Source organism: Phenylobacterium sp. (assembly GCF_036563285.1).
Taxonomy (GTDB): Bacteria; Pseudomonadota; Alphaproteobacteria; order Caulobacterales; family Caulobacteraceae; genus Phenylobacterium.
Genome location: NZ_DATCMR010000011.1, coordinates 1370584 through 1424808, shown reverse-complemented (window position 1 = coordinate 1424808; position 54225 = coordinate 1370584). Strand labels below are relative to the sequence as shown.

Here is a 54225-nt window from a genome sequence, read left to right as displayed (position 1 = left end):
CTCCAGGGTGAAGCCCCGCTCCCCTTCCCGCCACAGCTTCAGCGAGGTCTCGGCCTCGGCCCCGTGGAAGCTGGCGTCGGTCTGCATGTAGCGGAAGACGGGCAGGCCCGCCTCTTCGGCGCCCGTGGGCGCGAGCTCGATGAAGCCGTCATAGCGGACGGCGAACAGGTGCACGTCGGTGTCCCAGGCGGAGGAGCCATAGTGAAGGGTGGCGTCCAGCGAATAGGAGACCTCCTGATCAAGGTCCGGGTCGCCGATCTCGAAGCCGCGGGTGGCCGGGTGCGGGCCGTTGGCGAACAGCTCCTCCTGCGCCGGGGCGCGGCTGGTGCGGGAGCCGGAGAGGCTGAAGAACCATCCCTCGGCCGGCCGCACGAACCCGGCCAGCGAAGCCGAGACATTGGTGAAGGCCCGCCCGCCGGGCAGGCTCTCGAGCGTCCGTCGGTCGAGCCGAAAGCCGCCCTCCACGCCCCAGCTGTCGCGGTCGTAGCGTTGCAGGGTGAAGGCGCCCCACTCGGTCGTGCGCGTCGGCGGGACAAGCGCCTCCTCGCCCTGGGCGTCGAAGTCGCGGCTGAGCGCCTGTAAGCCGACCGCCCCCTGCCAGCCGCCCCGGTCGGGCTGCACCAGGTCGAGACGGGCCTCCCACCCTTGCGAGAAGAAGCGGGTCGCGGGCGTCCCGCCCTCCAGCTCCACGTGGGTGTAGTCGGCGTAGCCGCCGGCGAAGCGGACGGTGTCGAAGGGGCCGAGTCCCAGGCGGTATTCGCCGCGCAGGTCGTAGCGGGTCTGCTCCAGCTGGATCGAGACGCCGCCCTCCTCCTCCTCGTGCTCCTCGTGGACGTGGCCGGGGACGCCGTAGGTGGTCTCGGTGCGCTTCACGGAGGCGCCGAAGTGGCCGCGCTCGCCGATCCAGGAGACTCCTGAACCGAAGGAGTCCAGTTCGGTGGCGGTGTTCTCGACGACGGAGTCGAGGGGGCCCGGCCATTCCTCGCCGTCGGCGTCCATCAGGCGGCGGGACTCGGGGTGGGTGGGGACCTGGTAGTCGTCGCTCTGCCGACGGGTGGCGTCGAGGGTGAGGACCCAGTCTCCAAGGCCGGCGCGGACGGCGCCGGAGAGGAGCCGGCCCTCGTCGACGGTGGAGCCGCTGGCCAGCAGGCGGCCTTCGAAGCCATCGACGCGGTGCGTGGCGATGCGCTCGTCGATGACGTTGACGATGCCGCCGATGGCCGAGCCGCCGTAGGCCAGCGCGGACGGGCCGCGGAGCACCTCGATGCGCTCGGCCTCCTGGGGGTCGGTGGCCACGGCGTGGTCGGGGGAGAGCGCACTGGCGTCGACCTGGCCCAGGCCGTTGGAGAGCACCAGGACGCGCGGGCCGGCGAGGCCGCGGATCACCGGGCGGCTGGCGCCCGGGCCGAAGAAGGTGGAGCGGACGCCGGTCATGCCGGAGAGCACGTCGCCCAGCCCGCCGACCGGCGCGGTGTCCAGGGCCTCGCGTTCGACGACGGCCACGCTGGTGGTCGCGGAGTCCAGGGACACGGCGTAGGGCGCCGCGGTGACGACGACTTCGGAGACTTCCGGGTGCTGGGCCTCGGCCGCGCCCGCCGAGAGGGCGAAGAGGCTGGCCGCCAGGAACAGGATGCTGCGTCGCATGACCGCCAGAGTGTTACAAGATAACAGACGTGTTATGAAATAACATAACGCGTCGTCAAGCCCGTTGCGGGCGGCCGGGAACGGGGGTTACTCAAAGGGATGAGCTGCGGGCACGACGATCACAGCCACCCGGGGCTGACGGGCGCAGCCCTGAAGCGCGCCCTGGGTGCGGCCGAGGTCCGCTGCGCCGACACCCAGGAGCGGCTGACCCCGCCCAGGCGCCGCGTCCTGGAACTGCTGCTCGAAGCCGACGGCCCGCTGAAGGCCTACGACCTGATCGCCGCCTTCGGCGAGGCCGGCGAGCCCGCCAAGCCGCCCACCGTCTACCGCGCCCTCGAGTTCCTGGAGCGCCTCGGCTTCGCCCACCGTATCGAGAGCCTGAACGCCTACGTCCCCTGCCGGATGGAGGGCGAGGGCCACCAGGCGGCGTTCCTGATCTGCGACTGCTGCGGGGCGGCCCAGGAGTTCGAGCCGGACCTGAAGCCGGCGCTCACCGCGGCGCGGGCCGCCGGCTACGACGCCCGCTCCGTCACCCTCGAGGCGCGCGGCTTCTGCCCGGCCTGCAAGGGCGGCTGAGGCGAACCGCCAGCCCCTGCAGCGGGTTTACCGCACCCGATGCGCAAACAGATTTACCTAGACTGCGACGGCGTGCTCGCCGATTTCGACAAGGGCGCGGAGAAGGTGCTGGGCATGCCGCCCAGGGTCTTCGAGAAGCGCTACAACCCTGGCCTCTTCTGGAAGCGGCTGGCCCAGGCCAAAGGCTTCTTCGAGCACCTCGAGCCAATGGCCGACGCCTTCGTGCTGTTCGAGGCCGTGCGCCACAAGAACCCGATCATCCTTACCGGCCTGCCGCGGGGCAACTGGGCCGAGCCGCAGAAGCGCCGCTGGGCGGAGCGCTGGTTCCCTGGCGTGGAGGTGATCACCACCATGGCCGCCCTGAAGCGCGAGCACTGCCATCCCGGCGACGCCCTGGTCGACGACCGAGACAAGCACCGCCACCTCTGGGAGGGGGCGGGCGGGATCTTCATCCACCACAAGAACGCCCGCAGCTCGGTCGACGAGCTGCGGGCCAGGGGCTACCTCGACTAGCTACCAGAACACGAACCGGACGACCTGGACGACACGGCCCGTGAAGCGGTCGATCAGCAGGGCGTCGTAGCCCACCCGCACCCAGTCGTAGCCCGGCGGCGGAATCGGCAGGTCGTAGACCCACCAGTCGATGATCCGGTAGTCGGGCTCGTACCAGCCGCGCGGCAGGACGTCCCCGAAGGACCACAGGCGGACGTAGAAGCCCGACGGCGGACGCCACAGGTGGCCGCGGTAGCGGTGGCGGCTGTTGTAACTGTGCGGATAGCGGCGGCCGTCCCAGCGGGGATGGTTCGTGGGCGGTCCACGGCGCTCGCCGTCCCAGCGCCGGCCGTCTCGAGCCCCGTCGCGGCGGCCGTCCCGATCACCGTCCCAGCGGCGGCCATCGCGGTCGCCGTCGCGCCGCCCATCACGGTCGCCATCCCAGCGCCGGCCGTCCCGATCGCCGTCGCGGCGGCCATCCCGGTCACCGTCCCAGCGGCGCCCATCGCGGTCGCCATCCCGGCGGCCGTCACGATCGCCGTCGCCTCGGCGGCCGTCGCCGTCGGGGCGGCCACCGCGGCCCCGGTCGCCGTCACGTCGTCCATCGCGGCCCGGCTGGCCGTCGGCGACCGGACGCTCGCCGGGAGGCCGCGCCTGCACCCCGCGACCGATCCAGCGGCCGCCCTGGCGCAGCTCCTCGCGGTCCTCGAAGTCCTGGCGGTCAGCGCCGGAGAGGCCCGGATTGACGTTGTCGCCCTCGGTGTCGACGAAGGGCCGGCGGGGGCGGCCTTCACCGCCGCGGCGTTCGCCGCCGCCCTCGACGCGCCGCCGCCGCTCGCCGCCGGACGCATCCGGCGGGCTGGAGGGCTCACGGGGGCTGAGCGCCTGCGGCGCCTCGGGCGGCCGCGGAGCCGGCCGGAATTCGCGGGGCGTGGGCGGGGCCGAGCCGCGCGGCCCGCCGCCACCGACCCGGCCGCGCGGCTCGGGATCACCCTCCGCCTGGGCGCGCAGCTCGGCCTGGTCCTTGTCCTGCGCCAGCGCCTGCGTGCCGGCGCCGGCCAGCAGGAGCAGGGTGAGCGCTGCAATCGTGGTCTTCATCGTGGCCCCCCGCGGCCGTTCAGCGGCCCGGCATGTCCCTTTGATCCAATTGATGGTGCAGCTCGAATGAACCGCGCTTGAACGGCCCGGCGGCTCGGCCCAACTGTGCCGCCCAGAGACCATTGCGGAGCGAGGCTTCCCCCAGGTGGCGGCGACACCCAACGACATCCTGCACTTCTGGCGGCACGCCGGCCCGAGCCGCTGGTTCCGCAAGGACAAGGCCTTCGACGCCGCCATCCGCCTCAAGTTCGAGGCCACGCACCACGCCGCCGCCCGCGGCGAGTACGACGGCTGGGCCGAGACCGCGGAGGGCGCGCTGGCGCTGGTGATCCTGCTCGACCAGTTCCCCCGCAACCTCTACCGCGGCTCGGCTCACGCCTGGGCCACGGACCCGAAGGCGCGGGCCGTCGCGCGGCGGGCGATCGACGCTGGTTTCCAGCGGCAGGTGGAGCCCGACCTCGCCGGCTTCTTCGTCCTGCCCTTCGAGCACTCGGAGGACCTCGCGGACCAGGACTTCGGCCTGAAGGTGGCCGACGCGCTGGGGGATCAGGAGGTCATCAAGTGGAGCCGCATCCACCGGGACCTCATCGCCCGCTTCGGCCGCTTTCCGCACCGCAACCCGGCGCTGGGGCGCGAGACGACGCCGGAGGAGCAGGCCTTCCTCGACGACGGCGGGTTCTCCGGCTAGCGGACGCGTGAAAACCGCCGGGGCGTCGCGCTCCCGGCGGCTGGCGTTTGCAAGGGCGAGGCGCCCTAGTGGTGGTGCTTGTGTTCGGCTTCCGGCTTGGCGGCTTCGGCGGTGGCGGCGGCCGGCGCGGAGGACGGCTCCTCCTTCACCGTGACGCAGCGCTTGGCCGGCAGGCGCTGGCCGGTGACCTCGGTGACCGTGCAGATCTTGCGCGGCTTCGCCTTGGCCACGGAGGCGGGCTGGTTTCCGGGCTGGGCCGCAGGGGCGGCGTCCGCGCCCGCGAGCGCCAGGACGGCGAAAGCGGAAATCAGGAACATCTGTACAATGACCTTGGGGAGGAAAACGGCCGACCCTCTTATACGGCGTAACGCGCTACGCCAAGTTGCGAATGGGTAATGTGGCCGCGACGGATCGCGCCGATTCAGCTGTGGACGAGCCGTGGATCGTTAACGATTGCCGCATCGCGAATCAGTCCGATTTGGGTGACGCTCTTCGGTGATGAACGCCGCCCTATCCATCGCCGCCCGCTACGAGGCCGCCGCCGACCACCCGGAGCGGCAGTACCTGAACCTGCTCGGCGACATCCTGGAGAATGGCGTCCAGCGCGGCGACCGCACCGGCACCGGCACCCTGGGCGTCTTCGGCCGCCAGATGCGATTCGACCTGGCCCAGGGCTTCCCCCTGCTCACCACCAAGAAGCTGCACCGCAAGTCCATCATCCTCGAACTGCTGTGGTTTCTGCGCGGCGACACCAATGTGCGCTGGCTGCAGGAGCGCGGCGTCAGCATCTGGGACGAATGGGCCGACCGCGAGACCGGCGAGCTGGGCCCCGTCTACGGCAAGCAGTGGCGCTCCTGGACCGCCCCCGACGGCCGCGTGATCGATCAGATCGCCGCCGTCGTGGAAGGGCTGAAGGCCAATCCCACCAGCCGCCGCCACATCGTCTCGGCGTGGAACCCGGCCGAAGTTGAGGACATGGCGCTGCCGCCCTGCCACTGCCTGTTCCAGTTCTTCGTCGCAGACGGAAAGCTGTCCTGCCAGCTCTACCAGAGGTCGGCGGACGTGTTCCTGGGCGTGCCCTTCAACATCGCCAGCTACGCCCTGCTGACGCTGATGATGGCCAAGGTCACCGGGCTGGAGCCGGGCGAGTTCGTGCATACCCTGGGCGACGCCCACCTCTACCTGAACCACCTGGAGCAGGCGAAGCTGCAGCTCTCGCGCGAGCCGCTGCCGCTGCCGCAGATGACGATTGCCGACAAGGCCGACCTGTTCGCCTTCGACTACGAGGACTTCCAGCTGGAAGGCTATCGGGCGCACCCCTCGATTCCGGCGCCGATCGCGGTCTGATGGCCGCCCCCGCTTCACCCGTGTGGTTAGACTGGGTGAAGCAGTACCGAGACGCGCTTCAGCTGCTCATTATGCTTTTTGGCCTTGGCACCATTGTGGTGTCTGCGCTGCAACTGAGGAACGCTGTCGGCCAGCGGGCTTTCGGCGAAATACTCGCCTTTCATGAGGCGCTCGAGCCGGAGGTTCGCGGCTATCAGAAAGCAGCTACGAAGCCTATCGACAGGGCTGCTTTCACCCGACACCTTATGAAGACCTTCAACTTGTTCGAAGTAGCGCTTGAGCATGTAAATAAGAGAACAATGTCGAAGGGAAATATAGATACCATTGGGTACTTGGTCGCCAACCTTATGCTGGAGGCTATCCAGTTCGATGTGTTCACGGCCTGCAAGGACAACATCATCAAGGCCCACAACTATGTAGAGATAAGGGTCTTTTTCCTGATGGAATTTCGGCGACTTACCGAAGAACAACGAAGCCAAATCTATCCGGTCTTGTTCGAACAGGAGGCTAGCCTCGCCAAGAAAAGCTTGGCGGGGCAGCTGGTGCGCTGGATCAAAATCAGGGAGCTACGCTGGAAGCGGGACTTCGAATGATCACCTCATCGCGCCTCACCCTGGCCGAAGTCTCCGACGCGTCGGGACGGATCTCCGACATCTACGCCGGCAAGTACGCCATCGACCGCGACGACGACTGGTTCCTCCTGAAGCTGCAGGAGGAGCTGGGCGAGCTTGCCCAGGCGCACCTTCGCCTGTCCGCCCGAGGCCGCGGCGAGGCGACCGAGCAGGACCGCGCCGACGAAGCCGCCGACGTGCTCTGCATGCTGCTCCTCTACTGCCGCCGGTTCGGCATCGACCCCGACGCCGCGGTGCGCCGCAAGTGGCTGAGCTGGCTGGAGCCGGCCGCCTAATTGTCGTGCGCCCCCCGAGTGTCATCCCGGTTTTCGCGCTAGCGAAAGACCGGGACCCATCAGCACGGCATGACGCAGATGGGGCGAAAGGCGCCGCCGTGCGCCCTACGGAAGATGCCGTGTCTATGGGTCCCGGTCTTCGGCTGCGCCGAAACCGGGATGACACATCTTGGAGAGGCGTGACGACGCCGAGGCCCCCGCGCTAAACCCGCCCCCATGAGCATCATCCTCGCCGCCGGCCCCATCGCCCGCGCCCGCAACGGCGTGATCGGCAAGGACGGGACCCTGCCCTGGCGGCTGAAGAGCGACCTTCAGATCTTCAAGCAGGTCACCCTGGGCAAGCCAATCATCATGGGCCGCAAGACCTGGGACAGCCTTCCGGGCAAGCCTTTGAAGGGCCGGACCAACATCGTGCTCACCCGCGACGGCTCGTTCGAGCCCAGGGGCGCCATCCCCTGCGAAACCTTCTCCGAGGCCGTACAGATCGGCCGTGAGCAGGCGGAGGAGGACGGGGTGGGCGAGGTGTGCGTGATCGGCGGCGCCTCCCTCTTCGAGCTGGCGCTCGACCGCGCGCGCAAGCTCTACCTCACCGAGGTGGATGCCGAGGTCGAGGGCGACGTGGTGCTCCCGCCCATCGACGAGAGCCGCTGGCGCGAGGTCCACCGGGAGGCCCATCCCGCCTCGGAGGTGGACCAGTACCCCTTCACCTACCGGGTGCTCGAGCGCCTATAGTCCCGGCCAGGAACGAGGAGGACGCACATGGACATCGAGCTGGTCTGCGAGGGGCTGGAGTTCCCGGAAGGCCCCGTCGCCCTGGCCGACGGCTCGGTGATCCTGACGGAGATCAAGGGGGAGCGGATCACGCGCGTGCGTGCGGACGGCTCGAAGGAGGTGCTGGCGAAGGTCCCCGGCGGTCCGAACGGGGCGGCCATCGGCCCCGACGGCGCCATCTGGATCACCAACAACGGCGGCTCATTCGTCTGGCTGGACAACCAGGGCCTGACCATTCCCGGGCCGACGCCGCCCACGCACACCGGCGGCTCGATCCAACGCCTCGACCTGGGCGCCGGCGAGCTCACCACCGTCTACGACGCCTGCGACGGCAAGCGTCTGGTCGGGCCCAACGACCTGGTGTTCGACCGCCAGGGCGGGTTTTGGTTCACCGACCACGGCTGCAGCACGCCCGACGGGCGCAAGTTCGGGGCGGTCTACTATGCGCGCACAAACGGTTCGCAGATCAGCCGACAGCGCGACCACCTGATCTCCCCCAATGGCATTGGCCTCTCGCCGGACGAGCGCACGGTCTATGTGGCCGACACCCAGCTCGGCCGCCTGTGGGCCTTCGACGTGGCCGAGCCGGGGGTGCTGGCGCCGGGCCCCGGCTTCGCGCCGGGCCGCGTGGTCTGCAACCTGCCGGACTACCAGCTGCTGGACAGTCTGGCCGTCGAGGCCGGCGGCAAGGTCTGCGTGGCGACGATCATCAACGGCGGGATCACGGCCTTCGACCCCGACGGCAGCGTCGAGCACCATGCCTTCCCCGACATCCTGTGCACCAACATCTGCTTCGGGGGGGCGGACATGCAGGACGCCTGGGTGACGGCCTCATCGACCGGCAAGCTCTACAAGGCGCGCTGGCCGAGGCCCGGGCTGAAGCTCAACTTCAACGCCTGAGCGCCGCCTTAACAGATGATGGAACTCCTGCGGCGGCCCATGCGCTAAGGAGGCGGACGGGCGTGCGGTGCTAGGACCGCGTACGGGAACCTGCGGGCTAAATTTAGATGAAAACCGAGAGGCCTCCGGGCGCCGAGCAGGCCTCAACGGGAATTCCCGGCCTGGACGACATCCTCGCCGGCGGCCTGGCGCGTTATCGCGTCTATCTCCTCGAGGGCAGCCCGGGTACGGGGAAGACCACTGCGGCGCTGCGCTTCCTCATCGAGGGCGCCGTCAACGGCGAGAAGACCCTCTACATCACGCTCTCGGAAACCGAGGAAGAGCTGCGCGACACGGCCCGGAGCCATGCCCTCGACCTGATGGACATCGAGATCTTCGAGCTGGTGCCGCCGGAGAGCCTGCTCGACGAGCAGCAGCAGCAGAGCCTCCTGTACTCCTCGGACCTGGAGCTCGGCGAGACCACGCGTCTCATCTTCGAGCGCGTCGAGAACGCACGCCCGGGTCGGGTGGTGATCGACAGCCTTTCGGAAATCCGTCTGCTGGCGCAGAGCTCGCTGCGTTACCGCCGCCAGGTGCTGGCGCTGAAGCACTATTTCGCCAAGCACCAGGCCACTGTCCTGCTGCTGGACGACCTCACCACCGACACCCTCGACAAGACGGTGCACAGCGTGGCGCATGGCGTGATCCGCCTTGAGGAGCTGGCGCCGGAGTACGGCGCCGAGCGGCGCCGCGTGCGGGTCGTGAAATACCGTGGTCGCAAATTCCGCGGCGGCTACCACGACTTCACGATCAAGACCGGAGGTCTCGAGGTCTACCCCCGGCTCGTCTCGTCGGAACACAGACGCGAATTCTCGCGCGAGCAGCTTCCCAGCGGTGTGTCAGGCCTGGATGAGCTGCTCGGCGGCGGCATCGAACGGGGTTCGAGCTGCCTCATCCTGGGGCCGGCCGGCACCGGCAAGTCGCTGGTGTCGCTCTATTTCGCGCTCTCGGCTATCGAGCGCGGCGAGAAGGCGGCGCTCTTCATCTTCGACGAGGAGCTGGGCCTGCTGTTCGACCGCACCCGCAGCTTAGGCATCGATCTTCAGGCGACGATGAACAGCGGCCAGTTGCTTGTGAAACAGGTGGATGCCGCCGAGCTGTCGCCCGGCGAGTTCACGGCCAGCGTCCGCGAATGCGTCCAGGAGAACGGCATCCGCACCGTCGTGATCGACAGCCTGAACGGCTACCAGGCGGCCATGCCGGAAGAGAACTTCCTGGTGCTGCACATCCACGAGCTGCTGCAGTACCTGAACCGCCAGGGCGCCAGCACCTTCCTGACGGTCGCCCAGCACGGGCTGGTCGGCGACATGAAAGCGCCGGTGGATGTCACCTACCTGGCCGACACCGTCGTCCTCCTCCGCTATTTCGAGGCGGCGGGCCACGTCCGCCGCGCCATGTCGGTGATCAAGAAGCGCAGCGGCGGCCACGAGAAGACCATCCGCGAGTTCGAGATCGGGGAAACCGGCCTGACAGTCGGCCCTCCGCTCAGCCAGTTCCATGGCGTCCTGCGCGGCGTGCCCAACTTCGTCGGACCAGGCGCGGGGCTGATGGGAGATCCCTCGGCATGACGGCGGACGCGTCCGGCTCGGGGCGCGTGCTGGTGCTCGCGCCGCTGGGTCGCGATGCAGCCATCGCCCGGTCCATCCTCCTGGAGGCGCAGATGCCGGTGATGGTCTGCCACGACCTCGCCTGCCTGTGCGAGGAGCTGGACAACGGCGCCGGCGCGGCCCTGATCGCTGAGGAGGCGCTGCAGGTCGCCGACTATCCGACGCTGGGTCACTGGCTGGAGCGCCAGCCGCCGTGGTCGGACCTGCCGATCGTGCTGCTGGCGCACCGCGGCGGCGGGCTGGAGCGCAATCCGGCCGCGCGCCGGCTGCTCACCGCGCTCGGCAACGTCACCTTCCTGGAGCGGCCCTTCCACCCGACGACCCTGGTCAGTGTGATGGAAACGGCGCTCAGGGGCCGCCGCCGGCAGTACGAGGCCCGCGACCTGATCCGAGAAATCCGCCTCGGCGAAGAGATGCTGGAACGCCGCGTCGCCGACCGCACGGCCGAGCTGGAGTCCGCCAACCGCCAGCTGGCCGCCCAGATCGCCGAACGCGAGCGGATAGAATCCGTGCTCCGCCAGGCGCAGCGCCTGGAGGCGGTCGGCCAGCTGACCTCCGGCGTCGCCCACGACTTCAACAACCTGCTGATGGTCGTGCTCGGGAACGTGCGCCAGATGCAGAAGTCGGAGTCTGATCCGGCCACGCAGCGGCGCCTGCAGATGATCGCCGAGGCCGCAGAACGCGGCGGGCTGCTGACGGGGCAGATGCTGGCTTTCTCGCGTCGGCAGAAGCTCGAGCCGCGGGCGGTCGACCTCAACGACATCGTGGTCGGCATGCACGACCTGCTGCACTCCACCATGGGCGGCAGCGTGCAGATCGAGACCCGGCTACAGACCGAGCTGTGGCCGGCGATGATCGACCCGACCCAGATCGAGCTGGTCATCCTCAACCTGGCGATCAACGCGCGCGACGCCATGCAGGTCGGCGGCGGGATCGTGGTGGAGACCGGCAATGTGACCCTGGGCCCGCCGCTGCGGCCCGAGGAACCGCCCGCGGGCGAGTACGTGATGGTGTGCGTCTCGGACAACGGCTCGGGGATGACCGACGACGTCCTCGCGAAGGTCTTCGAGCCCTTCTTCACCACCAAGGAAGTGGGCAAGGGATCCGGCCTCGGCCTCAGCCAGGTGTTCGGCGTGGCCAAGCAGTCGGGCGGCGGCGTGCGGATCATGACGACGGTCGGCGCGGGGACGTCCGTCAGCGTCTTCCTCCCCCGCGCGCAGGTGGCCCCGGAGCACGCCACGGCGCCGGAAGCTGTCAGGCCGGAGACCGCGCGAAAGGACATCAAGGTGCTGGTCGTGGACGACGACAGCGCCGTGCGTGAGGTCACCGCCGGCATCCTGGCGGACCTGGGCTACGGGGTCATCGAGGCGGGGAGCGGGGGCGCGGCCCTGGACCTGCTGGACCGCGAGGACGGCATCGACGTCCTGCTGCTGGACTTCGCCATGCCGGGGATGAATGGCGCGGAGGTGGCCCGCGAAGCCCGCAGCCGACGGCCCGACGTCCCGATCCTGTTCGTCACCGGCTACGCCGACACCGAGGCCCTGGAAGAGGCCGGGCAGGACGGCATCCTGCGCAAGCCCTACGTCGAGCGCGACCTCGCCGAGAAGCTGCGCGCGGCCCTCAAGTCGCACTAGCCTGCCGCCTTCCCAAGAGAACGGTTCGAGCGCAAGACTTGGGTGATCGGCGGTCACCGGGCCGCTGCAGACCTGAGGGGGCGGCCATGGACGATGGCTCGATCGATGTGAGGCGCGCGGCGCGCGAGGCCGCCTATTCGATGCCCGTCGAGGCGATCAACCCGGCCGACCCGGAGCTGTTCCGCACCGACACCTGGGCCCCCTACTTCGAGCGCCTGCGCAAGGAGGATCCCGTCCACTGGGCGGTCTCGGACTTTCAGGACGTGGGCGGCTACTGGTCGGTCACCAAGTACAACGACATCATGGCGGTGGACACCAACCACGAGGTCTTCTCCTCGATCCCCACCATCGTCCTCCCCGATCCGGACGAGGACTTCACCCTTCCCATGTTCATCGCCATGGACCCGCCGAAGCACGACGTGCAGCGCAAGACGGTGAGCCCGATCGTGGCGGGGCCGAACCTGGCGAAGATGGAGCCAATCATCCGTGAGCGGGCGGGGGTGATCCTGGACAGCCTGCCGGTGGGCGAGGAGTTCGACTGGGTGGACAAGGTGTCCATCGAGCTCACCACCATGACGCTGGCGACCCTTTTCGACTTCCCCTGGGAGGACCGCCGCAAGCTCACCTTCTGGTCCGACGTGGCGACGGCTGCGCCCGAGAGCGGCATCCTCGGCACTACCGATCCCGAGAAGTTCGAGGAGCTGCGCCGCGCCGCGCTCTACGAGTGCGTGGACTACTTCATGCGGCTCTGGAACGAGCGGGTGAACGCCCCGCCAAAGCCGGACCTGATCTCGATGCTCGCCCACGGAGAGGCGACGCGGGACATGGACCGCATGGAGTACCTGGGCAACCTGATCCTGCTGATCGTCGGCGGCAACGACACCACGCGGAACACCATCTCCGGCTCCGTGCTGGCCCTGAACCAGCACCCGGACCAGTACGACCGGCTCACGTCCGATCCCTCCTGCCTGCCATCAATGGTGTCCGAAACGATCCGCTGGCAGACGCCGCTGGCCTACATGCGAAGGCGCGCGACGCGTGACTTCGAGATGGGCGGCAAGACCATCCGCGAGGGTGACAAAATCGCCATGTGGTACGTCTCCGGCAACCGCGACGAAGAGGTCATCGAGCGGCCGAACGACTACTGGATCGACCGGCCTCGGGTGCGCCAGCACCTGTCGTTCGGCTTCGGCATCCACCGCTGCGTCGGCAACCGGCTGGCCGAGCTGCAGCTGAAGATCATCTGGGAGGAGATCCTGAAGCGCTTCCCAAGGATCGAGGTCACCGGCCAGCCGCGGCGGGTCTACTCGTCCTTCGTGAAGGGCTACGAACACCTGCCCGTGGTCATCCCCAAGCGCGTTTGATCCCAGTGGCCGAGAACAGCTTCAAGGCAGCGTTGGCCGGAGGCGGGCGGCTCGCCGGCCTCTGGTGCCAGGTCCCCTCGCCCACCGTCGCCGAGGTGCTGGCCCATTCCGGCTGCGACTGGCTGCTGCTCGACATGGAGCATGGTCAGGCCGATCTCTCCGAGGTCCGCACCCAGCTGCAGGCGGCGAACGGGGCGCCCGCGGCGCTGCTGGTGCGCACGCCGGGGCACGATCCGGTGCTGATCAAGCGGCTGCTCGACATGGGCGCCGAGACCCTGCTGATCCCGATGGTCGAGAGCGCCGAGCAGGCGCGGCAGCTGGTCGGCGCCACGCGCTACCCGCCGGCCGGCTTCCGCGGCGTGGCCGGCGTGAGCCGCGCGTCAGCCTACGGCCGCGACCGCGACTACCAGGGCGCGGCGGCGCAGCGGACCTGCGTGGTCGTGCAGATCGAGAGCGTCCCGGCCGTCGAGGCCGCCGGAGAGATCGCGGCCGTGGACGGCGTCGACGCGCTGTTCGTGGGCCCCGCGGACCTCTCGGCCGGCATGGGCCTGCTGGGCCAGCCGCGCCATGCGGACGTCGAGGCCGCCGTGCGCCGGGTGCTGGAGGCGGCCTCCGCCGCCGGAAAGCCGGTCGGCACGTTCGGACTCTCGCCAGAGGACGCCGGGGCGCGGTTCGCGGAGGGCTTCCGTTTCGTCTCGGTCGCCACGGACGTCCGCCTGCTGGTGCAGGGCGCCGTCAGCTTCCTGAAGATCGCGCGCGGCGATTGACGGCGTCGCCCAACGGGCGCTTCCATCTCACTGGAGGAGGAACCCCATGATCAAAACACTGCTTCCGCTCGCGGCGGTCGTCGCGGCCGCGCTCGCCCTGCCCGCGCTCGCCCAGGAAGGCGGCCGCCCCTTGAGCGCCCACCTGACCGGCGGGACGGGCATGGACCCGGACGGCGCCGGCCACGCCACCTTCCGCGTGAACAATGGCCAGGATCAGGTCTGCTACGACCTCATGGTCGAGAAGATCGCCCCGGCCGGCGCGGCGCACATCCACAAGGGGGCCGCCGGCGAGTCCGGACCGCCGGTGGTGCCGCTCAAGCCGCCGGGCGCCGACGGCAAGATCAAGGATTGCGCCACCGGTCCGGCGGACGTGATCAAGGACATCCTGCAGAACCCGGGCAACTACTACGTCAACGTGCACAACGCGGAGTTCCGCGGCGGCGCGATCCGGGGGCAGCTCAGCAAGTAGGCCCCTTCAGAGGCCCAGCACCATCTTGGCCATGATGTTGTGCTGGATCTCGTTGGAGCCGGCGTAGATCGAGGTCTTGCGGTAGTTGAAGTAGTGCGGCGCGACGGTCGCGGCGTAGTCCGGGCCGGCGCGCGGCGCGTTGGTGCGGCCCTCGATCTCGGCCCAGGTGTCCTGCACGAAGGGCGCGGCGTAGATCCCGACGGCTTCCAGGGCCAGTTCGGTGATCTGCTGCTGCATCTGGCTGCCCTCCAGCTTCAGCATGGAGGAGACGGCCCCCATGGCCTCGCCGTTGGCGCGGCCGGCGAAGACCCGCAGCTCGGTGGCGTTCAGCGCCTCCACCTTGATCTCGGCTTCCGCCAGCTTGCGCCGGAAGTCGGGGTCCTCGTACATCGTCCCGCCGCCGTTCGAGCGCTCGACGCGGGCGATCTTGCGGACCTTGCCCAGCATGTTCATGAGGCCTGGGGCATAGGCGTTGCCGCGCTCGAACTGCAGCAGGTACTTGGCGTAGGTCCAGCCTTCGCCCTCCTTGCCGATCCGGTTGGCGACCGGCACGCGGACGTTGTCGAAGAAGACCTGGTTGATCTCCTGGTCGCCTTCTCGGGGGCCGTCGAGGGTGGGCAGCGGCACGATCTGGATGCCGGGGGTCTTCATGTCGAGCAGCAGGAAGCTGATGCCCTTCTGGCGGATGTCCTCCTGGCTCGTGCGCACGAGGCAGAACATCCAGTCGGCCCACTGGGCGTAGGTCGTCCAGGTCTTCGAGCCGTTGAGGACGTAGTGGTCGCCGTCACGCTCGGCCTTGAGCGCCAGCGAGGCCAGGTCGGAGCCCGCGCCCGGCTCGGAGTAGCCCTGGCACCACCACACGTCGGTCGCCAGGATCTTGGGCAGGTGCTGGGCCTTCTGCTCGTCGGTGCCGAAGGCCATGACCACGGGGGCGCACATCTTCAGGCCCATGTTCGAGGTGGAGGGGGCGCCGGCGAGCGCCATCTCCATGTCGAAGATGTACTTCCTGGTCAGGCTCCAGCCCGTGCCGCCGTACTGCTCGGGCCAGTCGGGGGCGATCCAGCCCTTCTCGTGCAGGCGCTTCAGCCAGCGGACCTGGCCCGCCTTGTCGATATGGCCGTTCTTCGACTGGGCCATTCGGGCGCGCATGTCGTCGTCGTAGGCCTCGGCGATGAACGCGCGAACCTCCTCGCGGAAGGCGAGGTCTTCGGGGGCGAAGTCGAGGTCCATGGTCATTATCCCACGCCGTCGAGGTATTCGATGTCGGGCCGGCCGGCGAGCACACCCATGAACTTCGGCCCTGCGGCCTTGAAGTACTCGGTGCCGCCGTGGTGGGTCAGGGCGTCCTGGTCCTTGTAGAGCTCGAGAACCTTGTAGGTCTGCGGGTCGGAGCGGCTCTTCGTGAGCTGGTAGGCGATGTTGCCCGGCTCGTTGGCCCGCACCTGGTTCTGCAGCTCGCCGAAGAAGGCCTCGAACTCCTCGTTCTTGCCTTCCTGGATCTTGAGCGTGGCGATCACCCCGACGGTCATGCGCATCCTCCCAACGCTTGTTTGAAGGCGACGGTAGAGGCGAACGCCGGAGGAGTCACGGCCGGCGTGTCACACGCCGCGTCAGGCCTATATGCACGAGTCAGCGCGACAACTCTCGAAACGCGCTATCCTCTTGATACACTTTGAGAATGATCCTCTCGAAGTGTATCTCAGTGGGTTGGAAGGCACGAAAATTATCGTCCGCGAACTATCGCTAGGAGCGCTCGTTCCAGCCGTAGGCCACCCAGTGGTGGCCGCCCAGATGGCGGGCCTCGATGAGGCCGTTGGCGGCCGCGGCGGGCCGGGCGCGGACGGTGCGGCGGGCGCGGAGCGCCAGGCCCGCAAGCGCCAGGAGGGCCGACGCCATCAGCGCGATCACCGCCACGGTGGCGGCGAAGAAGACGGCCAGGACCACGCCGACGATCACGGCGGCGGCGGCGGCCAGGGTCCCGCCGATCGCAGCGAGGCTGCGGAGGGCTGAGCCGTGGCGGGCGGTGAACTCTTTCACCATGGCGATCCTTTCGGGCCCTTTGGCCGGGCCTAAACCAACTATGTCGGCCCGAGGGTTCCCGACGTCAATAAAGGATGAGGGTTAAAGGCGGCGAGATTTCGGTCAGGCGGCGCCCTGCAAGGAAAATGCCCGCCGCTCGCGCATGATGGCGTCGAAAGCGGCGTTGATGGCCGCGGCCTTGGCCTCCGCCACCTCGATGAACTCGCTGGGCAGCCCCCGCGCGCGGGCGCGGTCGGGATGGGCCTCGGAGAGCTGCGCCTTCCAGGCGGCGCGGACCTGCTCGTCCGTGGCGTCGTGGGCCACGCCCAGAACGAGATAGGGATCGTCGGCCTCGTGCCCCAGGTGCACCGCCTTGAGACGCCGGAAGGTCAGCGGCGACAGGCCGAACAACTCGGACACCCGCTCCAGGTAGGTGAGCTCGTCGTCGGTGACCGCCCCGTCGGAGGTGGCCACGTGGAACAGGCCATCGAGCACGTCCTCGAGGATCTGCGGGCAGCCCCGATAGCGCTTGGCGAGGCGGCGCGCATAGCTCTCGAAGCCGCGGGTGGTCTGGTTGGCGAGCTGGTAGAGGCGCCGGACATTGCCCTGGCTGCCGTCCTCCGGCTGGAAGACCTGGGAGAAGGCGGCGTACTCCTCGGCCGCGGCGTGGCCGTCGGCCTTGGCGAGCTTGGCGCCCAGGGCGGTCACGGCGGTCGAGAAGGCGGGGTCCTCGCCGGGCAGGCCCGGAGGACACTCGGCGCACTCGGCCTCGTCGAGGTTGCGCACCGCAAGGCCAGCAATTTTGCGCCAGAAGCCCATCTTCAGTACGGGACATGGCTTAAGGGTGTGACGGCACCATGACAACCTTGGCCCGGGTTAAGTTTTGGACAGGCTCTTCAGCTTCTGGATCGACCGCGGCGGCACCTTCACCGACGTGATCGGCCGCGCCCGCGATCAATTTGGCGACGGGGCCGAGACCTCACTGAAGCTGCTGTCGGCCTCGCCCGCCTACGAAGATGCCGCGGTGGAGGCCATGCGCCGGATCCTGGACGTGGGCCCCGGGGCGCCGTTCCCCGCCGAGCGGGTGGACTCGATCAAGATGGGCACGACCGTGGCCACCAACGCCCTGCTGGAGCGGCGCGGCGCGAAGACGCTGTTTGTCACCACCGAGGGGTTCGCCGACAGCCTGGTGATCGGCGACCAGGCGCGGCCGGAGCTCTTCGCGCTGACCATCCGGCGGCCGGAGCCGCTCTATGCGGGCGTGGTCGAGGCCGCCGAGCGGCTGGGGGCGGACGGGACGGTGGTGCGGCCGCTGGACCGCAATGCGCTGGCGGCGAAGCTGGAGGCGGCGGTGGCGGAAGGCTTCACGTCGGCGGCGATCGCCTTCCTGCATTCCGACCTGAACCCGGAGCACGAGATCGCCGCGGGCGAGCTGGCTCGGGCGGCCGGGTTCGCCTTCGTGGCCCTGAGCTGCGAGGTCTCGCCCCTGCCCCGCTTCGTCCCACGCGCGGAGACGACGGTGGCGGACGCCTACCTGACCCCGGTGCTGCAGGCCTACGTCCGGCGGGTCGCCGACGCAGTGGCCGGCGCGCCGCTCTACTTCATGACCTCCGCAGGCGGGCTGGTGCGGGCCGAGGCGTTCCGCGGACGCGACGCGGTGGTCTCCGGCCCGGCCGGCGGTGTGGTGGGCGTGGCGCGGACGGCGGCGCAGGCCGACGCCGCGGCGGTGCTGGGCTTCGACATGGGCGGCACCTCGACCGACGTGTGCCGGTTCGCGGGCCGGCTGGAGCGGCGGGATTCCGCGAAGGTCGCCGGGGTCAAGCTGCGCGCGCCGATGCTGGACGTGGAGACGGTGGCGGCCGGCGGCGGCTCGATCCTGACCTTCGACGGGATGCGCGCGCGGGCAGGGCCGGCCAGCGCCGGGGCCGACCCGGGGCCGGCGTGCTACGGCCGCGGCGGCCCGGCCACGGTCACGGACGCCAACCTGGTGCTGGGGCGGCTCGACCCGAGGTTCTTCCCCAGCGTGTTCGGGCCAGCGGGCGATCGGCCGCTCGATCCGGAGGCGGCGCGGGCGCGGCTCGCCGAGCTCTCCGAGGCGATGGGCGCGGAGAGCGTGGAGGCGGCCGCGGAGGGCTTCGTCGCCGTGGCGGTGGAGCAGATGGCCCAGGCCGTGCGGCGGATCTCCACGGAGCGGGGGTTCGATCCGCGCGGGCACGCGTTGACCGCGTTCGGCGGCGCGGCGGCGCAGGTCGCGTGCCAGACGGCGGAGGCGCTGGGGGTGGGCGAGGTGCTCTGCCCACGCTACGGGTCGGTGCTCTCGGCCTGGGGGATCGGCCAGGCGCAGGTGACGGCGCTGCGACAGGCGGGGCTGGAGGCGGCGCTGGACACGGCGGGGCTGGCGCGGGCTGAGGGACTGCTGGCGAAGGTGGAGGCGGAGGCCGTAGCGGCCCTGGCGGAACAGGCTGCGGAGGCCGGCGAGGTCCGGCGCACGCTGCGGCTGAGGTACGACGGAGCCGATGCCGAGCTGCCGGTGGGGCTGTCCTCGCTGGCGCAGACGAAGGCGGCGTTCGAGGAAGCACACAAGCGGTTGTTCGGCTTCATCGAGCCGGAGCGGACGGTGCTGATCGCGGCGGTGGAAGCGGAGGCGCTCTCCAACGCCGCTCATCCCCGTGAAGGCGGGGATCCAAGCGGCGTCCCCGCCGGCACGAAGGCTCCAGCAGATTCTCAAACCTGCTTGGATCCCCACCTGCGCGGGGATGAGCGGAATATGCTCTACGCCCGCGGCACGTGGCATGACGCGCCTGTCGTGGCGGCGGAACAGCTCAGCGAGATCGAGGGCCCAGCCCTCGTCGTGCGGGCGGACACGCAGATCGCGGTGCTGCCGGGCTGGCGCGCGCGGGGCGAGGCGGACGGGCTGATCCGGCTGATGCGGGTTGGGGCGGCCAGCACGGCGGCCATCGACCTCTCCAGGCCGGACCCGGTCACCCTGGAGCTGTTCAACCGGCGGTTCATGGGGGTGGCGGAGGCCATGGGGGCGGCGCTGGAGCGGACGGCGCATTCGGTGAACATCAAGGAGCGGCTGGATTTCTCCTGCGCACTGTTCGACGCGGACGGCGGACTGGTGGCGAACGCGCCGCACATGCCGGTGCACCTGGGGTCGATGGGGGCCAGCGTGCGGGCGGTGCGGGACCGTCATCCGCAGCTTCGTCCCGGCGAGGCCTTCGCGCTGAACAACCCCTACGCCGGCGGCACCCACCTGCCGGACATCACGGTGGTGATGCCGGTGTTCATGGACGACGCGGATGCGCAGGCCGCCTTTTACGTGGCGGCGCGAGGGCACCATGCGGACGTCGGCGGCGTGCAGCCGGGGTCGATGCCGCCCTTCTCCAAGTCGATCGACGAAGAAGGCGTCATGCTCGACGCCGTGCCAATCATGCGCGAAGGCCGCTTCATGGAAGCGGAGACCCGCGTCGCGCTGGCCGGCGGCCGCTGGCCGGCCCGGGCGCCCGAGCGAAACCTCGCCGACCTGAAGGCGCAGATCGCCGCCTGCCAGGCGGGGGCGTCCGCCGTGGCGGAGATGATCCGCACCCACGGCGCCGACGCCGTCGCGCGCTACATGACCTTCGTGCAGGAGAACGCCGCCCAGGCGGTGCGCCGCGCGCTGGGCCGGCTCTGCGACGGCGAGGCGCGGGTCCCCATGGACGGCGGCGGCGAGATCGTGGTGCGCACCACGGTGGATGCCGCGGCGGGCGAGGCGACGCTGGATTTCACCGCGTCGGCCGACCAGCTCGGCAGCAACTTCAACGCCCCTTCGGCGATCGTCGACGCCGCTGCGCTCTACGTCTTCCGCACCCTGGTCGACGACGACATCCCGCTGAATTCCGGCTGCCTGAAGCCGCTGAAGATCGTCACCCGCGAGGGGTCCATGCTGGCCCCTCGCCCGCCGGCGGCCGTGGTGGCCGGCAACGTCGAAAGCAGCCAGCACGTGGTGGACGCGCTCTATTCGGCGCTGGGCGTGATGGCGAACGCCCAGGGGTCGATGAACAACTTCACCTTCGGCGACGAGGACCGGCAGTACTACGAGACGATCTGCGGCGGGGCGGGGGCCACGGCGGACGCCGACGGGACCAGCGCGGTGCACACCCACATGACCAACTCGCGCCTGACCGACCCTGAGATCCTGGAGCGCCGCTTCCCGGTGCGGGTGGAAGCGTTCGCTCGGCGGGCGGGCTCCGGCGGCGCCGGCGCACACGCGGGCGGCGACGGGGCGGTGCGGCGCATCCGCTTCCTGGCCGGCATGGAGGCGGCCCTGCTCTCCTCGCGTCGCGAGCATCCGCCGCGCGGGGTCGCGGGCGGCGGCGACGCCCTGCCCGGCCGCCAGCGTTTGATCGCGGCTTCCGGCGAGGCTACAGAGCTTCCCGGCTGCTTCTCGGTTACGGTGCAGCCCGGCGACGTGATCGAGATCGAGACACCTGGGGGCGGGGGTTTCGGCCGAAAAGTTCTCGGGACGGCGCCTTCAAATCGCTGAATTGCCTGAGGTAAGCTCTCCACATGATCGCCCTCGCTCTTGCCCTTGCCCTGTTCGCCCAGGATGCGGCGTCTGCCGCGGAGGCTCCCGCCGCCGCGCCCGCCGAGAACCGCCTGCCGGCCGGAGCGCCGGCGGACGACTACCAGTTCGTGGCGTGGTGCTACGGCGCCCTGCGCGGCTACATCGACCTGCACGACGAGGTGATGCCGGAGGTCACCCGCATCGAGGCCGCGTTCCGACCGCCTGGCCGCAAGCTCGCCGACGACCTGAAGGTCTACGACGACCAGATGGTGCAGGGCCGCAAGGACCTGGCGAGGTTCCAGGCCGCGCTGACCGCGGCGGAGCGGGCCAGCCTGCAGCCGATCAACACGCTCGGCGCCCAGGCCGTCCGCAAGGGCCGTTCGGTGTGGAACGCCGGGCCCGACGTGACCAAGGCGCGCAAGGCCCAGGAGTGGATGAGCTGGACCCTCCCGGCCCGCTGCGTGTCCGTTGCCGACGCGCTGGAGGCGCGGGCCAAGCTGATGGGGGCGAGCTTCAAGGTGAACGCCGAGCCGGCGCCGGCCGCTCCGGCCGAAGCGCCTGCTGCACCCGCCGAGCCGGCTGCGCCGGGCCTCTAGACCCGCTCGTCCTCGCAAAGGCGGGGGTTACAGCAGGCGTCCGGCCTGGGCGGCTTCCAGCTCGACCACGTCGTGCGCGCAGACCAGCTTCACGGCGGCCGAGGCGTCGAGGGAGAGCTCGCGCAGGCGGCGCTGGTTCTCCAGCCTCGAGGCGCGGTCGACCTCCATCATGGTCTGGTAGGCCCGCAGCCCGGGCGTGCACCTGCGGTCGGGGCGGCGGACCTCGCCCCGGTAGAAGTAGGCGTCGCCGGCATGCAGCAGCCAGCCGGCCCCGGTGTCCACCGCCACCCCGGCGTGGCCCCAGGTGTGGCCTTTCAGCGGGATCAGCAGCACCTCGGGCGGCAGGCCGTCGAGCTGGCGCACCGCCTCGAAACCGAACCAGGGCTCGCCCTGGGGATCGTAGGTCCGCCAGTGGCGCACGTCGTCGAGCTGCATCGGGCGATAGCGGTTCTTCGCGACGAAGCCGTCGCGCAGCTGGTGGAAGGCGTTCAGCTCCGTGCTCGTCAGGTGGACGGTGGCCTCGGGGAAGTCCTCCAGTCCGCCGGCGTGGTCGAAGTCCAGGTGGGTGATCACGATGTGGCGCACGTCGCGGGCGGAGTAGCCCAGCGCCTCGACCTGCCTGAGCGCCGTCTCCTGCTCCCGAAGCCGGATGTTCAGCATGGCCGCGAACGGACGGCTGAGGCGCGGGAAGGGATCGCGCACGTCGCGCATGCCGTAGCCGGTGTCGACCAGCACCAGGCCGGAGCTGTCGGTCTCGATCAGCAGGCAGTGGCAGACCAGGTGGCCCAGCGGGCCCTTACTGCGCCCGTCGAAGACGGCGCCCCCGAAGGGACAGTCCGTCCCGCAGTTCAGGTGATGGATCTTCATCTGGCTCTCCCGTGCGGATTGAACCGCAGGGAGGCTGAGCCGTTCCGATGCCCCTCAAATGACCAACCTTGACCTTAAGGACTTGAATTCACGCCAATTTGCCGCGGGACGATCGCATCCAGCCACGCTTGCACGCGAGGCTTGCCGTCTTTAGGCGGACCGGTTTGACTGGATCACCACGTTCTGCGGGGGACCACCTATGCGGCTTCTTCTTGCGATCGCAGCCTGCGCCCTGCTGGCCGCTTGCGGCACCACCACGAGCACCCGCATGGCCGCGCCGACGGCGATCAGCGCCCCGGCGCCGAACAGCAAGGTGCTGCTGATGCAGCCCGACGTGCAGCTGTCGCTGCTCACCGCCGCCGGCCTGCAGGAGGCGCGCGCCGACTGGAGCCAGCAGGCGCGGACCAACATCACCCAGGCGATCGAGTCGGAGCTGCGCGCCAAGAGCCGCCCGTCCGAGCTGCTCGACCCGACCCAGGCCATGGCGGGCCGGGAGGGCCAGCTGATCCGCCTACACGAGGCGGTCGGCCAATCGATCATGGCGTTCAACTATGGGGTCATCAACCTGCCCACCAAGAAGGGGACCTTCGACTGGACCCTGGGCGAGGGCACGAACGTGGTGCGCGAGGCGCGCGGGGCGGACTACGCCCTCTTCGTCAACGGCCGCGGCTCCTATTCCAGCGGCGGGCGCAAGGCGATGTTCATCGGCATGGCGGCGCTGGGCGTGGGGATCCCGCTGGGCGGTCAGACGGTGTTCGCCTCGCTGGTCGACCTGCGCTCGGGACGGGTGGTGTGGTTCAACATGGCGACGGCCGGCGCCTCGGACGACATGCGTACGCCGGAAGGCGCCCGCGCCCTGGTCGGCAAGCTGATGACCGGAGCGCCCCTGTGACGCTGCGGCGGATCCTGACCGCCGCGGCCGCCGCGGCGCTGCTGGCTTCGACCGCCCAGCCGGCGCTCGCCCAGGCCCAGCCGAAGCTGCGCGAGGCGCAGATCCGCCCGGCGGTGAGCTCCGTCGAAGGCGGCCTCTGGGACATGTCGGACCAGATGGAGAACCACGTGAAGGCGTCGGCCGAGGTCAACAAGGACCCGCAGCTGAACGCCTTCGTGAAGACGGTGCTGTGCAAGGTCGCCACCGAGTACTGCGGCGAGATGCGGCTCTATGTGCTGGACCGGCCGGAGCTGAACGCCTCGGCCGCGCCCAACGGCTACGTCGACGTAAACTCCGGTCTGCTGCTGCGGGCGGCCACCGAGGACGAGCTGGCCTTCGTGCTGGCCCACGAGGTGACCCACTTCGCCCGCAGCCACACCCTCGAGCGCTACCGCCAGACCAAGCAGACGGCGACGGCGGGGATGATCCTGGGCATGGGTCTGGGCATCGCCACCGGCGGCGGCTCGCTGGTCAGCGACCTCGTCTACCTCGGCGCGATCGCCTCGCTGATGAGCTACAACCGCGAGCAGGAAGGCGAGGCCGACACCCTGGGCTACGGCCGCGCCACCAAGGCGGGATACGCCAAGGGCGCCGGCGCGGCCATGTGGAGCGACGTGATCGCCGAGACGCGCTCGTCGGACTTTCCGAAGACCCGCAACTCCGAGGCCCGCGCCAGCATCTTCCGCACCCACCCGATCACCGCCGAGCGCGTCGCCGCCCTGCAGGCGATGGGCGGCGGCGACACCGCCCGCGACGTGGCGGCGGAGAAGAAGTACCGCGCGGTGATCCGGCCGCACCTGGCCGCCTGGCTGAAGGACGACCTGCGCCGGCGCGATTACGGCCAGAGCCTCTATGTCATCGACCGGCTGTCGAAGCTGGGCGAGGACATGGGCGTGCTGGAATTCTACCGCGGCGAGGCCTACCGCCAGCGCCGCAGCGAGGGCGACGGGGCCAAGGCGCTGGAGGCCTACAAGCGGGCCGTGGCCAGCGCCGACGTCCCGGTGGCCGCCTGGCGCGAGCTGGGCGAGGCCGCGCGCAAGGCGGGCGACAAGGCCGCGGCGCGCCAGGCCTTCCAGACCTACCTCGACCGCGCCCCGCAGGCGCAGGACCGCTGGATCGTGGAATCCAGCCTCAAGACCGTTCAGGAGAGCTGATCCCATGAAGGCCATGCTCCGCAGCGTCGTCATCGGCGCGCTCGCGCTGGCGCTCGCCGCCTGCGCCACCGTCACCTCGGCGCCCCAGGGGACCTTCGCAGTCGGACAGGGCTACCAGGTGAACCTGGGCCGCGAGTGGTCGGACATCTCCAACATCATGACCGGGCGGCCGAAGAACGTGCGGCTGCTTTCGATCGACGGGCCGCTGCTCAACCGGCTGTACCTGACCGACGGTCTGGCGCCGGGCCAGTTCCTGGTGAAGCCGGCGAAGCGGGAGCGGCCGACCCCGACCTACCGCGCCAACATGGCGGCGACGGAGCTGGTGGAGTTCGTGGCCGACAGCGTGGCCGCGCTGGACTACCAGCGGGTGGAGACCTCCAACCTGCGGCCGACGAAGTTCGTGGGCGCCGACGGCGTGCGGTTCGACATCTCGGCCCAGACGGCCGAGGGGCTCGACATGGCAGGCACCGCGAGCGTCGCCGAAGCCGGCGGCAAGCTCTACGTGATCCTCTACCTGGCGCCGAAGGAGCACTACTTCGCCGCCACCCTCCCCGAGGTGGAGCAGGTGATGGCCTCCGCGCGGCGGGGCTAGCCCAGGTACCGCGCCAGCCGCTCCAGGCCCGCGGCGTTCTTCTCCGGACGCGCGGCGAAGCACCAGCGCAGCCAGCCCTCGCCTTCCTCGCCGAAGGCCGAGCCGGGCGCGAGGCCGAGGCCCGCGTCGGCGATGAGCTGCTTGGCGAAGGCGACGGAGTCCGTGCAGCCGGCGACGCGGAAGAAGGCGTACATGCCGCCGTCGGGCTCCGGAGCCTCGACGCCCGGCATCTGGCGCAGGGCGCCCAGCACCTGGTCCTTCGCCGCGGTGAGCTCGGCGCGAAGGGCGGCGACCTCCGCCTCGCCGTCGTGGAGGGCGACGACCGCCCCCGCCTGCACGAAATCGGGCGCGCAGGAGGTGTTGTACTCCAGGAGCACGCCGGCCGAGCGGACCAGTTCCGGCGGCATGACCATCCAGCCCAGCCGCCAGCCAGTCATCCGCCAGGCCTTGGAGAAGCTGTTGGTGCTGATCAGCCGGTCGCCCGGCTGGTGGAGCGGCAGGAAGGACGGCGCGGACGCGCCGGGGCCGAAGGTCAGCCGCTCGTAGACGTCGTCGGCGACCAGCCAGATGCCGTGCCTGCGGCAGTGGTCCAGGATCGGCTGGCGGTCCTCCGCCGGCAGGGTCCAGCCGGTGGGGTTGCTCGGGGAGTTGAGGAAGAGGGCGCGGGTGTCGGGGGTGAGCGCGTCGATCAGCCGGTCGACGTCGAGGCGCCAGCGGCCCTGGTCGGAGACCAGCGGGACCGTCTCCACGTCGCCCGACAGGATGCGCGGGATCTCCGGCACGTTGGGCCAGACGGGGGCGACCACCACGACGCGATCGCCCGGCGAGACCACCGCCTGGGCGGCGATCATCAGGGCGCTGACGCCGGAGTTGGTGATGGCCAGCCGCTCGACGCCGACCGGGACGCCGTGCAGGCGGGTGAGGTAGCCGCTCAGCGCCTCGCGCAGGTCGGGCCGGCCGAGGTTGTGGGTGTACCAGGTGCGGCCGTCGGTCAGGGCCTGCGCCGCGGCTTGGCGGATGAAGGCCGGCGTCGGCTGGTCCGACTCGCCGAACCAGAAGGCCAGGATGTCCTCGCGGCCCAGGCCGGCGTTGGCCACCTCGCGGATTTGCGAGACGCGCAGCGCCTGGACCTCGGGGCGGGCGACGGGGTCGAACATGCCTCCCCTTTAGCCTAGTCGGTGGCCTCCGGCTTGGTGACCGGCTTGGCGTCCTCCCAGCGGTAGGGGAGCACGTCGGGCTTTACATAGACCTCGGTGGTGAACTTGAACGGGTACCTGGTCCCGCTTGGGTAGACGACTTCGGCGAAGTAGGCCGTGAAGCCGGTCTTCGGCTGCGGGACGTTGGCGACCCAGCTGCCGTCCCTCTGCTGGGTCAGTCGCGTCGAGGTGAAGGCTTTTGGCCCGAGCGTATCGACGCGGAAGTCGCGGGCCTTGGGGTTGGTCCCCTGCCAGAGGTTCACCTCCAGCGGCTTGACCTTCGAGCGTACGACGATGGCGCCGTCGGACTTGCGCACGCCCCACTGGAAGTCCGGGATCGGCCGCTTGGTGAGCACAGCGTCGTGGAAGGCGGTGATGCTCTCCATGATGTCGGTGCCGCTGGTGGAGTGCTTGGAGTTGGGCAACATGCGCAGCCGCTTCGGCGGGGCCACCTTGTAGTAGCCGTAGCGGGTGTTGTCGGGCGGGAAGTACTCGTCGCCGACCGCATTGATCACGTACTTCGGGATCTTCATGGTCTGACGGTTCTGGTAGTTGATCGGGTCCTCGATCCGGTTCACGCCGGCCAGGCCAGGCTTGCCGATCATGTCGGGGATCAGCCGGTAGTGGACGTAGTCCTCCAGCGCCGGCGAGAAGTAGCCCATGGCCCGCCAGTGGTGGATGGCGGTCTGCTCGACGTTGAGCACGCTGATGACGATCGGCACGATGCCGACCACGCGCCGGTCGACGGCGCCGACCAGCCAGGTGGTCCAGCCGCGCTTGGAGCCGCCGGCCACCACGAAGCCGTTGATCCGGCGCTTACCGCCGGCCTCGGAGGCCATGTACTGCTGCACCGCGGTCATCGCCTGGGTCCCGGACTTCACCATGGGAAGGCGCAAGAGCTGCTTCGGGTCCTGGGTCTTGGCGTAGCGCGCCTGCAGGTAGGCGATGATCTGGTCCTCGACGTGGTCCTGCGGCTCGTCGGAGAAGCGCAGGGGCTGGTTGGGGACGTCGTCCAGCTGCACCACCACCGACTTCGTCTCCACCGCCAGCTTCGCGAAGCGGTCGACGGCCTTGGTCGGCGCGGGATCGCCCTTGTCGCCGCCGGTGATGTAGAGGAACGCCTTGTCGTGCCGGACGTCCTCGGGGACGATCACCGTCACCCAGTGCTTCCAGAGGTCCTGGCCCGGCAGAAGGGTCTCGGTGGACCAGCGCTGGGACGTCATCTCCAGGACGGCGCCGCGATAGCCGGGGCCGGAGATCGGGCCCACCACCTTCCAGCCAAATGCCGGATCGGCCTTGGCGACGTAGTCGTCCAGGGCGTTGGCCACAGCGGGCAGCGGCGCCGCCAGCAGGATCGCCGCAAACGCCGCGGCAAGCAGCTTGAAGAGCTTCATCCCCACCTCCCTAGATCCGCCTCTGCTGGGCGAGCGCGCAGCAGGACGCCGAGCCGATCGGGCCTTCCTCGTCGTAGAGGAAGCACTCGCCGATCCCAACGCCCGCGGTCGAGCCGTGGTTGATCACCTCGTAGCCGATCCACTCGCCGACGGGCTCGCGGTGCAGGTACACGGTGACGTCGGAATTGATGTACTTCAGCCCCTGGTCCCCGGCGTTCGCGAAGGGGCTGGCGAAGTCGGCCGAGACGGCGACGCGGACGAAGGGCGTCAGCGCCCGGCCCTCCACCAGTTCGCGCACCTCGGCCATCCAGGTCTTCTTCTTCCCCACCGTTCCGAAGTCGCCCTCGATCCGGCGCATGGCCCACATGCCGCCCATGCCGGCGCGGGGGTCCGTGGGCGGCGGGATGTCGGCCGGCTTGGGCACGTTCCAGGGCTCCGGCTTCCAGACGTTGCCTTCGGGGTTCTCCGTGCGGCGCAGGAACTGGCAGGTGGCGCGCCCGGCGCTGACCCCGCCTGAGATGAACTCGGCGTCGACCACCTTGATGCGCCGGCCTTCGCGCACGATGCGGGTGGTCACCTCCACGGGCGACAGGTCCGGCAGACGGTACATGTCGACGGTGAGCCGCGCCGGGATGAAGTCCGGGTCGCCGTGCAGCCGCTCGAGCTCTGCGCCTAGCAGGCCCGCAATGACCCGCCCGTGCAGGGACTTGGGGTCCCACGGTCCGCGGCTCGCGTCGGTGGGCTGGTAGAGGCCGTTCTCGATGCGGAAGAAGGGTTCGTTGGCCATGGCAGCGGACCTTGCCCGATCCCGTCAGGCCGCGTCCACCTCGGCCTCTGCCGGGTCTCGGCCGAGCACCGCGGTCACGGCCATGTCCCCGGTGACGTTGCCGACCGTGCGGAAGATGTCCGGGATCACCTCCACCGCGATGAGAATCGGCAGCAGGTCCAGCGGCAGGCCGAGCGCCAGGCAGATCGGGCCGGTGCTCATGAAGAACGAGACCTGGCCCGGAAGCCCTACGGACGCCACGCTGACGGCGAGCGCGATGATCACCGCGGCGGCGTACTGCAGCGGCGTCGGATCGATCCCGTAGACCTGGGCCACGAATATCGCCACGCCCAGGTTGGCGACGGGGCTCGTCATCTTGAAGACCGAGACCGCCAGCGGCAGCACCAGGCCGGTGACCCGGTCGGGCACCCGCAGCTGGTCGCGGCTCTGCTCGATCATCGCCGGGAGGCACGCGATGGAGGACTGGGTGGCGAAGGCGGCCACCCCCACCGGCGCGAACGCGCGGAACCACAGACCCGGCGGCACCCGGCCGACGACGAGCGCGACGAGGTTGGCCAAGATGATGATGCCAACCTGCGCCAGGACCACCGTGACTATGTAGTGGGCGATCACCCCGACCGCGCCGGCGCCGGCCCGCAAGCCCACGCCCAGGCCCAGCGCGAACACGCCGACCGGCGCGGCCCACAGCACCCAGCGCACGATGACCACCATGGCGTCGGCAATGGATTCGAAGAGCTGGATCAGCGACAGCCGCTTCACCTCCGGCAAGCGCGTGACGGCGAAGGCGAAGAAGCCGGCGAACACCACCAGCGGCAGGATGGCGTCCTCCGCCGCCGCGTGGATCGGGTTGGTGGGCGCGAGCGCCTGCAGGAACTGGGCAAAGCTCGGGGTGGCGGTCACTTCGGGTGGCGGGGGCGGCGCGCCGGCCCTCAGCGCCATGGCGCCCGTGGGGTCCACCGGCCACAGCGCATAGAGGCTGTTGTTGAAGAAGATCGTCCAGGCGCAGCCGATCAGCAGCAGGCCGAAGAACCAGGCCAGCGCCTTCAGCGCCAGACGTCCGGTCGCCGCCGCATCGGCGACACCGGCGATGCCGACCACCAGCACCGCGAAGAGCAGCGGCACGACGGTCATGCGCAGCGTGTTGAGCCATAGCGAGCCCACCGACTCCACGCCCTCGATCAGCGCCTTCACGCCGCCGCCGCCGTAGGCCGCCCCGGCGGCGCCCAGGGCCAGTCCGGCGACGAGCGCGATCAGCACGCGCACGCTCAAGGATCGGAGCATCGAAGGTCCTTCGGGTGGAGCAGGCGCCGACCCTAGGCGCCGGCCTTTCCAGGCGCAAGGAAGCTCCCTAGGCTGCCCGCGAACGGGGGAGACGACGCCATGGCCGGCCTGAAGGACAAGCGCGGCTTCATCGACAAGGACCGGCTCGACCTCTCCGAACGCAAGGCGGTCGAATACTGGATGAAGCGATGGGGCGTGACCCGCGACCAGATCACGGCGGCCCACCGCAAGGTGGGCCGCCTGACGAAGGACATCGCCGCAGAACTCGGCAAGACGCGCTGAGGCCTTACGGTTTCAGGATCACCTTGATGCAGCCGTCCTGCTTGTCGCGGAACTTCTTGTACATCTCCGGTCCGCGGCCGAGCGGCTCGATGTGTGTGAGCGGCAGCTTGGAATCGATCTGACCCTCGTCGATCCGGCGCAGCAGGTCGTCGGTCCAGCGCTTCACGTGGGTCTGGCCGGTCCTGATGGTCAGGCCCTTGTTCATCATGGCGCCGGCCGGGAAGCTGTTGGACATCCCGCCGTAGACGCCGGGGATCGAGACGGTGCCGGCCGCCTTGCAGGCCATGATCGCCTCGCGCAGCGCCACCGGCCGTTCGGTCTCGAGCTTGAAGGCGGTCTGCACCCGCTCCATCAGCTCGAAGACCGCTGTGGGTCCGTGCGCCTCGATGCCGACGGCGTCGATGCACTTCTCAGGCCCGTGGCCGTCGGTGGTGTCCTTCAGGTACTTCAGGACATTGACCTGCGAGCGGTCGAGCACCTCGGCCCCGACGCGGGCGGCGAGGGCCAGCCGCTCTGGCACGTCGTCGATGGCGATCACCCGCTTCGCGCCCAGGACGATCGCCGAGTGGATGGCGAAGAGGCCGACCGGGCCGCACCCCCACACCGCCACGGTGTCGTCCGGCTGGATGTCGGCCTGCACGGCCGCCTGCCAGCCGGTGGGCAGGATGTCGGTGAGGAAGATGTAGCGCTCGTCCTCGCCCGTCTGCGGGATCTTCACCACCGTCGTGGCGGCGAAGGGCACGCGCAGGTATTCGGCCTGGCCGCCCGCGTAGCTGCCGGTGAGCGCCGAGTAGCCGAACAGACCGGCGGTGGTGTCGCCGAACATCCGCTTGGCGAGCGCCGCGTTGCGGTTGGTGCGCTGGCAGACCGAGTAGTTCTGCTTCTGGCACTGCTCGCACTCGCCGCAGATCATCTGGAACGGCACGATGACCCGGTCGCCCACGTTGAGGCCGCGGGCCTTGGCCTCGGGCCCCACCTCGACCACCTCGCCCATGGGCTCGTGGCCCAGGACGTCGCCCAGGCACATGCCGGGCACGAAGCCGTTCATCAGGTGCAAGTCGGAGCCGCAGATGCAGGTCGAGGTGACCCGGATAATGGCGTCCTTGGGATCCTCGATGATCGGGTCCGGCACCTCCTCGCAGCGGAGGTCCTTCTTGCCCTGCCAGCAGATCGCTTTCATGGGGCTTCCTCCTAGAGGCAGTTGCGCTTGACGTTGGTCATCCGCGAGGCGGCGATCACGTCGAGGGCGGTGACGAAGAGCACGAAGCCGAGCGCGGCGCGGGCGGTCCCACGCTTCGGGTTGTGGCGGTTGTCGAGGGCCTTCAGGGCGACGATGTCGAAGACGTCGCCGGCCACGCGGGCCCACAGCACCTCGCTTTTGGTGGGGTCGCCGGCCAGGGTGAAGCCGGTCCACAGCTCACGGGCGCCGAACACCGCCTGCACCACCGGCTCCGGCGCCTTGATGCCCAGCGTCTTCTTCACATGGCCGGGAAACAGCGTTCCCCAGATGCCCAGCAGCACCGCATTTGCGCCGATGTTCATGGACAGCGTCGGGCTGATCGCCGGCTTGGCGCGCACCCGATCGGTGTGGATCACCACGTCCCTGTCCTTGCCCAGCGTGAGCCTCGGGTGAGGCTGCCGCGCAATGCGCTCGAAAGCTTCGCGCGATCCCCTGGCCACGCGGTCGAAGGTGTCCGTCGCCTGCGACGGCAATTTGGAGAAGAAGCTCCCCTTCCCATCGGGCTTTGCGGTGGTGGGTTCGGCTAGGCTCATGCGCATGACTCCCCGTTCCCCCGACAAGGGCACCAAGGATCGAGCGCACAGGTTCGTTCCCCGTTTTCGCTTAAGAAATGTGGGTTCCCGGCTCGGCCGAGCAGGCCCGGTCAGCGGCCGCGGATGATGGGCATCCGCTTGACGACCGGCGCGTAGAACAGAGCCGCGCCGAGCGCGCCAGCAGGGTCCTCAGAGCCAGAGGGTCCCTTTCGCCAAGCCACGGCAGCGCTGTGATCGTCAGTCACCGACGATTATGCTTCCAGTTCGATGTCCCAGTAGAGGTAATCGAGCCAGGATTCGTGCAGGTGGTGTGGCGGGAAGCGACGGCCGCGTTCCTGCAGCTCGAAGGCCGTCGGCCGGCGGGGTTTGTGGCGCGGATGCATGTGCGCCTCGGCCGGGGTGCGCCCCCCCTTCGACAGGTTGCAGGGGGCGCAGGCGGTGACGATGTTCTCCCACGTGGTGCGCCCCCCGCGCGAGCGGGGGATGACGTGGTCGAAGGTGAGTTCCTCCGAGGCGGTGCAGTACTGGCACGTGAAAGCGTCGCGGAGGAACAGGTTGAAGCGGGTGAAGGCCGGCGGCCGGTCCTGCGCCACATAGTGCTTGAGCGACACGACGCTCGGCAGGCGCATCTCGAAAGAGGGGGAGTGGACGACCTGATCGTAGGTGGACACCACGTCCACGCGGTCCAGGAAGACCGCCTTGATCACTTCCTGCCAGGGCCAGAGCGACAGGGGGTAGTAGCTGAGCGGCCGGAAATCCGCGTTCAGCACCAGGGCAGGCCAGCCGGACGGCGGGTGGCTAAGCACCTGCATCGTCGGACCTCCCGCGGGAGACTATGTCGTTCGCTTGTGGACTGAAGACCGAGCCCTCTATCGCGATACGCGCCAGCGTCAGGCGCTGCGAGAGGAAGCATAACGGAGATTCGGCGACTTCTCCATGGAAGCGCCGTGCGCCTCGCCCGCGGTATTGTTGTGCGGGCGAGGCTTACCGGCATCGCATCCGGATTACGCGCCGACGACGGCGGTGGCGCCCGCGATCGTGAGGCCCAGGGCCACGATCAGGTAGGAGGCGCTGATGTCGAGCAGGCGATTGAAGATGGCCGACATGGTCTTGTTCCTTCTTGATTGGGGCCCCGGGGGATCCGGAGCCGCTGTCCGTCTGGACACTGTTTAGATAGCACGCATCTGATCAGTGTCTAGATAGTTATTTACGCTGTACCGTTATGCATTTCTGCAAGGGCCGTAAGGCTCGCTGGAAGCAGCTCCGCTGTCCCGCCCCAGCCTCATGTGGGAATGGCGAAGCTCCGTCGCGAACGACGGATTCTAAGCTGGACTGTGAGCCGCGCTAACAACCCGGGGCGGGATCGGGGACGACGAAAAAGGGGCCCGCTGAGGGGCCCCTTCTCCTATCGGCGGGAGAGCGGGGAGATCAGCCGCCGATGACGGCCACGGCGAACGAGATCGTCAGGCCCAGACCCAGCAAGAACGCCGGCGCGAGGCGATCGAAAACCCGTTCGAACTTGGAAAGACCTGCGAGAGTCATGACACACACCTTTGAGTTTGAACCCCGGGGGAGCGGGGACGTTTGTTATTTGAACAACGCTAAGATAACGCCGATTTGAGCAGCGTCAAGATATCTTTACGGCGTCCAGATCGAGATTTATGGTGAGGGTCGATGAGAGAATCTCACAGCACCGCTGAAGCCCGGCCCTACCACCACGGCGACCTGCGCCGCGGGTTGATCGAGGCGGCCCGGCGGCTGCTGGAATCAGAGGGGCCCACGGCGTTGTCGCTGCGGGCGGTGGCCCGCGAGGCGGGCGTCAGCCCCGCGGCCCCGTACCACCACTTCAAGGACAAGGGCGAGTTGCTCGACGCCGTGGCCCAGGAAGGCTGGCAGAAGCTGGACGAGGCGCTGGCCCGCGCCAAGGCCGAGGCGCCGTCGATCCGCGAGGCCATGACCGGGCTGGGAGTCGCCTACGTCTGCTTCGCCCGCGACAACCCGGCGCTCTACCGGGTGATGTACGACACGGCCCGCGACAAGGAGGCCCTGCCGGAGACCATGCAGAACGGCGAGGACAGCGCCTACTGCAAGGTCCGCAACACCCTGGTGGAAGCGGGCGCCGACCCGACCGCGGCCACCGACCTGGAGCTCGCCACCGTGGCGGCCTGGTGCGCGGCCCATGGCCTGGCCGAGATGCGCGGCTTCAAGCAATTCGACCACCTGAAGGACGCGGTCGGCGGCGAGAACAACTTCCTGCGCGCGGTCTTCAACCACATGGGCCTGTTCCCGAGCCCCCAGCGCGAGTGCTAGACCGCGCCGGGTGACCGCCTTCGTCACCCGCTTCGCCCCCTCGCCCACCGGCTACCTGCACCGCGGCCACGCCTTCTCCGCGCTCACGGCCTACGAGGCCGCCCGTGAAGCCCACGGCCGCTTCATCCTGCGCATCGAGGACATCGACCGGACCCGCTGCCGGCCGGAATACGACGCCGCCATCTTCGAGGACCTCGCCTGGCTGGGATTGAGCTGGGAGGAGCCGGTGCGACGCCAGTCCGAGCACATGGAGGACTACGCGCGTGCGCTGCGCGAGCTGGCCGAGCGCGGCCTGCTCTACCGCTGCTTCCGGACGCGCCGGGAGATCGGCGAGGAGATCGGCCGGGCGCCGCACGGGACCATGGAGGTGTTTCGCGGCCAGCCTCTGCCGGCGCACGAGGAGGCGCAGAAGCTGGCGGCCGGAGAGCCCTTCGCCTGGCGGCTGTCGCTGGAGGCGGCGGAGCGGACGCTGGGCGGGTTCGGGGCGCTCACCTTCGACGACGAGGCGCGCGGCGAGGTCCAGGCGCGGCCCGAGCTCGGCGGCGACGTGGTGCTGGCGCGCAAGGACGTGGGCGTGGCCTACCACCTGGCCGTCGTGGTCGACGACGCGGGCCAGGGGATCACCCACGTGATCCGCGGGGAGGACCTGTTCGAGGCGACCCACGTGCAGCGGCTCCTGCAGGCGCTGCTGGGCCTGGCGACGCCGGCGTACCGGCACCACCGGCTGCTGGCGGGGCCTGACGGGAAGCGGTTCGCCAAGCGCGACCGGGCCGAGACGCTGCGCGAACTGCGCGCGCGGGGTATGACGGCGGACGGGATTCGGAAGGAGCTGGGTTTTGGCTGAGGCAGCGGCGCCTGCGCCCGCCGCCCACCGCTGGCAGGCGGTGGCGGTGCTGGTCTTCGGCGCCTGCGTGATCGGGCTGTCGCCGATCCTGGTGCGGCTCACCGACACCGGACCGGCCTCGGCCGGCTTCTGGCGGCTGCTGTTCGCCTTGCCGCTCCTCGCTGTGATGACGGTGCGCACCTCCGGGCCGCTGGGACGGCCGTCGAAGGTCGCGGCCCTGGCCGGCGTGATGTTCGCCCTCGACCTGGGCTTCTGGCACTACGGGATCAAGTACACCTCGGTGACCAACGCCACGGTGCTCTCCAACCTGACGCCGGTGGTGGTCACCGCCTTCGCCTGGATCTTCCTCAAGCAGCGGCCGCGGGGACTGTTCCTGGTCGCCGTGGCCGTGGCGATCACCGGGGCGACGCTGATGGCGGCGGAGAAGGGCGGCGGCCCCGGCATCGACCCGCCGCTCGGCAATGCTCTCTCCGCCACCACTGCGCTCTGGTACGCGCTCTACCTCGTGGCGATCGGCGAGGGGCGGAAGAACGAGGGCGCCAGCCGGTTGATGTTCTGGTCGAGCGCCGTGGGCCTGCCGCTGGTGCTGCTGGGGGCGCTGGTGCTGCGCGAGCAGATCATCCCCGCCAGCGCCGCCGGCTGGGCGGCCTGCATCGGCCTGGGGCTCATGCACGTGGCAGGCCAGGGCTCCATCGCCTGGGCCATGGGCCGGCTCCCGACCTCCACGGCCTCGGTCGTCGTGCTCGTGCAGCCTGTGGTGGCCGGCTACCTGGGCTGGATCCTGTTCGCCGAGGCGATCGGTCCGATCCAGGCGCTGGGGGCGGCGGTGTGCCTCGCCGGCGTCGTGCTGGCGCAAGGCGCCTCGCGGGCGAAGGCCGAGGTCAGTCCATCAGCGTGAAGACCGCTGCGATGAACAGCAGCGGCAGCGGATAGGCGACCAGCCATCGCAGGAACGGGCTCATGGCAAGCCAACCGGCGCCAAACGGCTCAGGTTCCTTGCGCGGGCAGCCCCCAGGCGGTGCGCGCCGCCTCGAGCTTGGCGAGCTTGGCCTCGAAGGGCTCCCAGTCGTCGGCCTCGGCGATGGGCGTCCAAATGGCCTCGATCTCGTCGTAGAGCAGCTCCTCGGGCTCGGTCGCCGAGAAATACGGGTCCTCCAGCCGCTCGGGTCGATCCGGCGTGTAGGCCGCCAGCCGCTCTCGGAATTCACCGAACGCCGGCTCGGCGTAGAGTTCCGCCCGCCCGCCGTTCAGCGCCCGGGCTTCCGACTTGCAGAACCAGTCGAAGAAGAAGGGCTCCCAGCGCAGCCGCTCGCCGCCCTCGGCCAGGGCCTTGAACATCGACTGCACGAAGGCCGCGTCGGCTTCCTCGTCCCCGAGCGGCCTCAGGCCCAGGCGGTCGAGCATCGCCGCGACCAGCTCGCGCCGGTAAGCGGACCCGAACTGGTTGAGCGCCTCGATCAGCGGCTCCGTCTCGGTCACGAGGGAGAGGCAGCCGGCCAGCTGCTGCAGGTTCCAGAACACCGCCTCCGGCTGCCGTCCGAAGGAATACAGACCGGCGTGGTCAAAATAGGCGGCCGTGAAATTCGGATTGGAGTGCGGCAGGAAGCGGTAGGGCCCGTAGTCGAAGCTCTCGCCCGTCAGGCTCATGTTGTCGGTGTTGAGCACCCCGTGGACGAAGCCCGCCGCCATCCAGCGGGCGGTCAGCCGGGCCATCCGGGCGACGACCGCGCCCAGCAGGGCCGCGGGCTTGTCGTCGGCGCCTTCGAGATTCGGGTAGTAGTGGGCAATCACGTGCTCGGTCAGGGTCGTGACCCGGTCGCCCCGCTCGAAGAAGGCGTGGCGCTGGAACGTGCCGAACCGGATGTGGCTGTGGCTCAGCCGCACGAGCACCGAGGAGCGCGTCGGGCTGGGCTCGTCGCCGCGCACCAGCTCCTCCCCGGTCTCCACCAGCGAGAAGGAGCGGGAGGTGGGGACGCCGAGCGCCTCCAGCATGGCGGTGGCCAGCACCTCGCGCACGCCGCCCTTCAGCGTCAGCCGGCCATCGCCGGAGCGCGACCACGGCGTGCGGCCCGAGCCCTTGGTCCCGAGGTCCAGGAGCCGATCCGTGCCGGCCTCGCGCATCTGGGCGAAGACGAAGCCGCGGCCGTCGCCGAGCTCGGGGTTGTAAACCCGGAACTGGTGGCCGTGGTAGCGCTGCGCCAGCGGCGGGTCGATGTTGCCCGGCAGGGGCTCGAAGCGGCCGAAGTGGGCGACCCATTCCTGGTCGGTGAGCGTCTCCAGGCCGACGGTCGCCGCCGCCCGGTCGTTGCGGTAGCGCAGCAGCGTCTGCGGGAACTCCTCGGCCTGCACCGGATCGGCGAACTCCGCACCGAGCTCGGGGAACTTGGGGTCAGGATGATAGGCGGCGGCGACGGGCATCCGCGCCAGATGGGCCGTCCCTCCGCCGGGAGCAAGCTGGACGGACTCGCCGTTCCCGGGGAAAGCTGCGGCCATGGGGAAGAAGGACAAGCCGGCCAAGGCCTACGCACAGTTCGCCGCCCTGCCCTGGCGGCGGGCGGGGGACGGAGCGGTGGAGGTGCTGCTGATCACTTCGCGAGAGACGAAGCGCTGGGTGATCCCCAAGGGCTGGCCGATGGCCGACCGCGACGCCGTCGGCACGGCCGCCCAGGAGGCCTGGGAGGAGGGCGGCGTGCGCGGGCGCATGGAACAGCGGCCGCTCGGGCTCTACGGCTACGACAAGTGGAAGAACGATCGCGCCCAGCCGATGGCGGTGACCGTCTTCGCGCTGGAGGTCACCGACATCGCCGACGCCTGGCCCGAGATGGACGAGCGCGAGCGCCTCTGGACCAGCCCGACGGAGGCCGCCGCGCGCGTGGCCGAGCCGGAGCTGGCGGCGATCCTCAAGCGCTTCGTCCCTTGAACCTTGCGGTAAGCCCCGTGGGCGCAATCTAATCGGCACGTACGGAGGCGCACCGCCATAGACCTCGCCCTGATCCTGCTGCAGCTCGCCGGCTTCGCCGCCCTGCTCCTGTGGGGCGTGCACATGGTGCAGACCGGGGTGCAGCGCACCTTCGGCGCGAAGCTGAAGAACCTGCTGGAAGGCGCCATCCGACACCGCATGTCGGCGTTCGCGGCGGGCGCCGGCGTGACCGTCGCCATGCAGTCCAGCACGGCGACGGCGATGATGCTGACCTCGTTCCAGGCCGGCGGCCTCGTGCAGCTAGCCCCGGCCCTGGCCGTGATGCTAGGCGCCAACGTCGGCACGACGCTTGTGGTGCAGGTGCTGTCGTTCAACGTGGCGGTCGCGGCGCCGCTCCTGGTGCTGGCCGGCGTGGTGCTGTTCCGCCGCGCCCAGGACGCGCCGCATGATTTCGGACGCGTGCTGATCGGGCTCGGCCTGGTGCTGACGGCGCTGCACTCGTTCCTGGCCCTGCTCGAGCCCGTGGTGGCCGATCCCCGCAGCCAGGCGGCGCTGGCCGAGATCGGCAACTACACGCCGCTCGCCATCGTGGTGGCCGCGGTGCTGACCTGGGCGGCCCACTCCAGCGTCGTGACCGTGCTGCTGGCCATGTCGCTGGCCGCCAAGGGCGTGGTGCCGGTGGAGACCAGCGTGGCGCTGGTGCTGGGCGCCAACCTGGGCGCCGCCATCAACCCGCTGCTGGAAGGCGCCAGCTGGTCTGACCGCAAAGGCCAGCGGGTGCCGCTAGGCAACCTCCTGAACCGCCTCGCCGGCCTGGCTCTGGTGATGGGCCTGTTCCCGTTCTTCGCGCCCTGGGTCGAGCGCCTGGGCCCCTCGCCGGCGCGCGCGCTGGCCAATTTCCACACTCTGTTCAACCTGGCCCTGGCCCTGGCCTTCCTGCCGTGGATCCGCACCTATGCGAGGCTGATCGCGCGCATGCTGCCGGAGAAGCCCGGAGAGGCCGAGCCCGGGTCGCCCGTGTACCTGGACCCCGAGGCGCGTGACACGCCGGCCCTGGCGCTCGCCGCGGCCACCCGCGAGGCGCTGCGGATGGCGGACACCCTGGAGGAGATGCTGAAGGGGCTGAAGGAGGCTCTGCACAGCGCCAAGAAGTCGGCCATCGACGCGGTGAAGGAGATGGACGACGTCCTCGACCGGCTGAACAGCGCCATCAAGGCCTATGTCATCTCGATCCCGCCGGCTGGCATGACCGACGCCGACCACCAGCGCATGGCCGAAATCCTGACCTTCGCCACCAACATGGAGCACGCCGGCGACCTGGTGGACCGCAACCTGCTGTCGGTCGCCAGCCGCAAGCTTAAGCGCGGCGTCTCGTTCTCGCCGGAGGGCGAGGCCGATCTTGTCCGGCTGGCCGAGCGGCTGGCGGCCAACGTCCGGCTGGCGGCCCAGGTCTTCGTCAGCGGTGACGAGAAGGCCGCCCGCGTGCTGGTGGCCGAGAAAGAGGCTTTCCGCGCCTTCGAGACGGAGGCGGTGGACGCCCACTTCCAGCGGCTGCGCTCGGGCAACCGCAACACGGTCGACACCAGCTCGCTGCACCTGGACGCCCTGCGCGACCTGAAGCGCATCAACTCGCACCTGGTGGAAGGCTCGGCCTACCCGCTGCTGCAATCGCGCGGCGAGCTCCTGCCCTCGCGGCTTCGTGCTTTGGACGGGACGGCCGCCGCCTTTGCGCGCAAGGGCCGGCGGCGGTAACCTCCCTTCCGAGACGAGCGCCGTGCAACGAGCGCTCGCCATTCTGGAGGAGCATACCGTGAGGACATCGAAGCTCGCGCTCATCATGGCCGCCGCGGCGGTGGCGCTTGCCGCCGCGCCGGACGCCGCCCTGGCGCAGTCCGCGCCGGCGGCCTCGTCGTACAAGGCGCCCCGCAACGCCTTCGGCCAGCCCGACCTGCAGGGCGTCTGGACCAACGCCACGATCACGCCGCTGGAGCGGCCGGCGGAGTACAAGGACCTCGTCCTGCCGGAGTCCGAAGTCGCCAAGCTGGAGGGCGCGACGGCCCAGCAGAACGCGGACGCGCTGAAGCCCTCCAATCCGAACGCCAAGGTCACCGACCTGCCGGTGGACTGCGGCCGCGGCTTCCGCGGCACCGACTGCGGCTACAACAGCTTCTGGACCGACCCCGGCACCAAGATCACCCGCATCAACGGCCAGCCGCGGTCGTCGATCATCGTCGATCCGCCCAACGGCAAGCTGCCGCCGATGACCGAGGCGGCGCGCCAGCGCACGGCGCAGCGGATGGGCCGCAACAACCCGCGCGCCTTCGACGGCCCGGAGAGCCGCTCGCTGGGCGAGCGCTGCATCATGTCGTTCGGCTCCAGCGCCGGGCCGCCGATGCTGCCGCTGCTCTACAACAACACCTACCAGATCGTGCAGACCAAGGATCAGGTCGCGATCCAGGTGGAGATGGTCCACGACGTCCGCGTCATCCGGCTGAACGACAAGCACGATCCGGACAAGATCCGCCGCTGGATGGGCGACAGCGTGGGGCGGTGGGAAGGCGACACCCTGGTTGTCGAGACGATCAACTTCCGGCCGGAGCAGGGCTACCGCGGCGCCAACGGCGCGACCCAGAAGGTCATCGAGCGCTTCACCCGCATCAACCCGAACCAGATCCTCTATCGGTTCACGGTGGAAGACCCCTCGACCTACACCCGACCGTTCACCGGCGAGGTGGCGATGAACGCCACGCGCGGGCCGATCTACGAATACGCCTGCCACGAGGGGAACTACGGGCTGGAAGGCATCCTCGCCGGCGCGCGCGAGCTCGAACGGCAGGGCCGCGTCCCCACGTCGGACCCGGTCGCGGATCTGCAGGGTGAAGGCGGCAACTGAGGGCGGGGCCTCAGTGGGCGGAGCCGCCTCCGCCCGCTGAGGGGTTCCACCCCAGCAGGCCCAGCATCACGAAGAAGCCGACGACGTAGGCGAGCGGCACGAACCATCCCTGCCTGAGCCAGGAGAACACGGAGCGGCCTTCCGGAAAGAGGTTGGTGATGGCGACGCCGGCCGAGGAGCCGAACCAGACCATCGAGCCGCCGAAGCCCACGGCGTAGGCCAGCAGCCCCCAGTCGTAGCCCCCCTGCTCGAGCGCCAGAGCGGTGAGCGGGATGTTGTCGAACACGGACGACAGGACGCCCAGTCCCAGCGCCGAGACCCAGGAGGCCGGCGGCAGGGCGTTCACCGGCATCAGCGAGGCGGAGGCGACGAGCGCCACCAGGAACACGGCGCCTTTGAACGCCGGACGCGTCACGGACCAGTCCGGCTTCGCGACCAAGGCGGTGAGCAGGATCGCCGCCCAGACCGCCAGGCCCAGCCACGGCGCGATCTCTTCGCCCTCGCTCAGCGTGTTCGCGGTCACGTTGGCGATGACGGCGCAGATCAGGATGAACACCACGATCACCACGCGCCGCCACTGGATGGCGTGGCCCGGCTCGTCATGCGCCAGGATCGGCTGGTAGCGCTGCTGCGACCATGCGCCGGCGAGCGCCAGGATCAGGAACGCCGGGACCGCGGCGGCGTAGGCCGGTAGGACCGCGAGCGGAGAGACCCCGTTGAGCCACATGATCGTGGTCGTGGTGTCGCCGATGACGCTGCCGGCGCCGCCGGCATTCGCCGAGCCGACCAGGGCGGCGAGGAAGCCGATGCTCACCCGTCCCTTGTAGACGTGCCGGGCCATCACCCCGCCGATGACGGCCGCGGCGATGTTGTCGAGGAAGGCCGACATCACGAAGACGATGGCCAGCAGGGCCACGCCGCCCGTCCAGTTGTCGGGGAGTATGCTCGGCAGGTGGTCGGGCAGGTTCGACTGCTCGAACTGGTTGGAGAGCACCTCGAAACCGACGAGCAGGAGGAGCAGGTTCGTGAGGATGACCCACTCGTGCTGCAGGTGCAGGCCCAGCGCGCCAAGGCCCAAGCCCGTCGGGAAGCCACTGACCACCGACTGATAGCCGAGGATCACCGCCAGCCCGGTGAGCGCCACTGTCAGCGGACGGTGGTGCAGGACAGCGACGCCCAGCAGGGTCAGTCCGAACAGGTAGAACTCGACGGGCGCCCCCAACAGGCTGGGTGCGTCCGCCCCGGGCGCCGCCGCCAGGGCCGGGCTGGCCAGCGACAGCAGTGCGACGGTGAGGGTGAGGGTTCTCATCGCAATCTTCATGGCGCGCTGTTTAGGAGGCGTGCGTGAGCAAGGCCCGCAAAATCGAGAGTAGATGCCGCTGGAGTTTCAGCCGATCCGCACGCCCATGCCGCCGTCGACCGGCAGGATGGCGCCGGTGATGAACTTCGCCTCGTTGGAGGCGAGGAACAGGGCGGCATAGGCGGTGTCCCAGGCCGTGCCCATCTTGCCGCCCAGCGGCACGCGGGCGTCCCGCTCGGCGCGGACCTCGTCCTCGCTGCGGCCGCTGGCGCGAGCGATCCCGGCCACGGCCATGGGGGTGTCGAGGAAGCCCATGATGATGGCGTTGCAGCGCACAGCATAGCGGGCGTTCGACTGGGCGACGCTGGTGGTCAGCCGGTTCACGCCGGCCTTGGAGACCTCGTAGGCGAGCTGGATTCCACCGGCGATCGAGGCCAGGGACGAGATGTTGACGATCGCCCCGCCCCCCTGCTCGCGCATGATGGGCAATGCCGCCCTGATGGTCAGCCACATGCCCTTGAGGTTGACCGCCAGAATGCGGTCGAAGGCGTCCTCCTCCAGCTTGTGGGCCGGCCCGTCGCCCCCGCCGATGCCGACGTTGTTGACGAGGATGTCGAGCCGGCCCATCCGCGCCTGCGCCTCCGCGACGATGGCCGCACAGTCGGCGGCCCTCACGACGTCGGCCTCGAGGTGCGTCGCGCGGCCGCCCTCACGCGCGATCATGGCGGCGGTTTCTTCCGCGCGCGGGCCATGGCGGTCGACGCAGAGGACCTGGGCGCCCTCGCGGGCGAACAGGAGGGCCATGGCCCGCCCGTTGCCCAACGTCGAGCCCGGCGTCTGGCCGGCGCCCACGATGACCGCGGCCTTCCCCTCCAGCCTGCCGGCCACCTCAGTAGCCCTTGAGGTCCGGATCGAGGGTCTGGCCCTCGTCGAGCTGCACCCCGAAGGTGTTCAGGAACATCGACACCTGGGTGTACTGGGCGGCGGTGAACACCACGTCCATGCACTGCTTCTCGGAGAAGTGCGCCTTCAGCTCCGCCCAGGTGGCGTCGGTGATGAACTGGTCGGCGTGCAGCTCGTCCGAGGCGCGGATCAGGACCGCGTCGGCCGGGCTCCAGCCCGCGTCCGGGCCCTGCTTGATGCGGGCGATCTCGTCCTCGGTGAGGCCCTCGCGCAGGCCGATGCGGTGGTGCTGGGTCCACTCGTAGCCCGACTTGCACAGGAAGCCGGTGCGCAGGATGACGATCTCGCGTTCGCGGGCGGGCAGATCATTGCGCCGCGAGAGGATGTAGCCGCCCCACTGGTTGAAGCGGCTGAGCGCCTTGGGTGCATGGGCCAGGGTGCGGAAGATGTTGAGCACCGGTCCCGGACGGAAGGCGTCCAGCGCCTCGGCCTGTTCGGAGGTCAGCTGGTCGTCGCTGAGCGGTGCAATGCGCGGCTGCTTCAGTCTCATCTCGTCCCTCCACCGCCTCTTGCCGGGCGGCGGCCACCTTAGACGTCCAGCAGTGGTGACGTCGATTGTGCTCACCTTGCGTGCTAACCGACGGTCATGGCCAAGCGCATCACGCTCGACTTCCTCAAGACCGAAGCCGCCTCGGGGCTGATCCTGGCGGCCGCGGCGGCGCTGGGGGTGCTGCTGGCGAACTCCGCCTGGTCGCACGCCTACTTCGGCTTCATCGGCGCGCCCTTCACCGTGCAGCTCGGCGGCTTCGCCGAGACGCACTCGGTCCTGGATTGGATCAAGGAAGGCCTGATGGCGATCTTCTTCTTCGTCGTTGGCCTGGAGATCAAATACGAGGTCCGCCGGGGCGAGCTGTCGAACCCGCGGCGCCTCGCGTTGCCGATCGTGGCCGCGCTGGGGGGCGTCGTCGCGCCTGCGGCGATCTACCTGATGTTCGCAGGGTCAGGTTCCGCGGCCGCCGGCTGGCCCACGCCGACGGCCACAGATATCGCATTTGCCCTCGCGGCTCTGGCCATGGTCGGCCGACGCCTGCCGCCCACTTTGCGGATCTTCCTGCTGACGCTGGCCATCGTCGACGACATCGCCGCCGTCGCCATGATCGGCGTGCTGTTCACCGACGATCTGCGCCTGGCGCCGGTCGGCGGCGCACTGGCGGCGCTCGGGCTCATGGCCTTGCTCGGCCGGTGGCGGAAGGCGCCCTACCTGTTCTACGCCGTGGGCTTCGCCCTTGTCTGGGCCTTCACCCTCAAGTCCGGGATATCGACCTCGCTAGCCGGGGTCGCGGCGGCCATGACCATCCCTCTGGAGCCGCGCAAGCCGCACAAGCCGGGCGTGCTGGAGGACTTCATGGAGAGCCTCCATCCCTACGTTGCGTTCCTGATCCTGCCGCTGTTCGCGTTCTCCGCGGCCGGGTTCTCGCTCGGGGAGCTGCGGCTCGCGGACGTGTTCGGGCCGGTGGCGCTGGGCGTCGCCCTGGGCCTGTTCCTGGGCAAGCAGATCGGCGTCTTCGGCGCCGCGGCCCTGATGATCGTCCTGAAGCTGGCGCGACGCCCGACCGGGGCGAAGTGGATCGAGCTCTACGGGGTGTCCCTACTCTGCGGCATCGGCTTCACCATGAGCCTGTTCATCGGCGAGCTTGCCTTCCCAGGCGCGGACGCCGCGGCGCAGACCCAGGTCCGCGTGGGCGTTATCGCAGGCTCCCTGCTATCGGCATCCGCGGGGATGGCGGTGCTCGCCTGGTCCCAGGCCCGCCGTGGGCCGCAGCTCAGCCCAGAGCGGCCTTGAGCTTCGCGGCGGTCTCGCGCGCGGCGTCCGTCACCGCCGGCGAGACGTCGCCCATGATGTAGAAATCGTGCGGCAGGGCCGGGTACTCGACGTGCTCGGCCGCAACGCCGGCAGCCTTCAGCTTCTCGGCGTAGGCGAAGCCCTCGTCCTTCAGGCAGTCGTGGCCGGCGGTGACCACCAGAGCCGGCGGGGCGCCGGCGAGGTCGTCGACGTCGCCGACCGAGAGCCTGTGGACCTGCTCGTGCCCGTGCCCGCCCAGCAGCTTCTCGAACCAGCGCATCACCTCGAAGGTGAGCGTGGGGCCGTCGTGGGTCTTCCGGGACTCCGTCTCCCACTTGGTCGTGGTCACCGGATAGAGCAGCAGCTGGAAGGCCAGCCTGCGCTGCGGGTCGCCCTTGAGGTCCAGCGCCACCGAGGCCGCCAGGTTGCCGCCCGCACTGTCGCCGCCGACGGCGATGCGGCTGGGGTCGGCGCCGATCTCGCCGGCATGGTCGAACGCCCAGGTCGTCGCCGCCAGGGCGTCGTCGTGCGGCTTCGGGAAGGGGTGCTCGGGCGCGAGGCGGTAGTCGACCGCCATGACCCGGCAACCCGCGAAGGCGGCGAGCCGGCGGCAGTGGCCGTCGTGGGTCTCCAGGTCGCCGATCACCCAGCCGCCGCCGTGGAAGTAGACCAGCAGGCCGGACGGCGCGGCCACACCGGCCGGTTCGTAGAGGCGTACGGGGATGTCGCCGTGTGGTCCGGGGACGGTGAAGTCCCGCGTGGCCACGTCCTTGGGCGCGCCCTGGTTCTGCGCCACCCGCTGCGCCTGGTAGCCGGCGCGCACCATGGCCGGCGGCAGCTGGTCGATGGGCGGCAGCGGGTTCGCCTCGGCCTGGTTCTTCTGCTCGGCAAGCAGGGCCGCGAAGTTTGGATCGAGCGTCATGGCGGTCCCTCAACGAGAAAGGGCCGCCTTGCGGCGGCCCTTCCCCGGTTGTGCGTGGCTTACTCCGCGGCCTGCTTCGGCGCGTAGCCGAGGATGGCCTTGGTCTCCAGGAACTCGTGGAAGGCGAAGTCGCCCCACTCGCGCCCGTTGCCGCTCATCTTGTAGCCGCCGAACGGGGCGGTCATATCGGCGCCGCCGTTGATCGACACCTGGCCAGCACGGATCTTGCGGGCGACCTGGCGGGCCTTCTCGATGTCGGCGCCGTTCACGTAGCCGGCCAGCCCGTACTCGGTGTCGTTGCCGATCTCGATCGCCTGGTCGACGCTCTCGTAGCCGAGGATGGTGAGGACGGGTCCGAAGATCTCCTCGCGGGCGATCGTCATCTGGTTGTTCACGTTGCCGAAGATCGTGGGCTTCACGAAGTAGCCCTTGTCGATCCCCTCCGGCCGGCCGGGGCCGCCGGTCACCAGGGTGGCGCCTTCCTCGACCCCCTTCTGGATCAGGCCCTGGATCTTGTTCCACTGAACCTCCGAGACCACCGGCCCCAGCATGGCGTTGCCGTTGGGATCGCCGACGGTGATCTGGTCGGCGGCTTCCTTCGCCACGGCCATGGCCTCGTCCATCCGCTTGGACGGGACGAGCATGCGGGTGGGCGCGTTGCAGCTCTGGCCGGAGTTGGTCATCACGTGCTGCACGCCGCGGGCGACGCTCTTGGTGAAGGCGTCGTCGTCGAGGACGATGTTCGGGCTCTTGCCGCCCAGCTCCTGGTGCACGCGCTTGACCGTTGGCGCCGCGTTCTTGGCCACCTCGATGCCGGCGCGGGTGGAGCCGGTGAAGGACACCATGTCCACCTCAGGGTGGGTGGAGAGCGGCACGCCCACGCCCGGGCCGTCGCCGTGGACGAGGTTGAACACGCCCGCCGGGACGCCGGCCGCATGCATGATCTCGGCGAAGATGTGCCCGGAGAACGGCGCCACTTCCGACGGCTTCAGCACCATGGTGCAGCCCGTCGCGATGGCCGGCGCCACCTTGCAGGCGATCTGGTTCAGCGGCCAGTTCCAGGGGGTGATGAACGAGCAGACGCCGATCGGCTCCTTGACGATCATCGTCTGGCCGCGGTCCTCCTCGAACTTGAAGTCCTTCAGGATCTGGGCGGCGGTGGCCAGGTGGCCCATGCCGGCCGGCACCTGGGCGCGCTGCGCGAGCGAGGCGGGGGCGCCCATCTCTTCGGTCACGGCGGTAGCGAGGTCGCCGAAGCGCTTCTGGTACTCCGCCAGGATGCGGCCCAGGACCTCCAGGCGCTCCTCGCGGGAGGTCTGCGACCAGCTGGCGAACGCCTTGCGGGCGGCCTTCACGGCCTTGTCCACGTCGGCGGCGTTGCCGAGCGCGATCTTCCCGCAGACCTCTTCGGTGGCCGGGTTGATGACGTCGAGCGTCTTCAGCTCGGTCGGCTCCACCCATTGGCCATCGATGTAGAACTTGAGGTATTCGCGCATGGACGTCCTCCTGGACCGGTTCTTGGCAAGCGCGCCGAGGCCGTCCGCCCCGACATTCAAACGCTCATTTTAATGATCGCTGGTAAGGGGGGAAGCCCTTCCCGGCGTCACAACTGGTGCACCATCGCCTGGCCCGCAACCGGGGACCGCGCCTTCAGCACATAATTCGCCCGGATGGAGCCGAGGTAGAGGTCCTTCAGGTCTGCCCCGCCCCAAGTGACGTTGGTGGGATGGTTCACCGTCTCGCCACCCGGATCGTGGATCACCGTCTGAAGGTCGCCGTCCGGCGTGATCGCCACCACCTTGTTGGCCGCCGGCAGGCAGACCCAGAGGTTGCCCTCGCCGTCGAAGCCGATGCCGTCGGTGTAGCCCAGCGTCTCCGTCGCCGGCGCCGGCTGGCCGGGCAGCGCCAGGTTGCCGAGCACCGGCCCGTACTGCTCACCGGGTCCGAGCCGCCCGCCTTCGAGGATCGCGAAACGCAGCACGTTCGCCCCCGTGGTCTGCGCGCAGTAGAGCCACCGCTCGTCGGCGGAGAGCGCCATCCCGTTCGGGAACTGCAACCCGTCGGCGACGATCGAGGCGGAGCCGTCTGGCCTGAGCACGAAAATGAAGCCATCGGCGCGGCCGTCCAGCGCCTTGGGCCAGGTCTCCGCGTGCGTGGAGTTGGCGCACCAGATGTTCCCGGCGCTGTCGATCATCGGATAGTTCGAGGAGGTGAGGCTGCGGCCCTCAACCTCGGCGAGCAGGGTCTCATGCGCGCCGGTCTTGGGGTCGAACCGCTGCAGCGGGCCCGGCTCACGGTCGTAGATGCCGAAGTTGGCGATCACCACCCGTCCCTGCCTGTCCATGTTGATGCCGTTTGGCGCCCCGCCCTTAGGGCCCATACGGGTGAACGTCCCGTCCGGATGTATCTGCGCCACGGCGCACTGGTGGTCGGCGGCGAAGACGCGGCCGTCCCTGGCCACCACCACGTCCTCCGGCCGATCGATGCCCTCCGCGATCTTGCGGATTTGCGCCGTCGGTATGGGCTCCAGCGGCATGGCGTCCCTTCCATCTTTGATTTTCCGGAAGCTAGACCGCGTCTTCGCCCGTTGGACAAGCGTGTTGCGGGCCGCAGCGAGCCTCGCTAAAGCCCCGGCAAGCGAACCCTGGAGTCCCCATGATCGGGATCTACGCCATCGTCATCTTCCTCGTCGTCATCGGCGCGCTGAACATCTTCGAGTTCGGCCGGCTCGACTGAGGCCGAGGCAGCCAGTGGCCAGCCGCGGCGCGGCGCTCATCACCGGAGGCGCGCGGCGGATCGGCCGGGCGCTGGTGACCGCCGCCGCCGAGGCCGGCTACGACGTCGCCATCCATGTCCGCAGCGTGGACGACGAGGCGGAAGCCGCCGCCGGGGAGGTGCGCTCCCGCGGCCGCAACGCGGCCATCTTCGCCTGCGACCTGCGCCAGGAAGGCGCCACCGCTCCCCTGATCGGCCAGGCTGAGGCCGAGCTCGGCCCCGTCACCCTGCTGGTGAACTCCGCCAGCGTCTTCGAGGAGGACGCGTTCGAGAGCTTCAACCGCGCCTCGTGGGACCTGCACATGGAGACCAACCTGCGCGCGCCCTTGGTGCTGGCGCAGGTGTTCGCTCGGAGGCTCCCGGCCGACCGCGAGGGACTGATCGTCAACGTCCTCGACCAGCGGGTGTTGAAGCCGACGCCCGAGTTCTTCTCCTATTCGCTCAGCAAGGCCGCGCTTTGGGACGCTACCCGCATGCTGGCCCAGGCGCTGGCGCCCCGCATCCGGGTCAACGGCATCGGGCCAGGGCCCACCCTGCCCTCGATCCACCAGGACCAGGCCGCCTTCGCCGCCGAGGCCGCCTCGACCCTGCTCCAGAGGCCGGTGTCCCCCGCTGAGATCGCCGGCGCCCTGCGCTACCTGATTGACGCCCCCTCCGTCACCGGTCAGATGATCGCCGTCGACTCCGGCCAGCACCTGGCGTGGAGGAGCCCATGACCGCCGCCCCTGCGCCCGAGACCACCCCTGCCCCAGCGGCGGACGCGCGCGTGGTGCTGACCAAGGTCTTCGTCACCGGCGTCGAGGTGCAGGCTCAGATCGGCGTCTACAAGCACGAGGTGGGCCGGTTGCAGCCGCTGAAGGTGGACGTGGAGCTTGATGTCCCGACCGCAGGCGTCGAGCGACTCGCCGACACGCTCAATTACGAGACCATCCTGAAGGCCGCCCAGGACCTCGCCGGCCAGGGTCACATCCAACTGGTGGAGACCTTCGCCGAACGGCTGGCGCGCCAGTGCCTGACCGACCCGCGCGTCACCCGCGCGCGCGTAAGGGTTGAGAAGCCGCTCGCGCTCGCCCCGCACGCCACAGGCGCCGGGGTCGAGGTCACCGTGGTGCGGGCGAGCTAAGCTGCGGAATTCTGTAGAAGATTTAACCCGCCGCGACCTTTCCAACCTTTCACTGGGCGCCCACCTGATTGGCGAGCATCATCGGCTGCGTCAGGAGGTCGACCCACGATGACGGATCGTCTGGACTACGGCGCTACGGACGACAAGACGATGCCGGCCGTGGCCTACGCGCTCTATCTGCTGGGCCCGGTGACCGTCATCACCCCGATCGTCGGCCTGATCATCGCCTACGCCACGCAGGGGTCCGCCAGCCCCAAGATGCGCAGCCACTACACCTTCCTGATCCGGACCTTCTGGATAACGATCGTGGCCGTCATCCTCGGCTGCATGGTGCTGGTGGTGGGGATCCCGTTGTCGTTCATCCTCATCGGCATCCCGCTCCTGGTGATCGGCTCGGCGGTGATGACGGTCGCCGCGATCTACTTCTTCGTCCGCACGCTCGTCGGCGTGATCTACCTGGCCCGCGACGAAGCCTATCCGCGGCCATACGCGCTGCTGCTCTGAAGCAAAGCGGAGGGCGGCAGAGCCGCCCTCCGAAGGTTACGCCGCCGCCACCAACTCCCGCCGGACCATCTTGGCGTAGTCGTCCATCAGGCTGAGCGAGATGTTGCCCGGGCGGAAGCTGTACTCGCCGATCTGCGAGACCGGGGTCACCTCGGCAGCCGTGCCGGTCACGAAGCACTCGGAGAAGTTGGCCAGTTCCTCCGGGCGGATGTGGCGCTCCACCACCTCGAAGCCCTTGCTCCGCGCGAGCCGGATCACCGACTGGCGGGTGATGCCGTCCAGGAAGCAGTCGGGCGTCGGCGTGTGGATCACCCCGTCGCGCACGAAGAACACGTTCGAGCCGGTGGACTCGGCGATGTACCCGCGCCAGTCGAGCATCATGGCGTCGGTGAAGCCGTCCTTCTCCGCGGCGTGCTTGGAGATGGTGCAGATCATGTAGAGGCCGGTGGCCTTGGCGTGCACCGGCTCGGTCTCCGGCGAGGGCCGCTTGTACTTGGCCCAGCACATGCGGATGCCCTTGGCCTTCTCCTCGGGCTTGAAGTAGCTCGGCCACTCCCACACCGCGATGGCCACGTGGATCTTTGTGTTCTGGGCCGAGACCCCGATCATCTCCGTGCCGCGCCAGGCGATCGGCCGGACGTAGGCGTCGGAGAGCCCGTTCTTGGCGCAGGTGTCCTTGCAGGCCTGGTCGATCTCCGCCACGGTGAACGGTATTTCGAAATCCAGGATCTCGGCCGACTTGAACAGACGCTCGGTATGCGCGGTCAGCTCGTAGATCTCGCCCCCGTACATCCGCTCGCCCTCGAACACGGCCGAAGCATAGTGCAGGCCATGGGTGAGTACGTGCACCTTCGCCTCGCGCCAGGGCACGAACTGGCCGTCCAGCCAGATCCATCCGTCGCGATCGTCGAAGGGAACGATAGTCATAGGCGAGATGCCTCCTTTCAGAGGCCATTCCTTGGAACGGCCCGCCTGCCCTCGTCAAACAAAATGGGCTCATAGGTCGTGAGCCTGCCGGCCGATCCGCGCCTGATCCTGCGCGAGGACGAGCTCGACGCCGGGCTCGAGCTACTGCTGCTGGCGGAGGCCTCGCTGTGGGCCGCCGTCGACCAGGGGCTCGACGCCGAGGGGCTGGGGCTCGGCCGTTCCCACTGGCGGGCAGCCTTCCTGCTGAGGCGCAGGCCGGGCGTGGGCGTGCAGGAGCTCGCACACCTGACCAGCCTGTCGAAACAGGCCGCGAGCCGCATCCTGGTGGACCTGCAGGCCAAGGGGCTGGTGGAGAAGACGGCCGGCGACCTCGACGGCCGCCGCCGCTCGGCGGCGCTCACAGCCAAGGGCCAGGCCTTCGAGGCTGCCGTCAGCGAGCGGCTTCGCAGCCAGATCGCCCGGGCCTATCGCGCGGCGGGGCTGGACGGCGTGGCGGGTAGTCGACGTATCTTGTCGGCCCTGGCGGGAGGACGCACCCGCAGCCCGCAGGCTGGGGGGCCGGCAGGATGAGCATGACCGAGACGCGCGAGCGGGGCCGCCACCTCCTGATCGTCGATGACGACGACCGGATCCGGGAGCTGCTGAAGGAGTACCTGGCCCGCGCCGGCTTCCGCGTCACCGCCGCCTCGGGAGGTGCGGGCGCGCGCAAGCTGATGGAGAGCCTGGACTTCGACCTCGCCGTCTTCGACGTGATGATGCCGGGCGAGGACGGGTTTTCGCTGACCAGGTGGCTGCGCGAGCAACGGGGCCCGGCGGGCCGCACGCCGGTGCTGATGCTGACCGCCCGCGGCGACGCCGGCGACCGCATCGAGGGGCTGAAGCTCGGCGCCGACGACTACCTGGCCAAGCCGTTCGAGCCGGAGGAGCTGCTGCTGCGCATCGAGGCGATCCTGCGCCGGGCCGCGAACCGTCCGACGACGGGGGGACCGCTGAAGCTGGGGCGCTGTGAGTTCGATCCGGACCGCGGGGAGCTCGCCTGCGACGGGGAAATCGTGCGCCTCACGGAGGCTGAGGTGGCGCTCTTGAGGCAGCTCGCCCGCACCCCGCACGAAGCGGTCGACCGGCTGGAGCTCGCCCGCGGCACCGTCGATCCCTCCGGACGCGCGGTCGACGTGCAGGTCACCCGCCTGAGGCGTAAGATCGAGGCCGACCCCAAGGCGCCGCGCTACCTGCAGACGGTGCGGGGCATAGGCTACAGGCTCGCGCCCGACTGATGAGGCTCCGGTTCCGATCGCGCATCCTGGGGCGCTGGCTGAAGCGGCAGATGCCGAAGACGCTGTTCGGCCGGTCGCTGCTGATCATCGTGCTGCCGGTGGCCCTGATGCAGATCGCGGTCACCTACATCTTCTTCGACGCCCACTGGCAGACCGTGACCTCGCGGCTGTCGGAGGGCCTGGCCGGCGACATCGCCTGGGCGGTTGAGAGCTATCAGGACGACCCCAGCCCCGCCGCCTTCGCCAAGCTGTCCACCCGCGCCGAGGGATCCATGGGCCTCTCCATCGCGCTGCAGCCCGGCCGGCAGCTTCCCGCCACCCGCCGCGACCCTCCCGTGCTGTTCGAGCCGTTCTTCGCCCCCATCGACCGCTCCCTGGAACGGGCCCTGGAGGAGCGGCTGGACACGCCCTTCTGGTTCGACACGACCCGCTACCCCGCCTACGTCGACATCCGGGTGGCGGTTCCGGGCGGCGTGCTGCGCGTCCTGGCGCCCCGGGACAGGGCGTTCGCCACCCAGGGCCACATCTTCGTGCTCTGGATGACCGTGGCGACGGTGCTGCTCACCGCCATCGCCATCCTGTTCATCCGCAATCAGGTCCGCGCCATCGAGCGGCTGGCCAACGCCGCCGAGGCGTTCGGCCGCGGCGGGGACGTGCCGGCCTTCAAGCCGCACGGCGCGCGCGAGGTCCGCCGCGCGGCCAGCGCCTTCCTCGACATGCGCTCGCGCATCCAGCGGCACATCGACCAGCGCACCACCCTGCTGGCCGCCGTCAGCCACGACCTGAGGACGCCGCTCACCCGCCTGAAGCTGGCCCTGGCGCTCGCCGAGCCGTCCAAGCGCAATGCCGCCATGAAGAAGGACCTGGCGGAGATGGAGCACATGATCGACGAGTACCTCGCCTTCGCGAAAGGCGAGGGCGGCGAGGTCGTCGAGACCGTACGGCTGCGCCCGCTGATCGAGGAGGTGAGCGAGGGCGCCGTGCAGGCCGGCTCGCGCGTGGACATCACAGCCGACCCGGAGCTGACCGCCAGCGTTCGGCCGCAGGCGCTGAAGCGGGCGCTCTCGAACATCGTCATGAACGCCGCCGTCCACGGCGAGCGGGTGGAGATCATGGCCCGCACCCGGCCCGCTGGCGGAGTGGAGATCGTGGTCGACGACGACGGGCCCGGCATCCCCGTCGAGCGGTACGAGGACGCCTTCAAGGCATTCGGGCGCCTGGACGAGGCGCGCAACCAGAACACCAAGGGAGTGGGCCTGGGCCTCGCCATCGCCCGCGACGTCGCCCGCGGCCACGGCGGCGACATCACCCTGGACCGCTCGCCGTTGGGCGGGCTGAGGGCCGTGGTGCGGCTGCCCGGCTAAGGTGAAGCTGAACGCCGCATAACGAACACCGTTCAGCCAAGGTTCAGCCGTTACGACAGAGCTTGTTCATCAGGACACCAGGGGAGGTCTTCTCGATGCGTAAGCTCATCCTCGCGGCCGCGTTCCTGCTCGCCGCGACCCCCGCCCTCGCGGCCGATCCGGTCGAGGGCGACTGGCTGGTCCAGGGCGGCTCGGCAAAGGTCCGGATCAGCCCCTGCGCGGCCAAGCCCGACCGGATGTGCGGCGTCTTCACCTGGCTCAAGAGCGAAAAGCCCGGCCAGCCGCTGCTGGACGCCAACAACCCGAACCCCAAGCTCCGCGGTCAGCGGCTGGTCGGGTCGACCTTCATCCGCGACTTCCGCCGCGTGGAGACCGGCCGCTGGACCGGCGGCAAGATCTACGACCCCGAGGAGGGCAAGACCTACGACTCCAAGATCCGCATCAACCCGGACGGGACGCTGAAGCTCGAAGGCTGCGTGCTGGTCATCTGCCAGAAGCAGACCTGGACGCGGGCGCGCTGATGCCGGCGCACCGCCGCGCGGCCGTCGCCGTGCTGGTGCTCGGCGTCTATCTGCAGGTGGTCGAGTGGATCGACCTCC

The 54225-nt window shown here is 69.7% G+C and carries 57 protein-coding genes (2 of these 57 cut by a window edge); 34 read left to right on the top strand and 23 right to left on the bottom strand.

Annotation, left to right across the window (positions count from 1 at the left end):
- Positions 1-1644: the 5' portion of a TonB-dependent receptor domain-containing protein gene (locus tag VIL76_RS17875; protein ID WP_332046396.1), read on the bottom strand. It extends 351 nt beyond the left edge of the window; the window shows 1644 of its 1995 coding nt (coding positions 1-1644); the start codon lies at positions 1642-1644; its stop codon lies beyond the left edge, outside the window.
- Positions 1645-1743: 99 nt separating this feature from the next.
- On the opposite strand from VIL76_RS17875, the gene VIL76_RS17870 reads away from it, so the two are divergent.
- Positions 1744-2220 (top strand): Fur family transcriptional regulator, encoded by a 477-nt coding sequence (locus VIL76_RS17870; protein WP_332046395.1) that lies wholly within the window; start codon positions 1744-1746, stop codon positions 2218-2220.
- Positions 2221-2259: 39 nt separating this feature from the next.
- Entirely contained in the window at positions 2260-2733 is a 474-nt protein-coding gene (locus VIL76_RS17865) for a 5' nucleotidase, NT5C type (RefSeq protein WP_332046394.1), read from the top strand.
- On the opposite strand, the gene VIL76_RS17860 is transcribed toward VIL76_RS17865, so the two are convergent.
- A complete protein-coding gene (locus VIL76_RS17860; RefSeq protein ID WP_332046393.1) occupies positions 2734-3810 on the bottom strand; it encodes an RcnB family protein in 1077 nt (358 codons plus the stop codon).
- 145 nt (positions 3811-3955) lie between these two features.
- On the opposite strand from VIL76_RS17860, the gene VIL76_RS17855 reads away from it, so the two are divergent.
- Complete coding sequence (locus tag VIL76_RS17855) at positions 3956-4498, top strand: DUF924 family protein (protein ID WP_332046392.1); 543 nt, start codon at positions 3956-3958, stop codon at positions 4496-4498.
- Positions 4499-4563: 65 nt separating this feature from the next.
- Here the strand turns inward: VIL76_RS17855 and VIL76_RS17850 are convergent, their stop codons facing one another.
- Complete coding sequence (locus tag VIL76_RS17850) at positions 4564-4815, bottom strand: hypothetical protein (protein ID WP_332046391.1); 252 nt, start codon at positions 4813-4815, stop codon at positions 4564-4566.
- Between the two features lie 181 nt (positions 4816-4996).
- On the opposite strand from VIL76_RS17850, the gene VIL76_RS17845 reads away from it, so the two are divergent.
- From VIL76_RS17845 to VIL76_RS17800, 10 genes are all read left to right on the top strand, one after another.
- On the top strand, positions 4997-5845 hold the full coding sequence (locus VIL76_RS17845) for a thymidylate synthase (protein ID WP_332046390.1): 849 nt from the start codon (positions 4997-4999) through the stop codon (positions 5843-5845).
- Positions 5845-6438, top strand: a complete 594-nt coding sequence (locus tag VIL76_RS17840; protein WP_332046389.1) for a hypothetical protein — start codon at positions 5845-5847, stop codon at positions 6436-6438. The genes VIL76_RS17845 and VIL76_RS17840 overlap by 1 nt, the downstream gene beginning before the upstream one ends.
- Positions 6435-6752, top strand: coding sequence for a phosphoribosyl-ATP pyrophosphohydrolase (locus VIL76_RS17835; RefSeq protein WP_332046388.1), 318 nt, complete (start codon positions 6435-6437; stop codon positions 6750-6752). The genes VIL76_RS17840 and VIL76_RS17835 overlap by 4 nt, the downstream gene beginning before the upstream one ends.
- 216 nt (positions 6753-6968) lie before the next feature.
- On the top strand, positions 6969-7484 hold the full coding sequence (locus tag VIL76_RS17830) for a dihydrofolate reductase (protein ID WP_332046387.1): 516 nt from the start codon (positions 6969-6971) through the stop codon (positions 7482-7484).
- A gap of 27 nt (positions 7485-7511) precedes the next feature.
- Positions 7512-8423 (top strand): SMP-30/gluconolactonase/LRE family protein, encoded by a 912-nt coding sequence (locus VIL76_RS17825; protein ID WP_332046386.1) that lies wholly within the window; start codon positions 7512-7514, stop codon positions 8421-8423.
- A 107-nt stretch (positions 8424-8530) separates the two neighbouring features.
- Entirely contained in the window at positions 8531-10030 is a 1500-nt protein-coding gene (locus tag VIL76_RS17820; protein WP_332046385.1) for an ATPase domain-containing protein, read from the top strand.
- A complete protein-coding gene (locus VIL76_RS17815; RefSeq protein WP_332046384.1) occupies positions 10027-11703 on the top strand; it encodes a response regulator in 1677 nt (558 codons plus the stop codon). The genes VIL76_RS17820 and VIL76_RS17815 overlap by 4 nt, the downstream gene beginning before the upstream one ends.
- A gap of 86 nt (positions 11704-11789) precedes the next feature.
- Positions 11790-13067, top strand: coding sequence for a cytochrome P450 (locus VIL76_RS17810; protein WP_332046383.1), 1278 nt, complete (start codon positions 11790-11792; stop codon positions 13065-13067).
- A 5-nt stretch (positions 13068-13072) separates the two neighbouring features.
- Positions 13073-13834 carry an HpcH/HpaI aldolase/citrate lyase family protein gene (locus VIL76_RS17805; protein ID WP_332046520.1) on the top strand — a complete coding sequence of 254 codons (762 nt, stop codon included), beginning with the start codon at positions 13073-13075 and terminating at the stop codon, positions 13832-13834.
- Between the two features lie 46 nt (positions 13835-13880).
- Entirely contained in the window at positions 13881-14303 is a 423-nt protein-coding gene (locus VIL76_RS17800; RefSeq protein ID WP_332046382.1) for a CHRD domain-containing protein, read from the top strand.
- A gap of 6 nt (positions 14304-14309) precedes the next feature.
- On the opposite strand, the gene VIL76_RS17795 is transcribed toward VIL76_RS17800, so the two are convergent.
- The 4 genes from VIL76_RS17795 to VIL76_RS17780 form a co-directional block, all read right to left on the bottom strand.
- Positions 14310-15533, bottom strand: coding sequence for an acyl-CoA dehydrogenase family protein (locus VIL76_RS17795; RefSeq protein ID WP_332046381.1), 1224 nt, complete (start codon positions 15531-15533; stop codon positions 14310-14312).
- 5 nt (positions 15534-15538) lie between these two features.
- The gene (locus VIL76_RS17790) at positions 15539-15832 is read right to left on the bottom strand and encodes a putative quinol monooxygenase (RefSeq protein WP_332046380.1); all 294 of its coding nucleotides are present in this window, start codon (positions 15830-15832) and stop codon (positions 15539-15541) included.
- A gap of 214 nt (positions 15833-16046) precedes the next feature.
- Positions 16047-16343 (bottom strand): hypothetical protein, encoded by a 297-nt coding sequence (locus VIL76_RS17785; protein WP_332046379.1) that lies wholly within the window; start codon positions 16341-16343, stop codon positions 16047-16049.
- Positions 16344-16445: 102 nt separating this feature from the next.
- Entirely contained in the window at positions 16446-17141 is a 696-nt protein-coding gene (locus tag VIL76_RS17780; RefSeq protein WP_332046378.1) for a TerB family tellurite resistance protein, read from the bottom strand.
- Positions 17142-17205: 64 nt separating this feature from the next.
- On the opposite strand from VIL76_RS17780, the gene VIL76_RS17775 reads away from it, so the two are divergent.
- Together VIL76_RS17775 and VIL76_RS17770 are read left to right on the top strand one after the other, a co-directional pair.
- Positions 17206-20850: a hydantoinase B/oxoprolinase family protein gene (locus VIL76_RS17775; RefSeq protein WP_332046377.1), complete on the top strand. Its 3645-nt coding sequence runs from the start codon at positions 17206-17208 to the stop codon at positions 20848-20850.
- A gap of 23 nt (positions 20851-20873) precedes the next feature.
- Positions 20874-21467, top strand: coding sequence for a hypothetical protein (locus VIL76_RS17770; RefSeq protein ID WP_332046376.1), 594 nt, complete (start codon positions 20874-20876; stop codon positions 21465-21467).
- Between the two features lie 27 nt (positions 21468-21494).
- On the opposite strand, the gene VIL76_RS17765 is transcribed toward VIL76_RS17770, so the two are convergent.
- A complete protein-coding gene (locus tag VIL76_RS17765; RefSeq protein ID WP_332046375.1) occupies positions 21495-22334 on the bottom strand; it encodes an MBL fold metallo-hydrolase in 840 nt (279 codons plus the stop codon).
- Positions 22335-22533: 199 nt separating this feature from the next.
- Here VIL76_RS17765 and VIL76_RS17760 point away from each other — a divergent pair, with 199 nt between their 5' ends.
- From VIL76_RS17760 to VIL76_RS17750, 3 genes are read left to right on the top strand one after another with little or no spacing between them, the layout of a single operon-like run.
- The gene (locus tag VIL76_RS17760; protein ID WP_332046374.1) at positions 22534-23226 is read left to right on the top strand and encodes a hypothetical protein; all 693 of its coding nucleotides are present in this window, start codon (positions 22534-22536) and stop codon (positions 23224-23226) included.
- The gene (locus VIL76_RS17755) at positions 23223-24419 is read left to right on the top strand and encodes a M48 family metalloprotease (protein ID WP_332046373.1); all 1197 of its coding nucleotides are present in this window, start codon (positions 23223-23225) and stop codon (positions 24417-24419) included. The genes VIL76_RS17760 and VIL76_RS17755 overlap by 4 nt, the downstream gene beginning before the upstream one ends.
- A gap of 4 nt (positions 24420-24423) precedes the next feature.
- Positions 24424-25011, top strand: a complete 588-nt coding sequence (locus VIL76_RS17750; protein WP_332046372.1) for a hypothetical protein — start codon at positions 24424-24426, stop codon at positions 25009-25011.
- On the opposite strand, the gene VIL76_RS17745 is transcribed toward VIL76_RS17750, so the two are convergent.
- Genes VIL76_RS17745 through VIL76_RS17730 form a run of 4 tightly spaced genes read right to left on the bottom strand, consistent with a single transcriptional unit; the run spans position 25008 to position 29669 of the window.
- Positions 25008-26168: a pyridoxal phosphate-dependent aminotransferase gene (locus VIL76_RS17745; protein WP_332046371.1), complete on the bottom strand. Its 1161-nt coding sequence runs from the start codon at positions 26166-26168 to the stop codon at positions 25008-25010. The genes VIL76_RS17750 and VIL76_RS17745 overlap by 4 nt on opposite strands.
- A gap of 14 nt (positions 26169-26182) precedes the next feature.
- Positions 26183-27601 carry a PhoPQ-activated protein PqaA family protein gene (locus tag VIL76_RS17740; RefSeq protein WP_332046370.1) on the bottom strand — a complete coding sequence of 473 codons (1419 nt, stop codon included), beginning with the start codon at positions 27599-27601 and terminating at the stop codon, positions 26183-26185.
- A gap of 10 nt (positions 27602-27611) precedes the next feature.
- Entirely contained in the window at positions 27612-28388 is a 777-nt protein-coding gene (locus tag VIL76_RS17735; protein WP_332046369.1) for a thioesterase family protein, read from the bottom strand.
- A 24-nt stretch (positions 28389-28412) separates the two neighbouring features.
- Entirely contained in the window at positions 28413-29669 is a 1257-nt protein-coding gene (locus VIL76_RS17730; protein WP_332046368.1) for a dicarboxylate/amino acid:cation symporter, read from the bottom strand.
- Positions 29670-29768: 99 nt separating this feature from the next.
- Between VIL76_RS17730 and VIL76_RS17725 the strand changes: the two genes are divergently transcribed.
- Entirely contained in the window at positions 29769-29951 is a 183-nt protein-coding gene (locus tag VIL76_RS17725) for a DUF3606 domain-containing protein (RefSeq protein ID WP_332046367.1), read from the top strand.
- 4 nt (positions 29952-29955) lie between these two features.
- On the opposite strand, the gene VIL76_RS17720 is transcribed toward VIL76_RS17725, so the two are convergent.
- The 3 genes from VIL76_RS17720 to VIL76_RS17710 form a co-directional block, all read right to left on the bottom strand.
- Positions 29956-31131 carry a zinc-dependent alcohol dehydrogenase gene (locus VIL76_RS17720; RefSeq protein WP_332046366.1) on the bottom strand — a complete coding sequence of 392 codons (1176 nt, stop codon included), beginning with the start codon at positions 31129-31131 and terminating at the stop codon, positions 29956-29958.
- A gap of 11 nt (positions 31132-31142) precedes the next feature.
- Positions 31143-31724 (bottom strand): hypothetical protein, encoded by a 582-nt coding sequence (locus VIL76_RS17715; protein ID WP_332046365.1) that lies wholly within the window; start codon positions 31722-31724, stop codon positions 31143-31145.
- Between the two features lie 251 nt (positions 31725-31975).
- The gene (locus VIL76_RS17710; RefSeq protein WP_332046364.1) at positions 31976-32536 is read right to left on the bottom strand and encodes an HNH endonuclease; all 561 of its coding nucleotides are present in this window, start codon (positions 32534-32536) and stop codon (positions 31976-31978) included.
- 862 nt (positions 32537-33398) lie between these two features.
- Here VIL76_RS17710 and VIL76_RS17705 point away from each other — a divergent pair.
- From VIL76_RS17705 to VIL76_RS17695, 3 genes are read left to right on the top strand one after another with little or no spacing between them, the layout of a single operon-like run.
- A complete protein-coding gene (locus tag VIL76_RS17705; RefSeq protein ID WP_332046363.1) occupies positions 33399-34034 on the top strand; it encodes a TetR/AcrR family transcriptional regulator in 636 nt (211 codons plus the stop codon).
- A gap of 10 nt (positions 34035-34044) precedes the next feature.
- On the top strand, positions 34045-34878 hold the full coding sequence (gene gluQRS, locus VIL76_RS17700; RefSeq protein ID WP_332046362.1) for a tRNA glutamyl-Q(34) synthetase GluQRS: 834 nt from the start codon (positions 34045-34047) through the stop codon (positions 34876-34878).
- A complete protein-coding gene (locus VIL76_RS17695) occupies positions 34871-35776 on the top strand; it encodes a DMT family transporter (RefSeq protein ID WP_332046361.1) in 906 nt (301 codons plus the stop codon). Before gluQRS ends, VIL76_RS17695 begins: the two co-directional genes overlap by 8 nt.
- Before the next feature lie 89 nt (positions 35777-35865).
- Here VIL76_RS17695 and VIL76_RS17690 read toward each other — a convergent pair whose 3' ends face one another.
- Positions 35866-37296 (bottom strand): protein adenylyltransferase SelO, encoded by a 1431-nt coding sequence (locus tag VIL76_RS17690; protein WP_332046360.1) that lies wholly within the window; start codon positions 37294-37296, stop codon positions 35866-35868.
- A 73-nt stretch (positions 37297-37369) separates the two neighbouring features.
- Between VIL76_RS17690 and VIL76_RS17685 the strand changes: the two genes are divergently transcribed.
- Genes VIL76_RS17685 through VIL76_RS17675 form a run of 3 tightly spaced genes read left to right on the top strand, consistent with a single transcriptional unit; the run spans position 37370 to position 40691 of the window.
- Positions 37370-37798: an NUDIX hydrolase gene (locus VIL76_RS17685; protein ID WP_332046359.1), complete on the top strand. Its 429-nt coding sequence runs from the start codon at positions 37370-37372 to the stop codon at positions 37796-37798.
- A gap of 57 nt (positions 37799-37855) precedes the next feature.
- Entirely contained in the window at positions 37856-39550 is a 1695-nt protein-coding gene (locus VIL76_RS17680; protein ID WP_332046519.1) for a Na/Pi cotransporter family protein, read from the top strand.
- A gap of 58 nt (positions 39551-39608) precedes the next feature.
- A complete protein-coding gene (locus tag VIL76_RS17675; protein WP_332046358.1) occupies positions 39609-40691 on the top strand; it encodes a hypothetical protein in 1083 nt (360 codons plus the stop codon).
- A gap of 10 nt (positions 40692-40701) precedes the next feature.
- Here the strand turns inward: VIL76_RS17675 and VIL76_RS17670 are convergent, their stop codons facing one another.
- The 3 genes from VIL76_RS17670 to VIL76_RS17660 all read right to left on the bottom strand — a co-directional run bounded on the left by VIL76_RS17670 (position 40702) and on the right by VIL76_RS17660 (position 43444).
- The gene (locus VIL76_RS17670; RefSeq protein ID WP_332046357.1) at positions 40702-42000 is read right to left on the bottom strand and encodes a hypothetical protein; all 1299 of its coding nucleotides are present in this window, start codon (positions 41998-42000) and stop codon (positions 40702-40704) included.
- A gap of 78 nt (positions 42001-42078) precedes the next feature.
- Positions 42079-42879 (bottom strand): SDR family NAD(P)-dependent oxidoreductase, encoded by an 801-nt coding sequence (locus tag VIL76_RS17665; protein WP_332046356.1) that lies wholly within the window; start codon positions 42877-42879, stop codon positions 42079-42081.
- Between the two features lies 1 nt (position 42880).
- Positions 42881-43444: a carboxymuconolactone decarboxylase family protein gene (locus VIL76_RS17660; protein WP_332046355.1), complete on the bottom strand. Its 564-nt coding sequence runs from the start codon at positions 43442-43444 to the stop codon at positions 42881-42883.
- 96 nt (positions 43445-43540) lie between these two features.
- Here VIL76_RS17660 and nhaA point away from each other — a divergent pair, with 96 nt between their 5' ends.
- Positions 43541-44737: a Na+/H+ antiporter NhaA gene (gene nhaA / locus VIL76_RS17655; RefSeq protein WP_332046354.1), complete on the top strand. Its 1197-nt coding sequence runs from the start codon at positions 43541-43543 to the stop codon at positions 44735-44737.
- Here nhaA and VIL76_RS17650 read toward each other — a convergent pair.
- The 3 genes from VIL76_RS17650 to VIL76_RS17640 form a co-directional block, all read right to left on the bottom strand.
- Positions 44718-45659, bottom strand: a complete 942-nt coding sequence (locus VIL76_RS17650; protein ID WP_332046353.1) for an alpha/beta hydrolase — start codon at positions 45657-45659, stop codon at positions 44718-44720. The genes nhaA and VIL76_RS17650 overlap by 20 nt on opposite strands.
- Before the next feature lie 59 nt (positions 45660-45718).
- Positions 45719-47155 (bottom strand): aldehyde dehydrogenase family protein, encoded by a 1437-nt coding sequence (locus VIL76_RS17645; protein ID WP_332046352.1) that lies wholly within the window; start codon positions 47153-47155, stop codon positions 45719-45721.
- A 107-nt stretch (positions 47156-47262) separates the two neighbouring features.
- Positions 47263-48195, bottom strand: coding sequence for an SMP-30/gluconolactonase/LRE family protein (locus VIL76_RS17640; RefSeq protein WP_332046351.1), 933 nt, complete (start codon positions 48193-48195; stop codon positions 47263-47265).
- 214 nt (positions 48196-48409) lie between these two features.
- Between VIL76_RS17640 and VIL76_RS17635 the strand changes: the two genes are divergently transcribed.
- The 3 genes from VIL76_RS17635 (at position 48410) to VIL76_RS17625 (ending at position 50061) form a co-directional block, all read left to right on the top strand.
- Positions 48410-49150, top strand: coding sequence for an SDR family oxidoreductase (locus tag VIL76_RS17635; RefSeq protein WP_332046350.1), 741 nt, complete (start codon positions 48410-48412; stop codon positions 49148-49150).
- Entirely contained in the window at positions 49147-49557 is a 411-nt protein-coding gene (folB, locus tag VIL76_RS17630) for a dihydroneopterin aldolase (protein ID WP_332046349.1), read from the top strand. Before VIL76_RS17635 ends, folB begins: the two co-directional genes overlap by 4 nt.
- Before the next feature lie 108 nt (positions 49558-49665).
- Positions 49666-50061, top strand: a complete 396-nt coding sequence (locus VIL76_RS17625; protein ID WP_332046348.1) for a hypothetical protein — start codon at positions 49666-49668, stop codon at positions 50059-50061.
- A 36-nt stretch (positions 50062-50097) separates the two neighbouring features.
- On the opposite strand, the gene VIL76_RS17620 is transcribed toward VIL76_RS17625, so the two are convergent.
- Complete coding sequence (locus tag VIL76_RS17620) at positions 50098-50988, bottom strand: branched-chain amino acid aminotransferase (protein WP_332046347.1); 891 nt, start codon at positions 50986-50988, stop codon at positions 50098-50100.
- A gap of 78 nt (positions 50989-51066) precedes the next feature.
- Between VIL76_RS17620 and VIL76_RS17615 the strand changes: the two genes are divergently transcribed.
- The 5 genes from VIL76_RS17615 to VIL76_RS17595 all read left to right on the top strand — a co-directional run.
- Positions 51067-51558 (top strand): MarR family winged helix-turn-helix transcriptional regulator, encoded by a 492-nt coding sequence (locus tag VIL76_RS17615; protein ID WP_332046346.1) that lies wholly within the window; start codon positions 51067-51069, stop codon positions 51556-51558.
- A 2-nt stretch (positions 51559-51560) separates the two neighbouring features.
- Positions 51561-52262: a response regulator gene (locus VIL76_RS17610; protein ID WP_414695446.1), complete on the top strand. Its 702-nt coding sequence runs from the start codon at positions 51561-51563 to the stop codon at positions 52260-52262.
- A 50-nt stretch (positions 52263-52312) separates the two neighbouring features.
- Positions 52313-53626: an ATP-binding protein gene (locus VIL76_RS17605; RefSeq protein ID WP_332046344.1), complete on the top strand. Its 1314-nt coding sequence runs from the start codon at positions 52313-52315 to the stop codon at positions 53624-53626.
- A gap of 95 nt (positions 53627-53721) precedes the next feature.
- Positions 53722-54147, top strand: a complete 426-nt coding sequence (locus VIL76_RS17600; protein WP_332046343.1) for a DUF2147 domain-containing protein — start codon at positions 53722-53724, stop codon at positions 54145-54147.
- Positions 54147-54225, top strand: partial view of a hypothetical protein gene (locus tag VIL76_RS17595; protein ID WP_332046342.1) — the 5' portion only. The gene runs 371 nt beyond the window's last position; only the first 79 of its 450 coding nucleotides appear in the window; it begins with the start codon at positions 54147-54149; the stop codon falls past the right edge of the window. The genes VIL76_RS17600 and VIL76_RS17595 overlap by 1 nt, the downstream gene beginning before the upstream one ends.

Excerpts from the sequence above, each read along its gene's own strand:
- VIL76_RS17845 (WP_332046390.1), top strand. The coding sequence starts at position 4,997 with ATGAACGCCGCCCTATCCATCGCCGCCCGCTACGAGGCCGCCGCCGAC.
- VIL76_RS17640 (WP_332046351.1), bottom strand. The coding sequence starts at position 48,195 with ATGCCGCTGGAGCCCATACCGACGGCGCAAATCCGCAAGATCGCGGAG.
- VIL76_RS17790 (WP_332046380.1), bottom strand. The coding sequence starts at position 15,832 with ATGACCGTCGGGGTGATCGCCACGCTCAAGATCCAGGAAGGCAAGAAC.
- VIL76_RS17835 (WP_332046388.1), top strand. The coding sequence starts at position 6,435 with ATGATCACCTCATCGCGCCTCACCCTGGCCGAAGTCTCCGACGCGTCG.
- VIL76_RS17770 (WP_332046376.1), top strand. The coding sequence starts at position 20,874 with ATGATCGCCCTCGCTCTTGCCCTTGCCCTGTTCGCCCAGGATGCGGCG.
- VIL76_RS17705 (WP_332046363.1), top strand. The coding sequence starts at position 33,399 with ATGAGAGAATCTCACAGCACCGCTGAAGCCCGGCCCTACCACCACGGC.
- VIL76_RS17750 (WP_332046372.1), top strand. The coding sequence starts at position 24,424 with ATGAAGGCCATGCTCCGCAGCGTCGTCATCGGCGCGCTCGCGCTGGCG.
- VIL76_RS17720 (WP_332046366.1), bottom strand. The coding sequence starts at position 31,131 with ATGAAAGCGATCTGCTGGCAGGGCAAGAAGGACCTCCGCTGCGAGGAG.
- VIL76_RS17760 (WP_332046374.1), top strand. The coding sequence starts at position 22,534 with ATGCGGCTTCTTCTTGCGATCGCAGCCTGCGCCCTGCTGGCCGCTTGC.
- VIL76_RS17820 (WP_332046385.1), top strand. The coding sequence starts at position 8,531 with ATGAAAACCGAGAGGCCTCCGGGCGCCGAGCAGGCCTCAACGGGAATT.
- nhaA (WP_332046354.1), top strand. The coding sequence starts at position 43,541 with ATGGCCAAGCGCATCACGCTCGACTTCCTCAAGACCGAAGCCGCCTCG.
- VIL76_RS17715 (WP_332046365.1), bottom strand. The coding sequence starts at position 31,724 with ATGAGCCTAGCCGAACCCACCACCGCAAAGCCCGATGGGAAGGGGAGC.
- VIL76_RS17690 (WP_332046360.1), bottom strand. The coding sequence starts at position 37,296 with ATGCCCGTCGCCGCCGCCTATCATCCTGACCCCAAGTTCCCCGAGCTC.
- VIL76_RS17870 (WP_332046395.1), top strand. The coding sequence starts at position 1,744 with ATGAGCTGCGGGCACGACGATCACAGCCACCCGGGGCTGACGGGCGCA.
- VIL76_RS17795 (WP_332046381.1), bottom strand. The coding sequence starts at position 15,533 with ATGGACCTCGACTTCGCCCCCGAAGACCTCGCCTTCCGCGAGGAGGTT.
- VIL76_RS17735 (WP_332046369.1), bottom strand. The coding sequence starts at position 28,388 with ATGGCCAACGAACCCTTCTTCCGCATCGAGAACGGCCTCTACCAGCCC.
- VIL76_RS17660 (WP_332046355.1), bottom strand. The coding sequence starts at position 43,444 with ATGAGACTGAAGCAGCCGCGCATTGCACCGCTCAGCGACGACCAGCTG.
- VIL76_RS17600 (WP_332046343.1), top strand. The coding sequence starts at position 53,722 with ATGCGTAAGCTCATCCTCGCGGCCGCGTTCCTGCTCGCCGCGACCCCC.
- folB (WP_332046349.1), top strand. The coding sequence starts at position 49,147 with ATGACCGCCGCCCCTGCGCCCGAGACCACCCCTGCCCCAGCGGCGGAC.
- VIL76_RS17830 (WP_332046387.1), top strand. The coding sequence starts at position 6,969 with ATGAGCATCATCCTCGCCGCCGGCCCCATCGCCCGCGCCCGCAACGGC.
- VIL76_RS17815 (WP_332046384.1), top strand. The coding sequence starts at position 10,027 with ATGACGGCGGACGCGTCCGGCTCGGGGCGCGTGCTGGTGCTCGCGCCG.
- VIL76_RS17730 (WP_332046368.1), bottom strand. The coding sequence starts at position 29,669 with ATGCTCCGATCCTTGAGCGTGCGCGTGCTGATCGCGCTCGTCGCCGGA.
- VIL76_RS17850 (WP_332046391.1), bottom strand. The coding sequence starts at position 4,815 with ATGTTCCTGATTTCCGCTTTCGCCGTCCTGGCGCTCGCGGGCGCGGAC.
- VIL76_RS17645 (WP_332046352.1), bottom strand. The coding sequence starts at position 47,155 with ATGCGCGAATACCTCAAGTTCTACATCGATGGCCAATGGGTGGAGCCG.
- VIL76_RS17605 (WP_332046344.1), top strand. The coding sequence starts at position 52,313 with ATGCCGAAGACGCTGTTCGGCCGGTCGCTGCTGATCATCGTGCTGCCG.
- VIL76_RS17865 (WP_332046394.1), top strand. The coding sequence starts at position 2,260 with ATGCGCAAACAGATTTACCTAGACTGCGACGGCGTGCTCGCCGATTTC.
- VIL76_RS17840 (WP_332046389.1), top strand. The coding sequence starts at position 5,845 with ATGGCCGCCCCCGCTTCACCCGTGTGGTTAGACTGGGTGAAGCAGTAC.
- VIL76_RS17860 (WP_332046393.1), bottom strand. The coding sequence starts at position 3,810 with ATGAAGACCACGATTGCAGCGCTCACCCTGCTCCTGCTGGCCGGCGCC.
- VIL76_RS17725 (WP_332046367.1), top strand. The coding sequence starts at position 29,769 with ATGGCCGGCCTGAAGGACAAGCGCGGCTTCATCGACAAGGACCGGCTC.
- VIL76_RS17650 (WP_332046353.1), bottom strand. The coding sequence starts at position 45,659 with ATGACGCTCGATCCAAACTTCGCGGCCCTGCTTGCCGAGCAGAAGAAC.
- VIL76_RS17780 (WP_332046378.1), bottom strand. The coding sequence starts at position 17,141 with ATGGGCTTCTGGCGCAAAATTGCTGGCCTTGCGGTGCGCAACCTCGAC.
- VIL76_RS17670 (WP_332046357.1), bottom strand. The coding sequence starts at position 42,000 with ATGAGAACCCTCACCCTCACCGTCGCACTGCTGTCGCTGGCCAGCCCG.
- VIL76_RS17685 (WP_332046359.1), top strand. The coding sequence starts at position 37,370 with ATGGGGAAGAAGGACAAGCCGGCCAAGGCCTACGCACAGTTCGCCGCC.
- VIL76_RS17625 (WP_332046348.1), top strand. The coding sequence starts at position 49,666 with ATGACGGATCGTCTGGACTACGGCGCTACGGACGACAAGACGATGCCG.
- VIL76_RS17800 (WP_332046382.1), top strand. The coding sequence starts at position 13,881 with ATGATCAAAACACTGCTTCCGCTCGCGGCGGTCGTCGCGGCCGCGCTC.
- VIL76_RS17745 (WP_332046371.1), bottom strand. The coding sequence starts at position 26,168 with ATGTTCGACCCCGTCGCCCGCCCCGAGGTCCAGGCGCTGCGCGTCTCG.
- VIL76_RS17610 (WP_414695446.1), top strand. The coding sequence starts at position 51,561 with ATGACCGAGACGCGCGAGCGGGGCCGCCACCTCCTGATCGTCGATGAC.
- VIL76_RS17825 (WP_332046386.1), top strand. The coding sequence starts at position 7,512 with ATGGACATCGAGCTGGTCTGCGAGGGGCTGGAGTTCCCGGAAGGCCCC.
- VIL76_RS17810 (WP_332046383.1), top strand. The coding sequence starts at position 11,790 with ATGGACGATGGCTCGATCGATGTGAGGCGCGCGGCGCGCGAGGCCGCC.
- VIL76_RS17785 (WP_332046379.1), bottom strand. The coding sequence starts at position 16,343 with ATGGTGAAAGAGTTCACCGCCCGCCACGGCTCAGCCCTCCGCAGCCTC.
- VIL76_RS17620 (WP_332046347.1), bottom strand. The coding sequence starts at position 50,988 with ATGACTATCGTTCCCTTCGACGATCGCGACGGATGGATCTGGCTGGAC.
- VIL76_RS17740 (WP_332046370.1), bottom strand. The coding sequence starts at position 27,601 with ATGAAGCTCTTCAAGCTGCTTGCCGCGGCGTTTGCGGCGATCCTGCTG.
- VIL76_RS17710 (WP_332046364.1), bottom strand. The coding sequence starts at position 32,536 with ATGCAGGTGCTTAGCCACCCGCCGTCCGGCTGGCCTGCCCTGGTGCTG.
- VIL76_RS17765 (WP_332046375.1), bottom strand. The coding sequence starts at position 22,334 with ATGAAGATCCATCACCTGAACTGCGGGACGGACTGTCCCTTCGGGGGC.